Origin of the sequence: Bradyrhizobium sp. CCGB12, from assembly GCF_024199845.1 — a bacterium.
Lineage (GTDB): Bacteria > Pseudomonadota > Alphaproteobacteria > Rhizobiales > Xanthobacteraceae > Bradyrhizobium.
In genome coordinates this window covers 4,537,259-4,594,929 of sequence record NZ_JANADO010000001.1, presented here as the reverse complement: position 1 = coordinate 4,594,929, position 57,671 = coordinate 4,537,259, and the positions used below count along the sequence as shown (strand labels likewise).

Genomic DNA, 57,671 nt, shown 5'->3' with positions numbered 1-57,671 from the left:
GCGTTCCTCGGTGCGGCCGAACGGATCGAATGCGCTGCCGCGCAGGAACTTGAGCTTGGCGAGAACGCGGAAGGCGTGGATCATCCAGCCGCCGAATTCCTGCTTCTGGAGCCGGCCCGTTGTCTTGTCGCGCTTCGCGAAGATCGGTGGCGCGAGGTGGTACTTCAGCGTGAAGTCGCCGTCGAATTTTTCCGACACCTTTTTCGCAAAGCTGCCGTCGGTGTAGAGCCGTGCGACCTCGTACTCGTCCTTGTAGGACATCAGCTTGAACAGGTTTTTCGCGACGGCCTCGGTCAGCTCCGTGGATGCGGGCGAAGCCGCGCTCTCCGCCTTGCGCACCTTGGCGATTGCCGCGAGGTAGCGATCCGCGTACGCCTTGTCCTGATAGCCCGTCAGGAACTCAGCACGGGTCGCGATGATGTCGTCCAGCGACTTGGTCGGCGCGGTCGCCCTGTTCTTGAACTGCAGCACGCTGCGCACCCGCGACATGTCGTGGGCGGCGAGGCGACCCCAGGTGAAGGCGAGCTTGTTCATCTCGATTGCGGCGCCGTTGATCTCGATGGCGCGGAGCAGAGCTTCGAGCGACAGCGGGATCGCGCCCTTCTGGAAGGCAAAGCCGAGCATGAAGGGATTGGTGGCGATGCTGTCGCCCATCAGCGCCGCGGCAATACCGGTCGCGTCGATGATGTCGAGGTTCTTGTCCCCGACGGCGTCGCGCAGCACCGTCTGCATCGTGCCCATCTCGAAATCGAGATCGGGGTTTTGCACGAAGCTCGCGGTCGGCTGCAGGTCGGCATTGATGTAGGCCCTGGTCACGCCGCGCTCGGCGCGGCTGAGAGCGGTCGGGCCGGCCGAGACGATCATGTCGCAGCCCAGGATGACGTCGGCGCCGCCGGTGGTGATGCGGACCGCCGAGATATCTTCCGGCTTCGGCGCGATGCGGACATGGCTCATCACCGCGCCGTTCTTCTGCGACAGGCCGGTGAAGTCCAGCGCCGAGCAGCCGCGGCCGTCGACATGGGCGGCCATGCCGAGCAGGGCACCGATGGTGATGACGCCGGTGCCGCCGATGCCGGTGACGAGGATGTTGTAGGGGCCGTCGAGCTCACGCGCGGGCGGCAGCGGCAAATCGGCGAACAGTTGACCCGAGTCCACCGCCGAGGTCTTCATGCGCTTCAGCGAACCACCATGCACGGTCACAAAACTCGGGCAAAAACCCTCGACGCAGGAAAAGTCCTTGTTGCAGTTCGACTGGTCGATCTGGCGCTTGCGGCCGAACTCGGTTTCCAGCGGTTGCACCGAGACGCAGTTGGAGGCCTGCGAGCAGTCGCCGCAGCCTTCGCAGACGAGCTCGTTGATGAAGGCGCGCTTTGCGGGATCGGGATAAAGCCCCCGCTTGCGGCGGCGGCGCTTTTCCGCGGCGCAGGTCTGATCGTAGATGACGACGGTGAGGCCCTTGATGTCGCGCAGCTCGCGCTGCACGGCATCGAGCTCGCGGCGATGATGGATGGTCGCGCCTTGCGGGAAGTAGTTGCCTTGCGGGTACTTGCTCGGATCGTCCGAGACGATCGCAAGCCGCTTCACGCCCTCGGCCCAGACCTGATGCGCGATCTGCGCGACGTTGAAGGCGCCTTCGGCGGGCTGGCCGCCGGTCATCGCGACGGCGTCGTTGTAGAGGATCTTGTAGGTGATGTTGATGCCGGCGGCGGACGCGGCGCGCAGCGCCAGAAGGCCGGAGTGGGTATAGGTGCCGTCGCCAAGGTTTTGAAAGATATGCGTCTCGGTGGTGAAGGGCGACTGGCCGATCCAGTTCACACCCTCGGCACCCATGTGCGAGATCAGATCGGTGCGCCGGGTCGGCATGCTCAGGGCCATGCCGTGGCAGCCGATGCCGGCCATGGCGCGGCTGCCCTCGGGCACGCGCGTCGAGGTGTTGTGCGGGCAGCCCGAGCAGAAAAACGGCGTTCGCGCGAGCTTGATCTGCGTGCTGGTGGTGAGAGGATTGTCGAAAGCCTCTAGCCGCGCCAGCCGCTGCTCCAGCACCGGGCTGTGATGACCGAGCTTGCGCAAGCGCGCCACCAATGCGCCCGCGACGATGGTCGGCGTCAACTCGCCCTCGCTCGGCAGCAGCGGCGCGCCGCGCTCGTCGCGCTTGCCCGTGACGGTCGGGCGCCTGGACGCATCGATATTGTAGAGGATGCGCATGAGCTGGTCTTCGATGAAGCCGCGCTTCTCCTCGACGACAAGCACATCCTGAAGACCTTCAGCGAAACGTTTCGCGCCGCTTTCCTCCAGCGGCCAGGTCATCGCCACCTTGTAGATGCGCAAGCCGAGATCCTGCGCGTCCTTGTCGGTGATCCCCAAGTCGGCGAGCGCCTGGCGCAGATCGAGATAGGCCTTGCCGGTCGCGACGATGCCGAGCCGCGCCGGCTTGGAGTCGAGCACGATGCGGTCGAGCTGGTTGGCGCGGGCAAAAGCCTGCACGGCCGCCATCTTCGGGCCGAACAGGCGGCGCTCCGCTTCCAGCGGCGGGTCAGGCCAGCGGATGTTGAGGCCGCCGGGCGGCATCTCGAAATCATCGGGGAGCCTGATCTGGATGCGTTCGGGATCGCTGTAGATCGAGGCCGAGCTCTCGACGGTCTCGCTGATCGCCTTGAAGCCGACCCAGCAACCAGAGAAGCGGGACAGCGCAAAGCCATAGAGGCCGAGATCGAGATAGTCCTGGAGCGTTGCGGGATTGATCACGGGGATCAGCGCGGCCGCGAACACCTGCTCGCTCTGGTGCGCCAGCGTCGAGGACTGGCAGCCGTGGTCGTCACCCGCGAGCGCCAGCACGCCGCCATTGAGCGAGGTGCCGGCCGCATTGGCATGTTTGAGTGCATCCACCGAGCGGTCGACGCCGGGGCCCTTGCCGTACCAGATGCCGAACACGCCATCGACCTTGGCACCGGGAAACAGGCCGACCTGCTGGCTGCCCCAGACGGCTGTCGCCGCGAGATCCTCATTCAGGCCGGGGACGAAGGCGATGTCGTGCTGCTGGAGGTGCGATTTGGCACGCCACAACGCGTGGTCGTACATGCCGAGCGGGGAGCCGCGATAGCCCGAGATGAAACCGCCGGTGTTGAGGCCCTGAAGTCGGTCGCGTTCGCGCTGCAACATGGGCAAGCGGACCAGGGCCTGCGTTCCGGACAGGAAGATCCGCTTCGATTCGAGCCGGTATTTGTCGTCCAGCTCGACCTGCATCAGCGTCATTTCGGAAGTCCTCGGCTCTGGTTCGGGCGTTTATTCTATTTGGGGTTTGCGCTGCGGGAGGGTTTGCGGCTGCGCGACGCGAATTGTGACAGTCAAAAGCATGCAACGACGAAGTCAATATCGCTGGCCGCATCCGTGGCGCTCCTGCTAGTCATGGCTTCCAGTGGAGAGCACCATGACTGCGAACGCATTCGACACCGAGATCACGGAAACGGCCGAGGCGCTGATCGGACCGTGGCGTCAGCCGCGCCAGATGCTGCAGGCGCAGACCTACGATGCGCACGCCTCGATCCACGACGACGCCACCGCGCAGAAGCTCGGCTTCAAGGGCGGCACGATCGAGGGGCCCACGCATTTCAGCCAGTTCGCACCGCTCGGCGCGCGGCTGTGGGGACGGGCCTGGTTCGAGACGGGATGCCTCTCCGCGCATTACCGCAGCGTCTGCTATGAGGGGGAGGAGGTGCAGGCGATCCTGTCGAAGCCTCTGCCCGGCACGAGCCAGTGCCAGGTCCAGATGGTCAAGCGCGACGGCACGGAGGTGCTGCGCGGCACGGCCTCGGTCGGCGAGCCGCACGTAGCGACCGCGCTGGAAGCGCGTCTTGCCGAGCTCAAGCCGCTCGCCGATCCCGTGATCCTGCGCGACGTGAAAGTTGCCCAGACCAGCAGGCGGCAGTCGGTCCGCATGGCCTTCGACCAGACCATGGGCGACCTCTATCCGTTCTCCCTCCGGCAAAAGCTCGCCGTCATCACAGAGAGCTCGCCGTATTATTCGGGCGCCGACAATCCCTGGCGCAAGCCCATCATCCCGATGGAGATGCTGAGCGTGCTGTTCCAGTATCGCTCCAAGGACGATCCGCTGCCGGCCAAGGGACCGGCGGTCGGCCTGTTCGCCGATCAGGAGATCAGGCTGGTGAAGGGCCCGCTCTTCGTCGACGAAGACTACGAAGTCGAACGCGAGGTGGTCGCGCTCTCCGGCAGCCGGCGCACTGAAAGCGCCTGGGTGAAGACGCGCGTGTTCGACAAGGCGGGCACGATGGTCGCGACCATGCTGCTGAACATGGCGACGCTGAAGGATTCATACGCGTCCTATGAGGACGAGTATCGGCTGCTGTATGGGACGGGGCGATAGCGCCCCGGAATGACGACGCGAGAGCGCTCATCCTTTAAGCAAGTGCACGTCGCAAAGCCGTCGCACAGGGAATAAGCCGCCCTCGATCTCCGGCGTAACCTACTGAACGCCCAACGAATTCGCTCGCGGCTCACGTTCCACCGCAATTGTGCACAATGGCACGGTGCTTGCAGAACTTCTGGCAAAGCGAGTTCTCGCGATGGGGGGCATCATGTCGAACTCAACCAAGCCGACACTGGGCGTCATCAGCGCCGAGCCCGAGCCGGTCAAGCTCGACTGGCCCTCCACGGCGCTTCTCATCATCGACATGCAGCGCGACTTCATGGAGCCCGGCGGTTTCGGTGAGACGCTCGGCAACGACGTCAGCCAGCTCGCGCGCGCGGTGAAACCGATCGGCGCGGTACTGGAGGCTGCGCGCGGGACCGGCATACTCGTGATCCACACCCGGGAAGGCCATCTGCCCGATCTCTCCGACGCGCCGCCGGCGAAGATCGAGCGCGGCGCGCCGAGCCTTCGCATCGGCGATCCCGGCCCGATGGGACGCATTCTCATCCGCGGCGAGGCCGGTCACGACATTATTCCCGAACTCTATCCGCTCGACAGCGAGATCGTCATCGACAAGCCGGGCAAGGGCGCATTCTACGCCACCGAACTCGGCGACGTCTTGGCGAAACACGGCATCGAGAACCTGCTCGTGTGCGGCGTCACCACGGAGGTCTGCGTCAACACCACCGTGCGCGAGGCAAACGACCGCGGCTATCGCTGCGTCGTCATCGCGGACGGCTGCGCATCCTACTTTCCCGAGTTTCACGAGATGGGCCTCAAGATGATCAAGGCCCAGGGCGGCATCTTCGGCTGGGTCGCCGAGTCCGCCGCAGTCCTGGACGCGATGAAGACTTCGACCACACAGGGGTAACGAGGGATCAGGCCACGCCCAGGTCGGACAGGATGTCGGCCCCAGCGCGAACCTCGTGACTCGATCCTTCAAAATCCTCGCCAATGGGCTCGCAGGCACCGCCCAGATGCCGCGCAAAGAAGGCCTCGGCGATTGCGATGTAGGAGAGCTGATTGGGCGGTTTCTGGAATCCGTGTCCTTCGTCGGGATAGACGATGTAGGTCACCGGAATGTTCTTGGCCTGCATGGCGGCAACGATGGTGTCGCTCTCCGCGATCTTGCACCGAACGTCGTTGGCGCCATGAAAGATCAGCATGGGCTTCTTGATATTGTCGATCTTGTTGATCGGTGAACGTTCGGCGAGCAGCTTGCGGCCCTCTTCAGTGCGCGGATCGCCGTAGCTGCGAAACATGAACTCTGCGAAACCGGCCCAATAGGGGGGCATCGATTCCAGGAGCGTTTGCAGGTTGGAGATGCCGACGACCGGCACCGAGCAACAGAATACTTCTGGCGTGAAAGTCGCGCCGATGAACGAGGCCAGTCCGCCGTAGGACACGCCGAAGATCGCGACCTTGTCCTTCTGGGCGATTCCCTCGGCGATCGCCCAATCGACCATGTCGATGAGATCGTCATGCATCTTTCGCGCATGCTCTTTTTCGCTGGCGGCGACGAACGCCTTGCCAAAGCCCGTCGAGCCGCGATAGTTGACGGAGAGGACGGCGTAGCCACGATCGGCGAGCCATTGGTGATCGCGGCGATAGCCATAGATATCGCGGCCCCACGGACCACCGTGGACGATGAGGACCATCGGCAGCGGCCGAGACGGGCGGTCACCATCGATATCCGCCGGCAGGGTCAGGTATGAGACCAGGGTGAGGCCGTCGCGCGACTTGCCTTGCACAGCGTGCATCGGCGCCAGGCGGTAAGGTTTCAGCTCGGGGCGCGCCGTGAACAGCTCCGTGAGAGTCTGCCTGTCTCGATCGAACAGATGATAGGTGGCCGGTTGCTCTGCCGCGTGGCTTGTCACGATCCAGCGACGATCGTCGTCGCTCTGACTCTCGACGTAAAACGCATGACGGGGGATCTGCGCTCTTATCAGATCGAGCTCGGCTGCAACCTCAGGCGTCAAGGCCGTCCATTCCGGCCGACCAGGATCGATGCAGACTGCCTCCGGCTCGAATGTCCGGGCGTTGAATATGGCTCCCGTCACGTCGGCGCGATCGCTTTTGAACAGGAGGCGCTCTTCTCCGCTGGACCAGTTGATCTGCAGCAGCGCCGACTTGTCGTGCTCCAGGCTCGAGCTCATATGGAGGTGGTTGCCCCCGGCGTCGAACATCCAGAGCCGTGTGCTCGTATAGGCTTCGTACGGGACGTCGCGCCAATGCGTGACCTTCTCCTCGTCGATGCGCCAAAGTCGTGTGCCTCCGTCGGACGCATTGCTGTGGGCATGGCGCGGCTTGAGCTGCCAGTCGAGCCCGACAAAATGGAATTCCTGGCGATTTTCCCAAACTAGCGTGCGCTGGCCGGTTGCGAGATCGAGCAGGTAGGTATCGTGCCATCGTTCGTCGCGATCGTTGAGGCTGATCGCGATCCTGTCGGGAACAACGTACGACCAGTGCGTCGGCATTGCGCGGACATTGGCGAAGGGCGTGAGATCGCGGAGTTCCAGCGTGTGGGGATCGACCACGAACAGGTGCAGATTTTCGTCGCCGTTCTCATCGTTGAGAAACATGATGAAGCGACCGTCCGGGCTCCAACTCTGCCAGTTGATTGGTCTGCCCCTGGTGCGTGTCACGGGTTGTCCTGCCGCGATGCTGTCGATCGGCGACACCCAGATGTTCAGAACGCCGTCAACCGGGGCGAGCCAGGACAGCATCTGACCATTCGGCGATAACTTGGCTCCAACATAGGTCGGATTACCAAACAGCTTCCGGCGCGGGATCAGGGGACGGGCTGACATCTGGCGTCTCTTTGGCGTCTCGCACCCTCGGCGTAACTTTCGCCACCGGTAATGCTACAATTCGTAGCATACGTGCGTGCAAAACTTTGGGTCAACTCCAAGTGGAGGATGGGAGCGCCGAAATCGATCAACCTATGGTGAGGAAGCGCGCAAGAGCGCGCTTCCTGCGGCATGGCTTCGCCGTTGCGCGGAGATAAGCATCAGGAGCGGTTGCAGCTACCCGCCCTTGACGGCTCCTGCCGTCAGCCCGGCCACGATCTGCCGCTGCGCAAACACCGTCAGCAGCAGCACCGGGAGGGTGACGATCAGCGCGGCGGCTGCGAGTGGACCCCAGCTCAGCTGATCGAACGAGATCATGTTGTAGACGGCGACCGGCAGGGTGCGCGTCTCGCGTCCCGCCAGCACGATGCCGAACACAAAGTTGTTCCAGGAGAAGATCACCGCCAGGATGAAGGCGACCGCGATGCCGGGCCTCGCGATCGGGAGCGCGACATGGCGAAACACCTGCCAGCGCGTGGCGCCGTCGATCAGGGCGGCTTCCTCCAGCTCCATCGGCGTCGTCTCGAAATAGCCGATCATGATCCAGATCACGATCGGCACGGTCACGACCAGATGGATGATGATCTGCGGCACCAGCGTGCCGAGCAGACCCAGCCACTGGAACAGCAGGAACAGCGGGATCAGATAGGACAGGCCGGGCGTGATGCGGGCGATCAGGATCACGATCGCGGATTTGTGCGCGGCCATGCGCGCGATGCCGTAGCCGGCGGGCACGCCGACGAGCAGCGCAAGCGCGGTCGCGCTGCCGGTGACGACCAGGCTGTTGATGAAATAGGTCATGAAGCGGTTGGAGGCGAGCACGTCCGCATAGTTCTTCCAGGCCACGTGCTCGGGAATGAACACCGGCGGGTAGGCGGCATTGTCGACCTCGAACTTGAGCGACAGCGACGCCATCCATAGGAAGAACAGGATCGCCGGGGACACGATGACGAGCACAGAAAGCCACAGGCCGATCTTGCCGATGATCTGACGGGGTGTCATGTGCCGCTCGAGATTTCGGTCCACAGCATGCGCTGGCGGGCATAGAGCATGACGGCTGCAAGCAGGACGATCAACAGGAAGAACACCACGGCGATCGCCGAGCCATAGCCGAGGTCGTAATAGGTGAAGGCGACGCTGTAGAGATAGATGTTGATCGTCTCCGACGCCGAGCCCGGTCCTCCTTGCGTGATCGCGAAGATGATGTCGAAGCTCTTCACCGCGTCGATCATGCGGATCATGCCGGCGATGAACAGGAACGGCATGATCAGCGGCAGGGTGATGAAGCGGAAGACCTGCCAGATATTGGCGCCGTCGATCTGCGCACTCTCATAGGGCTCGGTCGGGATGGCGGCGAGGCCGCCGAGCACGATCAGCATCACCAGCGGCGTCCATTGCCAGGTCTCGACCAGCACCAGCGAGGGAATGACGGTCGCGGGATGAAACACCCAGAGCTGTGCGGGGATCCCGACCAGTGATAGGAGGTAGTTCAGCACGCCGAGCTGCGGGTGGAACATCATGGTCCAGACCAGCGCAATCGCGACGGGCGTCGCCATCATCGGCATGATGAAGATGCCGCGCAGAAAACCGCGGCCGGCGAATTTCTGGTGGAACACCACGGCCGAGAGTGTGCCGAGGACCAGGGGCAGCGCCACCGACAATACGGTGTAGACCAGAGTATGGCCGACCGACTCGAGAAAGCGGGGATCGCTCGTCAGCCGCAGATAGTTGGAGAACCCGACGAAGGTGGTCGGCGAGCCGACCTTCCACTCGTTCAGGCTCATCCAGATGGTGAAGACCCACGGAAAAATGATGATGGCGAGCACGACGACCAGCGCCGGCGCTACGAATGGCCAGTAGGACGGCGGCCTCAACTCTGTCTCCGGCGCGGCACCAGACTGTGCCGCGGCCGGAGTCGATTGTGTCAGCGCGCTCACGTCTTTTCGCTACGTTCCAGGATCGGACGAAACTGCTCGTGGGCCTTCTTCAGTTCGGGTGCCGGATCGGCGCCGGCTAGAGTCGCGGTGATCGCCGCGCCGACGAGATCGCGGAATTCGGCGACCGGAATGATCACTGGTAGGCCGAGCTTGCTGATCTTGGCGGAGTCGATCACCGATTGCAGCCACTCCTTGGGCATCTTCACGCCGCTCTGGACTTCAGCGTCGTTGAGGATCGAGTTGCGGAACGGCACGCCGCCGCCGGCCTGCAGCAGCCGCGCGCCTTGCTTCTTCGAGACCGCCCACTGGCAGAGCAGGTAGGCGGCTTCCTTGTTCTTGCTCGCCGCGGCAATGCCGAGGCCGTCGCCGTAGGTGGCTGAATACTGTCCCTTCGGTCCGGCCGGCACGACGGTGTAGCCGACCTTGCCGACGACGCGCGAGGCGGCCGGATCCTCCAGCGGCGGCGCCCAGCCGACACCGTCGATCCACATTGCGGAGCGGCCTTGCGTGAACGAGGCCATCGACTCCATCCAGTTGAAGCCGGCGACGCCGGGCGGGGCGACCTTGGTTAACAACGTCTGATAGAGCTTTGTCGCCGCGACCGCTTCCGGTCCGTCCGTGAGGATATTGCCCTTGGCGTCAAGGAATTCACCGCCGTAGTCGAGGAAGAAGTTGGTCCACAACGTCATGTTGGCGTTGCGCAGGCCGCGCCCGACGAAGCCATAGGTGCCGTCCTTGGTATCGGTCAGCTTCTCGGCAGCAGCAACCATCTCGTCGAGCGTCTTGGGGACGGCGACACCCTTCTTCTGGAACAGCTCCTTGTTGTAGTAGAGGATGAAGTAGTCGACCGACCAGGGCAGCGACAGCATCTGGCCCTTGTCGTTCTTGGCGTATTGCAGGCCAGCAGCCGAAAAATCGCTCTCGACGAGATCCGGCGCGGTCAGCGTCGGGTCCTTCATGAACGGCGTGATGTCGGTGAGCCAGCCGGCTTTCTCGAACTGCCGCTTCTGCACGTGATAGCTCATGTGCACGACGTCGAAGCTCGGCCTGCCCGAGGTGAGCTCGATCACGCACTTCTGGCGCTGCTGCTGCTCGGGGATCTGCTCCGATTCCACCTGGATGCCGGTGAGCTCCGTGAATTCCTTGATGTTCTTCTGCAGGTTGTCGCCGCGCGGGCCCTTGGCGAGGATGACCTCCAGCTTGGTGCCGGCGTATTTCTTCCAGTTGACCTCGGCGCGCGCTGGCAAACCGGTCAGGCTGAGCGCGCCGGCTGCGGCGGTGCCTGTCAACAGCGTACGGCGCGAGATGCTGTGGTTGGCCAATTTAGTCTCCTCCCTCTGACTCATCTTCGTTGGGGGGATACTAGCGTCCGTTCCACGCCTGCCTAGTCCTAATATTCATATGTGGATCAGGGACGTACGGCCGGTGTCTCCATCGGCATGCTACGCGCCCGCGACATCAGGTAAAGCTCGAGCGCGACCAGCTCGGGCGAACCGTAGTCATAGGCCTGGGCGCGCACGCCGGTCATGCAGCTGCGCAGCCGCCGCTCCAATGATCCCAGCGTTTGCCATTCCAGCCGATAGAGGGGATAGCCGGTCGGCTGTCCCTGCGTGATCGGCGCGCCCGCGAGGCGCTTGTCGAAATTGTCGTCATGGCAATTGGCGCAGGCAAGATTGAGCTGGCCCTCGCGCTGCATGAACAGGTCGCGACCCTGTTCGACGAAGGGTTGTACCTGTGGATCGTCGCCGGCCGTGATCGCGACGCCACGCGATTGATGGGCGACGAAAGCGGACAGCGCCAGGAGGTCGCGGCTCTCGTAGGGGAGCGGCGTTGCCTGCTGATGATCGGCGCGGCAGAGATTGATGCGTTGGTCGAGCGTGACAGGGCGCGCCAGCGCCTTGTCGAAGGATGGATAGCGCGCCGCGACGCCCTTCATGCTGCTGCGGGCATCGCCGTGGCAGTCCGCGCAGGACTTCTCCGCACTGCCGGTCTTCTTTCCCCACAGCGCCTCGCCGTCGAGCACGAACAGCATACCTGGATTGGACGTGTCGTCATCCTGCATCGCGCGCGTGTCGGGCCCCATGAAGGAATAGCCGGACCGGCGCGCATCGGGCGGGATTTCACCGGCGAGCAGGGCAGGGGCCGCGGCGTACAATGTTGCCGCCGCTATCGCGCGCCAAGAGCTCATTCGACCGTGATCGATGTCGACGCGGTGGACGAATAGCCATTGTCGCCGATCCATTCGAACTCAAACTTGCCGCTCTCCTTGGCCACCGTGAAGAAGGAGAGATAAGGATTGGCCGCGATCGCCGGAAACAGGTCGGCGCGAAAGACCTCTGCGCCGTTGTAGCGGCAGGTGAAGCTCGTGATGATGTCGCGCGGCACCAGCTTGCCGTCCGCGGTGTGGCGGAAGCCGGTCTCCATGACGTGCGAGGTCAACGTGCGGATCTCGATGACGTCGCCACGCTTGGCCCTCGCTGGAACATTGATGAGCGCGGCCATCAGTTCATCTCCTCGGTACAGGCGGCCAGCGTCACGACCACGTCGGCGACGACTTGCCAGAACGTGTCGTCGGACATGTGCGCGATCGCGACCACCTTCTGGGTGTCGGCGAGCCGGATCCGGGTCGAGACCTGGGCGCGGCCGGAGGACGGGCCGAGATGGAAATTGCCGATGTTCGGTTGCGGGTTCTTCTCGTTGAAGACATGGATGGTCTTGACGTAGTCATCCGCGGTCATGGGGCTTGCGACGCTCACCGTCATCGGCACCGTGTTGCCGTTCTCGACCAGCGGCGGAATGTCGAGATTGACCTTGCCGGTACGAATCTGCGCTTCACCGACAACGTTGCGGATCGCAGCGGTGAGCATTGCCGGCGTGGCCTCGACCGGCCGCAGCGTGACGATCGGAATCGTGCCAGCGGCCGTCACGCTGCCGGCAAGGCTCAAGAATTGTCGTCGCGTGGTCGGCATGGGCAGTCCTAGTCTCGAAGCGTTGCAAGATAAGCCACGATGTCCTCGATCTCGGCAGCCGACAACATCGGCTTACCGGCGAAATTGCGTCCAACGCGCACGAGCCCATCGTTGCGATAGTAGGACGGCATGATGGTCTGCGGGTTGAAGCGCGAGGCATCGACCAGTCGAAGCCGCAACTGGCTCGCCGACCACCGGTTCCCGGTGCCGGTGAGATCGGGCGCGAGGTCGCCCTGGAACCGCGTTTCCGGGAATGGACCGGAATGGCAGAGGATGCAGGTCGTCGTGCGCGCCAGCACCAGCGCGCGTCCGCGCGCGGCATCGCCGGGCGAGCCCGTGAGCGATTCCGGAATGCCGTCGCCGACGACCTTGTAGGACGCGAGCTCGTCCGCCATGGCAGGCGAGACCAACCTCGCCACGATCAATGATGCAATTGCAAGTGCTCGATGGGGCGACGGAGATCGCTGCGAGCTCCACTTACCTCTCCCGCTTGCGGGAGAGGTCGCCGCGCAGCGGCGGGTGAGGGTTCTCTCCTCTTGGGGGTTCTTGCGTGCGGAGACACCCTCTCCCCGACCCTCCCGCGCAGGCGGGGGAGGGGGCGCACCGTGGTCGTGGCGGTGGCTTCGTCTCATCATGATCTAGCCAAAAGTGTCCGCCGTGATGGTCTGAAACCAGCGCTCGGCCTCGCCGGCCTCGCGGGCGCGCAGCTCGCGCGGCGCATCGACCGGGCTCGTGGCGCCGCCTTCGACCTCCGCGAAGATGTCGCCTTTCGGCTGGTAGTCGCCGGCGAGCGAAAAACCGTAGCCGGGTGCGACGGTGTTGTAGCAGATGCCTGTCAACCGCGGCGCGTCCGGCGTGCGGCCCGCGAGCAAAGCGACGATCGCGGCAGCGCAGGCCTTGCCTTGCGCGCTTGCAGCGGAAGCCGATTTGGGAATGCCGCCGCCGAGGCAGGCATCGCCAATGACGTGGATGTTCTTGACGAGCTTCGATTCGAAGGTGACGGGATCGATCGGGCACCAGCCGGTCGCATCCGTGGCGCCCGCGATTTCGGCGATGCGCCCGGCCCGCTGTGGCGGAATGACGTTGGCGACATCAGGGGTGTAGTTGCCGAACTCGGTGACGATGGTTTTGGTCGCGGGATCGACCGAGGTGACGCGACCGCCTTGCGAGAGCGCGACGCGCTCGATCATGTCGCCATAGAGCTCCTTCCACGCCGTCTCGAACAGCCGCTGCTGGGAGAAGGTGTCCTTGGCATCGAGGACCAGGACTTTCGAGCGTGGCTTCTGCGTCTTGAGGTAATGTGCGATCAGGCTGGCGCGCTCGTAGGGCGCGGGCGGGCAACGCGAGGGATTGGCCGGAATTGCAATGGCGACCGTGCCGCCATCCGCCATCGCCTCCAATTGCCTGCGCAGCAAAAGAGTCTGCGCGCCGGCTTTCCAGGCGTGCGGCATCTTCTCCGATGCGACGTCGTCGTAGCCGGGCAGGGCCTCGAGGTGGAAGTCGATGCCGGGCGAGAGCACGAGACGGTCGTAGATCAGCGTAGCGGCATCCGACGTCGTGACGCTGCGCTTTTGTGCATCAATGGCGGTCGCAGCCCGAGCGACGATGCTGATGCCCTCGGCGGCGAGCTTGTCGTAACCGAACTGCTGCGCCGCCATCTCGCGCAGGCCCGCGATCACCTCATTACTGAAGGGGCAGGAGATGAAGGTCCGGTTCGGCTCGATCAGCGTGACCTGCAATTTCGCGTCAGCGCGCTTCAGCGCTCGGGCGCAAGCCGCGCCGCCAAAGCCGCCGCCGACCACGACGACGCGGCCCGCCGATTGCGCGCGCAGGATCGAGGGGGCGGCGAGCGATGTGGCCGCGACGGTGATGCCGAGGACGGCATTCCGCCGTGTCACCGGCGCATTCATGAGGCTTGTCCGGAAAATGCCGCGGCGGCCGGTATGGCCGCCACGGTGTTGTTATTTGAGCATGATACTTTCGAAAAACCGCTTCACACTTCTTCGGATCATGCTCTATGCGAAGGTGATGTTCTGGTCGCGCAGCGGCACCGAGCGGATGCGCTTGCCGGTCGCGGCGAAATAGGCGTTGAGCACCGCCGGCGCCGCGACGCCGATGGTCGGCTCGCCGACACCGCCCCAGAACCCGCCACTCGGCACCATCACCGCTTCCACCTTCGGCATCTCGTTGATGCGCATCGAGTTGTAGGTGTCGAAGTTGGTCTGCTCGATCTTGCCGTCCTTGACGGTGCAGCCGCCGTAGAACAGCGCGGAGAGACCATAGACGAAGGAGCCCGCGATCTGCCGCTCCACCTGCGCCGGATTGACGACGTAGCCGGGATCGGTGGAGGCGACGATGCGATGCACCTTGATCTTGCTGCCGTCAGTCACCGAGATCTCGGCGGCGCCGGCGACATAGCTGCCGTAACCCATGACCTGCGCGATGCCGCGATAGACGCCCTGCGGCGCCGGCGTGCTCCAGCCGATCTTTTCGGCCACGGCATTGAGCACCGCCAGATGCTTGGGGTGATTGCCCATCAGCTTGCGCCGGAATTCGAGCGGGTCCTGGCCTGCGGCCTGGGCCAGTTCGTCCATGAAGCATTCCATGTAGATCGCGTTGTGATTGACGTTGACGCCGCGCCAGAAGCCCGGCGGAACGTGCGGGTTGCGCATCGCATGCTCGATCAACAGGTTCGGCACCGAATAGCCGAACGCGGCCTCGCCGGATTGGGCGACGCCCTGGAATGCCGCCGGATCCATGCCGTTCTGCAGCGCTTCGGGACGCAGCGAGAACAGGATCGATTGCCCCGACAGGCGGTAGTGCAGCGCGACCAGATTGTTGTTGGCGTCGAACGCGCCGGTCATCTTGCACTGGGTGATCGGGTGATACCTCCCATGCGCCATATCCTCTTCGCGCGACCACAGCAGCTTGATCGGCGTGCCCGGCATCTGCTTGGCGATGATGACGGCCTGACGGACATAGTCGGTCTGGCCGCGCCGGCCGAAGCCGCCGCCGGGCATCACCTTGTGCACGTCGCACTTCTCGGCCGGCAGGCCGGACGCCTCCAGCACCGCCGCGAAGGCCGCCTCGCCGTTCTGCGTGCCGCACCAGACCTCGCACTTGTCGGCGGTGTAGAGCGCGGTGGCGTTCATCGGCTCCATCGTGGCGTGGTTCTGGTAGGGATAGCTGTAGACGGCTTCGATCTTCTTGGCGGCGCCGGCGATTGCCGCCTTGGCGTCACCGTTCTTGTTGCCGACATAGGCCGGCTGCGCGTCGTCGAGGCCCTCGGCCAGCCATTTCGCAATCGACGCGCTCGAGACCTTGGCGTTGTCGCCCTCGTCCCAGACGATCGGCAGCGCTTCCAGCGCCGTCTTGGCATGCCACCAGGTGTCGGCGACGACCGCGACTGCGGTGTCGCCGACCTTGACGACCTTCTTGACGCCCTTCATGCCGGTGATCTTGGCTTCGTCGAAGCTCTTCAGCTTGCCGCCGAACACCGGGCAGTCCTTGATCGCGGCGTTCAGCATCCCCGGCAGCTTGACGTCGACGCCGTAGATCATGGCGCCGGTGGTCTTGTCGACAGTATCGAGCCGCTTCACCCCCTTGCCGATCAGCTTCCAGTCCTTCGGATCCTTCAGCTTGACGTCGGCCGGCGGCGTCAGCTTCGCCGCGGCCTCGGCGACCTTGCCGTAGGTCGTCGTCCTGCCCGTTAGCGCATGGGTGATGACGCTGTTGGCGGCCGTGCATTCGGACGCCGGCACTTTCCACGCATCGGCGGCGGCCTGGATCAGCATCACGCGCGCGGTGGCGCCGCCCTTGCGGACATAGTCCTGCGAGGAGCGGATGCCGCGGCTGCCGCCGGTCGAGAAATCGCCCCAGACGCGCTTGCGGGCGACGCTCTGGCCTGGGGTCGGATATTCGGTCGTGACCTTGGTCCAGTCGCATTCGAGCTCCTCGGCGACGAGCTGGGCAAGGCCGGTCAGCGAGCCCTGACCCATCTCCGAGCGGGCGATGCGGATCACGACGGTGTCGTCGGGCCTGACCACGACCCAGGCGCCAATCTCAGGCGAGCCGTCCGCGGCGCGGACCACGGCGGGGCCGCCGAAGGGGATGTCGAGCCCGATTGCGAGGCCCGCGCCGAGCGTGGCGCTGCCGATGACGAAGGCACGACGATTCATCTTGGGAGAGACGTGCTTGTTCATGTCGCCGCTCCTTACGCGCTTGCGATCGTGTGGATCGCCTCGCGCACCTGCTGGAAGGTGCCGCAGCGGCAGATATTGGTGATGGCCTCGTCGATGTCGGCGTCGGTCGGCTTCGGCTTCTCGTTCAGCAGCGCCGCCACCGCCATGATCATGCCGCTTTGGCAATAGCCGCATTGCGGCACGTCCTGGGCGATCCAGGCCTCCTGCACCTTGTGCAGCGAATCCGCGGCTGCAAGCCCCTCGATCGTGGTGATCTTCTTGCCCTCGGCCTCGCTGACCGAAACGCCGCAGGAGCGCATCGCCACGCCATCCATGTGAACCGTGCAGGCGCCGCATTGTGCAATGCCGCAACCATATTTGGTGCCGGTCAGGCCGGCATTCTCACGGATCGCCCAGAGCAGCGGCGTATCTGGCTCGACGTCGAGTGTGAAGGTTTTTCCGTTGATTGTTAGGTTTGCCATCGCAGTCCCCTGATTGGCCCAATCCACCGATTGAACGCAGGGGCGCAATGTGTCGGGCAAACTGGAACTGTTCAAATCAACAGTCCGCGGGCTAACAGGGATGCATGGCTCGGCCGCATGCGAGTATGGACTGGGGCGATGTTTTGCCTCATCCCTTGTCGATCGATTCGGATCGATGCCTCTTCGCTGGGCGCCAATCCGCGGCTTGAGACGACGTCGCGGGCCGTGAACGCGGGTTCCGGGCCGGATCGGCCGCTTCGCAGAGGCGACAGTTTGTCCCTTTTGCCGGGGTGCAAGATGAGGACGCTTTGGTACACTGCGCCGCCGTCAACAGGAGTTCCATGAACGTGTCGGGTCCCAACGTACTGATGCTCTATCCGCTGTTCTCGGCAGAGTCCTTCTGGACCTTTGGCGAATCCTGCAAAGTGCTGGGCGTCAAGCGCCCTGCCGCCCCTTTGGGCCTGATCACCGTCGCCGCGATGCTGCCCGCGGGCTGGACGGTCCGGCTGATCGATTGCAATACGGCGCCCCTTGGCGACGACGATCTCGCCTGGGCCGACGTCGTCTTCACCGGCGGAATGCTGCCGCAGCAGGCCGATACGCTGCGCCTGATCGAGCTCTGCCGCGCGGCTGGCAAGCCGGTGGTCGTCGGCGGTCCCGATCCCACCTCGAGTCCCCACATCTATGAGCGGGCCGACTTCCGGGTGCTCGGCGAGGCCGAGAGCGTGATCGCCGAATTCATCGCGGCCTGGGACAGCGGCGCACGGTCCGGCGTCTTCACCGCGCCGAAATTCCAGGCCGACGTCACCAAGACGCCGGTGCCGCGTTTCGACCTGCTCAAGTTCGAGGACTACCTCTATCTCGGTGTGCAGTATTCCCGCGGATGTCCGTTCACCTGCGAGTTCTGCGACATCATCGAGCTCTACGGACGCGTGCCGCGGACCAAGACGAACGAGCAGATCCTGCACGAGCTCGATACGCTCTACGGGATGGGCTATCGGGGTCATCTCGACTTCGTCGACGACAATTTCATCGGCAACAAGAAGTCGCTGCGGCTGTTCCTGCCCCAGCTCGCAGAATGGCAGCGTGCCCACGGCTATCCGTTCGAATTCTCCACCGAAGCCTCGGTCAACCTCGCCGACGATCCTGAGTTGCTGGAGTTGATGGGGGCGGCGAATTTCTTCGGCATCTTCGTCGGCATCGAAAGTCCGGATCCGGCGACCCTGGTCGCGATGCGGAAGAAGCAGAACACGCGGCGCAACATCGCCGAGAGCATCCACAAGATCTACGCCGCCGGCATCCTCGTCACCGCGGGCTTCATCGTCGGCTTCGACAACGAGAAAGTCTCGATGGCGGACGCCATGATCGACTTCATCGAAGAGGCGGCGATTCCCGTCAGCATGGTCGGACTGCTCTATGCCTTGCCGAACACGCAGCTCACGCGCCGTCTCGAGCGCGAAGGCCGGCTACACCCGGGCCACGATGTGGCGCCGACGATCGGCGCCGATCAGTGCACGGCCGGGATCAACTTCGATCCGGTGCGGCCACTGCGCGATATCCTGACGGATTACAAGCGGGTGCTGGAGCACGTCTACAGCCCGGCCGCCTATGCGGGACGCGTCGATCGCCTGATGACGCTGCTCGACCGTTCCAGGCAGCGCCACGAACTCGCGGAAGGGGACATTCGCGCCAAGCTCGGCGCGATGGAGACCGTGCATCGTGTGGTTTCCGCGCTTCCCGAAGCGCGGGGGCCTTTGTGGCAGACCTTCATGAACTGCGCCAAGCGCGACACGTCATCCGCGCGCATTGCCGTGCAGATGATCGCGGCCTATGCGCATCTCGGGCCGTTCTCGCGCAAGGTCATCGCTGCCATCGATGAACGCCTGGCGGCGCTGGACGAGCACATGCCGAGTCCCGTCGCAGCCGCGGGTGCGACCGAGGCGCGACATCTGGCCTGACATAGGGCGAGCCGAGAGGGACGCTGGCGACGCTATGATGCGCCGCCGGGCGTGCCGCCTTGCGGCAATCAAAACGGCCGTCGCGCGTAAGATCCTCGCTTGACAGCCGAACAACCTTAAGCTGATCGTCATCAGGACGACACTAGGCCTGCCGCGATTTCGGCGTCTGGAAGTTCCGCGCGGGCATTCGAATTGGCGAGGTCTGGTGCACGTCCGTCATTGCGACTGACGGCAGCTTGAGCGGGGGTGAGCCATGTTCAGGAAGGTGGTCCTCTGGTCGATTCCGCTGATTGCCGTGGCGGTGCTGGTCTTCACGTATCTGCCTTCCTTCATCACCGATTCCATCTACAAGAATGTCGACGACATCACCGATGGTGAGATGCCCGCCACCGTCACCGCCTTTCAATCGGCACCGGACGTCGTCAGCACCATCGGCGGCAGCGGCGAGGGCTTGAACTGTAGCCTGCCGCCCTGGGCCAACATATTGTTCGACGGCGGGAAGGATTCCAACCAGAAGCGCCATCTCGTCCTGCAGCGCTTCAGGCAGGCCTGCGTCTTTCACGACCTGTGCTATCGCCATGGCCTTGCGACCTATGGCTACAACCAGAACGATTGCGATCGCATTCTGCAGAATGCGGCTTTTCGACTCTGTGTCTACATACGAAACGGCACTCAGGAGAGCAGCGCAGCGCGCTGTCAAACCGACTCCAAGATGGTTCTGGCAGGTGTGAACCTCGGAGGGTATGACGCCTATCGCGGCTGGGACCGGTCGACCTATTTCGAATTCGACTCCGACCCGTCGCGGTCGAACGGATTTCTGGTCAGCCGTGTGGTCAATCATCCATTCAAGGCAGTCGCGCCGGCCAAATACGGCAATGACCCTGATCAGGTCATTCTCATGTTCGAGAACCTTCGCTCCAATCTGGCCGTGACCTGCATCACCTGCGCGAGTGTTCCCGTGCTCGAGTGGACCACCGATCCCACTGCCGTCAGCGCCGAGTTGCGCTCGGTCGGCGTGACGCGGCTGCCGGACGCGCTGCTCAAGCGCGAACCCATGCTGTCCGAAACCATGCCGGTCTGGTTGCCGCCGCGCCGCCGGCACGCGGCGCCGCATCTGCTGGTCGATGGAGCGGGCAAGGACCATCTGATCTGGATGAGCCGGAACAACCCGGAGAATAGCATATCCTGCATCGTCGGCGCCGATGCGGCGCGGCTCCTCACCAACACCTTGCCGACCCGGGATCTCTGCTCTAGCGATGCGGGCCCGTCGCTCACCCGGGTCGAGGTCGACATGTTCGCGACCTCTCCGCTTCCGATGGAGGTACCCGGAAGTCCGGATCTCATCTACGCGACGTCGATCAGCGCACAGAAGACGACAGAGCACCATCTGAGCTTCTGCTCGCGCTCTGCGTCCAGGAAGGTCGAGGAGTCCGATCATGACGACCAGTCCAAATGCGTCACCTTCCCTGAGCCGGAGGTCCGCAAGGGCGCGGCGCTCGGCGCATTTCAGAACTTTCCGCTGGTTCGCCCCGGACAGCAGATCTATTTCGCGCGGGACATCGAACAGCGGACGGACTCGCCGCTGACCGCCGCCTGGCAGCGCGCCTTTGGCAATACCTTTTCGCCCGGCGGCGCCCTGATCGTGATCGACGTTGCACCGCCGCTCGCCGCCAAAGGGCCTCTCTCGGCCAAGCTGAAGAAGATCGTCCGGTTCAACATCGACGATCGCTTCGATCCGATGATGCCGCTCACGCGCAAGGCGGACGACCTGCGATTCCTGAGCCTCGCGGCGTCGAAGTCGAGCGTGCACCTTCGCATGATCGATTTCGCCAAGGACAACCCCTCCGTCGGCAATGTGCGGCTGCTGATGGGCAACGGTGAGGTGGACCTGGATCGCTCATGGGCGGAGAGGCCCACGCTGGTGCTGGAGACCAGGGATGCACGACCCAGGACCAAGCTGGTGTTCTCGCGTGGGGAAATAGAGGTCGAACGGGGCAAGCCAGACGTGTCCGGTGCGACGACGGAAGCGTTGACGCTGCAGACCCTGGTTTTCGAACGCGATGCCGCGGCGCCTTCGAATACGCCGTTCGTGAAATCGGCCGGAGCGGCGTGCCGGATCGTCTATGAGTTCGAACCGAACCATACCGATTGGCCGTGCTACCGTGCGTTCGACCCCGACCGCACCATGCGGGCGTCGCCGGCGACGAGGATGCAGGCATCCCAGATGCTGGTCGGGCGATTCACCAAAGGCGGCGGCCACGGCATCGCATTTCCTGATCTCTGCCTGAAGTCGGAGCCGATCATCCTGACTCCGCAAGGAAGCACGTTTGTGCCCGTGAGCGATACCGCGGGCTGGAAGGGGCCACCAAGGCTGACACGGACGATCAAATGCGAGCCACTCGATGCTGCGGCAGTCGTGAGTCGTCCCATCGTGCAGAAAGCTCTGTGAAGGCTGGCTGATGAAGCGCGCGAAAGCGCTACTTCACCGCCAGTCGCAGGAAGCTCATCACGCTGCCGAGCGCGGCAAAGCCTGCGCCGAGCGCCAGCGCCAATGTGGCGCCGTCGTGGCCCGCGAGCGCGAAGCAGGCTGCGGCGAGCGCCGCGCCCGTGGTCTGCCCGGTCAGGCGCGCGGTGGCGACGATGCCCGACGCGCTGCCGCTCCGATGCGGCGGCGCGCTTGACATCAGCGCTTTCATGTTCGGCGCTTGAAAGAAGCCGAACCCCATGCCGCAGATCATGATCCGCCAGACGATATCAGGAATGCCCGGGTTGGCCGGCAGCATCGCGAGCAGCGCCATGCCAAGGCCGAGGAGCACGAGGCCGATGCCGCCGAGCAGGCCGACCGCGTGGCGGTCGGAGAGGCGCCCGGCGATCGGCGCCATGATGCCGACCACCAGCGGCCATGGCGTCATGAAGAAACCGGTCTCGACCTGCGAGCGCCCGAGCACGTCCTCGAAGTAGAACGGCAGCGAAACGAAGGCGAGACCCTGCACGGCGAAGGAGCACACGGCCGTTGCCGCCGACAGCGCGAACATCGGCCGGCTGAACAGATCGATCGGCAGCATCGGCGCGGGATGGTCGGCATGGCGGCGCGTCTGGATGATTCCGAGCGCGAGAGCGGAGACCAGCTCGATGCCCACGACAACGGGCGACAGATTATGCGCGGCACTGCCGATGCCGGTGATGAACAGGCCAAGGCAGGCCGCGGCGAGGAGCGCGCCGAGAAAGTCAAAACCGTGATCGGCGCGCGGCGTCTTCGGCAGCATCGCAAAGCCGATGCCGATCGCGACGAGGCCGAACGGGATGTTGACGGCGAACAGCCACGGCCACGGGCCGAGCGCGAGAATCGCCGACGCAATGGACGGCCCGAAGGTGAAGGCGGTCGCGACCACCAGCGCGTTGTGGCCGAAGCCGCGGCCCTGCATCCGGCCCGGATAGACGAAGCGCACCAGCGCCGTATTGACGCTCATGATGCCGCTGGCCCCGAGGCCCTGCAGTGTGCGCGCGACGAGCAGGCTGTCGAGCGACCACGCCACCGCGCAGAGCAGCGAGGCGATGGTGAACAGGATCAGGCCGCCGAGATAGATGCGCTGGTGCCCGACGATCTCGCCCAGCGCCCCGAGCGGCAGCAGCGTCGCCACCAGCGCGATCTGGTAGACATTGACGACCCAGACCGACTGCTCCGGCGTGACACGCAGATCGGCGGCAATGGCGGGCAGGGCGATGTTGGCGATCGCGGTGTCGAGCGAGGCCATCGCCAGCGCGGTGAAGATCGCGGCAATGGCCCAGCGCCGCTGCGCGGCCGGCAAGCCATCGGACATGGTGTGGTCGGGCTCGCGCGCGGCGGCAGGTAACGTGATTGTCATTGCCTTGTTGTCATGGCCTTATTGTCATTGCCTTGCGCGTTGCTCCGGCGGCGTGGCTGAGGGGCTTTCGGCATGTACTACGGCCGGGCCGCCGGCCACAGGCATATGCTTGCATGCTGTGTATGCGCGAAGGTCAGGCGATCATTCCGGGCGCTGGCGTATGATCGCGCCGGCCGATGCAATTCAGGGGATCGCCATGCAAATCGTCGTTCTGCCCGGTGACGGCATCGGGCCCGAGATCACGTCCGCGACATCGGGCGTGCTGCGCGCGGCCTCCGAGCGCTTCCAGCTCGATCTGCGCCTCGAGGAGCACGCGGTCGGCCATGCTAGCCTGAAGCTATCAGGCACGACGGTGCGCCCCGAACTGCTCGACATCGTCCGCGCCGCCGACGGCCTGATCCTGGGGCCGACCGCCACCTTCGACTTCAAGGACGAGGCGCATGGCGAGATCAATCCGTCTAGGCATTTCCGCAAGAGCCTCGATCTCTATGCCAATGTCAGGCCCGCGCGCACCTATGCCGGCCGGCCCGGGCGATGCGGGCATTTCGATCTCGTCGTGGTGCGCGAGAACACGGAAGGGTTTTACGCCGACCGCAACATGGAGCAGGGCAGCGGCGAGATGCTGGTCACACCAGACGTCGCGATCTCGCTGCGAAGGATCACGCGGGCGTCCTGCGAGCGCATCGCGCACGCCGCCTGCCGCCTCGCGATGAAGCGGCGCAGGCATCTGACCATCGTGCACAAGGCCAATGTGCTCAAGATCGGCGACGGCATGTTTCTCGACATCTGCCGCGAGGCGGCGAACGCGTATCCCGGTCTCACCGTCGATGACATCCTGGTCGACGCCATGATGGCGCATGTGGTGCGCAACCCCGATCGCTTCGACGTCATCGTCGCCACCAACATGTTCGGCGACATCCTGTCCGATCTCACCGCCGAGCTCTCCGGCAGCCTCGGCCTCGGCGGCTCACTCAATGTCGGCGATCTTTACGCCATGGCGCAGGCCGCGCACGGCTCCGCGCCCGACATCGCCGGGCAAGACGTCGCCAATCCAGTCTCGCTGATCCTGTCGACGGCCTTGCTACTGGCCTGGCACGGCGAGAGGAGCGGGGCTGTGCGCTATGAGGAGGCCGCACGTGCGATCGAAGCGGCAGTGGCCAAGGCGATCGGCGAGGGCAGGGCGACGCGCGACGTCGGCGGCAAGCTCGGCACGATCGCGGCTGGGGCCGCGATCGCGGAGATCCTGCAGGCGGAGTGAGGTGATGCGGCCGCCTGTCGCTCGGCTTTTTTCCTGGGGCCCAAAACAAAAAGTCGAAAAACAACCCCATGCACAGTAGAGATGGGCTTGATCGATAAGGGTTTTTCGAACCGCGTCGCGACGACGTTCCTTGCAGCGATCGCGTTGACACGTCGGGCAAAACACCGGCAAAATGCTATCTTGAGACCGGCGTGTATATTCCAACGCGCGCTCTCCGCTCCATGATAGGGAGCTGAATTGCGCGGCATTTGTTGCGCGCTTGGCAGATGTGACGTCGACTGGTCAGCGGCCGCCGATTTTAACGGGCACCTGTGATCCACTTCACATGACGCGAACAGCAACTCGGTTCTATACTGCTCACTTTCCAATTCTGCTTTTCCTCTCACGAAAGCGCATCACATGCGTAGAGATTTGCAGATCAAGACGGGCAACCTAGCCGGCACATCCGATTTCAGGGTTCTCGCACCGATAAAAAAGGGGTTGGTTCCATCTCTTGATGCGGTCACTTACAAGACGCGCGTCAAGCGCGTATTGCGGACGCTTCAAGCCGGCCGCGTAGGTGGTTTCGAATATGAGCTTGCCCGTATTTTGTCTGACGCAGTCCAGCGCGTCGGATGCATTCATTCTGTCGGCATTGCCGTCCTCGAATCCAAAGACGGTGCTCTGGAGCCCGAAGACAAGGTACTGCTCACGGTGACGTTTGACGGCGCCTGGGAGTCCTATATCCGCATCATCTGGCAAAAGGTCACGCGGCTACTCGATCTCGTTTTCTGCAATACCGAGGGTTACGTTCTCGGTTACGAAAACAGCTATGAAAAGTGGGGAATTTGGCTCAAGCAAGCGCAGAGTGATGCGTATTTCCTCTCTGCCCAGCCGAGCCTGACGGTCGACGATATCCGCTATCTTCAGATGGAGGAGCGAGTTTATCGGCGTGAAGCCGGCGATTCCGCCGAGCCCCGGGTGACGGGCATCAGGATTCCCACAACGGAAGAAATCGCCGAGCGATCCATCTTCGCATTTAACGGCATGGCCGGCATCGATCCTACCAATGCCGGATTTGGCAAGCCGCTGAGGGTCGAGGAAGCCGGCCGGCCGCCGTTCCGTCAAGGCGTCCGTGCCCTCGTCGGACTCTATCGATTGGTGGATCTGTATCCGCCGAACACTCCGGATGGGGTGATCCTGCACCGCGCCGCGCACGAGTTACTGCCGGAATTCGACCGCATGTTGGCTTATTCAAGCACGTATCAATTGGGCATCAAACGTGCCGTCAAACGCTTTCCGGAGGCCATGCGCTGGCTGGCGAGGGCTCCCGACGTGCCCGACGTGCGGAAGTCTCTCCCTCTGCCATTGCCGGACGAACCGCCGTTGCAGAATGCGGACAATGTGCAAGGTGGCATTCTGCAAGGCTATCCCGACTCCGATTACGGCTGTCTGCTACTGGTGCAATTTGCCTCGCCGACAGGTTTGGCCAAGTTCCTGGAGAAGCTGCACGTCACGTCAGAGGCGGACCAGGTGAAGCCCGGCGGGATCGCGATCAACATCGCTTTCACAGTCGAAGGTTTGCGTGCTGCCGGCCTTTCCGATGACGAAGTCCGCGAACTTCCCGAAGAGTTCGTACAAGGAATGGAGCGCCGGGCGGGCGTCCTGGGCGATCTACGAACCAACCATCCGAGGCGTTGGCGACTGCCGGCGCTGAACTGGGACGATGGGGTGACTGCGCGGGATCTCAGTGAAAATGATCGGGCGCCGCGCATCGACCTGAGCGCAGTTCATGCGGTGTTGCAGGTCAGGCTGCGAGCTACGTCCACTGTCTCGGCGATGGCGCCGAGAGCTAAGCTTATGGAAGCGATGGAAGATCTTGTTGGCGACCAGGCCAACGTCAAGCCGTTGTCGCTGCAGTGGATGCAGCGGCAACGCAATAAAAAGGGGGAGTTTCAGGAGCACTTCGGCTTCGTCGACAGCAATTCCGACCCGGTACTGAAAAAGAGCAAGGCGGGCGATCGCTTCTCCAATCAAATCCATCTCGGCGAGCTGCTGTGCGGCTATCCAAATCTCGCCGACAAGGTGAGCCCCTTAACCGAAGGGCCGGATCGTGTCAGGGCGCTGCTCAAGGACGGAAGCTTTCTCGTGATACGGAAGCTGCGCCAGGACGTTGCTGCGCTCGACAAGTGCCTTGGCGATGCCGTGACGGACACGACAGCCGCTGGCCATCCGCAGACCCGTGACCAGTTGAAGGCGAAAATGATGGGCCGATGGCCCGGCGGCACCCCGAAGGCCGGACAGCCGTTAGCGGATGCTGTGGATCCCCAGTCCAACAATTTCCATTTCAACAACGACCGATCGGGCGCGGAGTGTCCTCTCCATGCACACATTCGGCGGGCCAATCCGCGGACCACGATGCCTGCGAAAGGCAGTCGGCCACCGCGCATCGTTCGTCGCGGCATGTCCTATGGACCTGCGGTCGACGCGGCAGACCCCGCAAGTCTCGATCAGGAACGTGGCCTGATATTCATGGCCTACAATTCCAGCCTCGGCGAGCAGTTCGAGCTCCTGCAGCGCTGGCTTAGCGGCGGCAACAGTTCAGGGTCGTATTCGGGATCGAGCGACCCGCTCACAGGCTTGGCCGAAGCCGGCCGGCGCCGTTACTTTCGCTATGATGATCAGGGCAAGACCGTTCGAGTCGCGCTTGACGGATCCGACAAGCTTCACGACGAACCTCGTCCGTTCGTCCGGCTGGAGTGGGGAGCTTATTTGTTCGCGCCCTCCAAGACCGCGCTCTCGATGCTGCAAGAGCGCGCCGCCGAGACCCCAGGCCGCCGATCGACCGTGTCCTGGAGTGCGGCGCAGGGCGAGGCAGAAATCAACCGGTTGCAGAGCATCGAAAAGCGCCTCGGTGCGCAGGAGGCCATCACCGCTTGGAAGACGGCGCTCGAAGATCCCGACGTGGCCACCGATTTCACCACAGCGTCGATCTGGGCGGCGATTCGCGAGCGTCACGGTGGCGTGCTGAAAACCCCGTTTGGGGTTCTCGTCGCGGAGCGAAAGCTTTACGACGATGCGTTGCTGAACACCAGCGGAAGCCTGTCGGTGAACGGCTATCTGCCTCGCATGCACGAATCGTTTGGAGAGATTTATCTCGGGCTTGATGCTCACGATCCGGCCTATAGTCGCGACTCCGCAGCCTGCAACGGCGCCATCATGGCTCTCGACAAGGAGGCGGCGTTCAGGAAGGCACGAGAGTCAACTGCGATTGCCCTGCAAGCGCTGGTCGATGAGGCCAAGGACTACGCGAGGGACGACGGAGAACCGACCTGGGACCTGACGCTGGACGTGCGAGAGCTTGTCGACCCGCTGCTAGCCGATTTCTGCGAGAGTTGGTTCGGGCTTTCTCAGGACGGCAATTTCTTCTTCCGCAGTGGTTTCCGCTGGGATTGGAAGCCTGGTGAACCGCCGAACTACCCTGGTCATTTCATTGCGCCTTCGCGCTATTTCTTTCAGCCGCGCCCGGGGCAGGAAGTGAAGGAGATCGGCGAGGAGCATGGCGTCTTCCTGCGCGGTGCGATGAAGGATTTCTTGCGTGCTCATCCGCACATCGATGCGCCCATAGCGCGAGCGATACTGGAGTCCGAACCGGGCCGAGATCTCGATTTCGCGGCACGCACACTTATCGGAGCCGTGATCGGGTTCGTTCCTACGGTCAACGGGAATGTCCTGCGGATACTGAACGAGTGGCTGCGCGAGGGCAACCTGTGGAAACTGCGCGCGCGGCTTGGCGGATCCGAGGCCTCTGGTTTCGTGAACGCCTGCAGCCGCCTCGGCGCCGACTTCATCCCGGCGATGCAACTGCGCACGGCGCCCGACGTGCTGTGGCGAACCGCAGCGGTCGCGCACACGATAGGCGAAGGTCCCGATCGGGTGAACGTTGCGCGTGGTGAGATCGTCGTCCTGAGCGCGATCTCCGCAACTCAGCAAAGTCTTCAGGAGGGAACGTCCGGGCTTTATCAGTCGTTTGGCGGAAACCGCAGAGCGGCTTCGCATCCGACACATGCTTGCCCCGGTGCAGACCCGGCCCTGGCCGTGATGCTGGGCTTTTTCAGCGCTCTGGTGGAATCGCCACTCCCGCTGCGGGCTGGGCCCGGTCCGCTGACGCTGTCGCTGGATGGACGTTTCGAGCCCCGCGGGGATCGACCTGCGACCACAGCCCGCACCCGCGCCGATGTCATGTATCGAGCCCAGCGCCTTGCTCGTTTCAGAGATGCTCAAGCTTTCCAGTTGCGCGGCGAGCGTAACCGAAGCCTGGCGGCGCCGCTGATGACGATAGGCGATTCCTGGTTGTGCGACATCGAGCGTTGGAGTGATCTAGCTTCCTCCCTTCGTAAACTCGGATACAGTTTTGTCGGTGGAGATTACGCCGCGAGCCCAGGCATGCGGCTGGCCCAAATGGCCGACGAGGACTATCTCGCCCAAGTGAAAGCGTTTCTTTTGAGTCCGGGAGCCAATCCGCCGAGGGCGTTGCTGCTCGGCGGTGGCGGCAATGACGTGGTCACCCCGGACCTGCTCGCGAATCCTCCGAAGCCGGCCCCGCTATACAGGTTGTTGACGCAGTCAACAGACCCGGATGCGGTTGTCGAGACAGAGGTTCATAAATTCATCGACATGGAACTGCGCGGATACTATGAGAAGATCATCGACGCTGTTCGGTCGGTCACCAGCATTCCAATCCTGATTCACGGCTACGATCATCCGATCCCTGACGGCCGCCCCCTCCTGGATTTCGGAGGTCATGTTTTTGCGGGTCCGTGGATTCAGCCCATCCTCGCCCAGCGCGGCTACAACATCCCCGCTTTCCCGACCGGCAGTGCGGATCTGACACGGGCCAGAGAGGTCATGCGGCGCTTGATCAATCGGCTCAACGACATGATTGCGCGTTTGGCGGATGACCATCGAAAGATCTATCACGTCAACCTGACCGGGAAGTTAGCCGAGCGCTTCGGAGACCCGGCGAATTACGCAACGCTCTGGGACAACGAGCTGCATGCCAACGACGAGGGCTTCGACGTGCTGGCAGCGGTGATCGCCGCGAAGCTGAGGGAGCTCGTCATCACCGCTTGATCAGCCGGATTCCAGCCAGCGATTCGCCTGCGTCGCGTGCCAGCACATATCGAGTGCCTGCAGCTTCGAGGCCGCCTCAGTCATTGTCAGGCGCGCCCTTTCGGCGTTGCCCCGACGAGCTTGGATTTCGGCCAAAACAGTTTGGTTTAATGCGGTTTCGCGCAGGGAGTTGCGCAGCCTCGCGGAACGGTCTGCCCGCTGCATCCAGCGCTCGCCGGTAGCGAAATCGTTGCGTGCCGCGGCCAGTCGCGCCAGGGCTCGACATGTTGCCGCTTCGCCGAGCCGCTCGCCCTCGTGCGTGCGACGCAAGACGTGAGCAGCGTATCGTCTTGCATTGACGATGTCGCCCTCCGTGGCACAGGCCTCGGTCAGCCAGCCGTAGTAAAGGGAGGAGTAGAATTTGCCACCGCGCGCTTCTATCCAATGGACCGCATCGCGCAGTTGTTGGAGACCTGCCGGCTCCCTCGTCCGCGCCCAACGAGCAAAGCCGGCGGCCGCACGACAAACGACCAGAAGCAGCAGGGCATGAGTATTCTCGGCAATTCGCGCGCTCTCGGCCGCGACGCGTTCTGCTTCCTCCCAGCGTCCTTGCCAGACCAGAGAGACCGCCACCCAATTGCGCACGGAATTGGCCACCGGATGCATCGATTCTCCGAGCAAGCTCATTGCCTCATCAAGGCAAACACCCGCATGTTCGAATTCGCCTCGATCGGCGAGCACGCTCGCCTTGCACGAGAGTGCGTAGGCCGAGCCGACGGCGATGCTGCCGCCCGACCGGCTGCGCTGCTGCTTGGCTGACACGGCGGCGTCCAGCAGCGCAACCGCCTCTTCGTAGTGACAGGTGGCAGCGAGTACCTGTCCCAGTGAAGCTTCGATTTGAGCCGCCAAGCGCCCGTCCCCGACCTCGTGCGCCAACTCCAGTCCGCGCCGTGAGTGGCGCTCGCCCTCCCGGAAGCGTCCGAAGGCGTAGCACATGTATCCGAGCCAGTAATGTGCGCGCGACATCGTGTTCGGGTCGCCGAGCGAGTGCGCCAGCTTCACTGCTTGTTCGAAATTGGTGAGGTCGCCCGTCAACGAAAGCGGATCGAAAATGCTGGCCATACCCAGCTTGTTGACCAAAAGGCACCAGCGCAAAGACTGGGCGCGGGTGCGATTGGACACGCGGTCCAGCGTCTCCATGGCGACGAGGTACTGTTCGCGCGCGCGGTCCAGCGCGAACGCGGCCATGGCCTTGTCACCGGCGCGTTCGGCGTAATGAGCTGCGCTTTCCCAGTGGCCCGCGCCGCGAGAGTGGTAGGCCAGGGCTTCGAACGTGTCTTCGCGATCGGCTTGTTCGGAGCGCGCCAGAAGCGCGGCTTCGATGCGTTCATGCAAAGCGCGCCGTTGGCGCAGGCCGATGGTATCATACACGGCGTCCCGGGTGATGCCGTGCTTGAAGCGAAGTCCGGTGCCCGCCGGGTCAACATAAAGAAAATCCGCGTCCGCCAACGCTCTCAACGTCGTCTCATCGGGTGCGCCGCCGCAAGCTGAAACCAGCAATCCGAACGGCACGGCGTTGCCTATGACCGCCGCTGCACGCACGACTTCCACCTGCGCTGGCGGTAGGCGATCGAGGCGCGAGGCCACCAGTGTGCCGACCCAGCCTTGCGTACCGCGGCCCTCCCATGAGTCGAGGTTTCCGGCAGAGACCGAATGGCAGAGTTCTTCAATGAACAGCGGCACGCCACCTGCATAGTCGTGAATTCGGGCAATCAGGAAGGGGTCGGCCTGGGGCAACCAGCGCCGCGCGGCGAGGTCCGTTTCGGATCCCTTGAACGGCTCCAACGTGAGATGCAGTGCGCCGGAAATCCAGGCAGTGCCGTCTTCGCGGGGACGGCTGGCCAGAAGAACACGAGGACCATGGGGTGCCCGTAGCAACGCTTCCAGCAACTGGCGGCTCGCGTCATCGGCCCACTGCCAATCATCGATCACGAGCACCACGGGGTGCTTGGCTGCGATGGCGGTAAAGAACGCCGTGAGATCGCCGATCAAGAGACCGGCGGCGAAGCGGCTACCGGCGCCTTCGGCATTATCCGATATCAGGCCAAGGATGGTTTCGGCGCGCGGGCCTAATTCTGCCAGGGCAGGCTGCAGCACATCCCGGACGGATTTTGTCGCCCCGGCTACCGGCTTTTCCGCTTGTGCTCGGAGCAAAGCCCGCAATATCTGCAGGAAGGGCTGCAAGACCTCGGCCCCGAGATAGCTCTCGCAACTGCCGCGCAACAGCGTGGTGGCTCTGCCGTCATACTGTCGTAGGATGTTCTCGAGCAGGCGCGTCTTGCCGAGGCCGGGGCGACCGACGACTACGGCGCAACGTGCCGGGTTTGGCTGTCTTGCTTCGAGGAAATCCAACAAGAGGCCCATGATCACTTCGCGCCCTATGAAGGGCGTCAAGCCGCGAGCAGTGGCTTCCTCGAAGCTCCCTAGGGTTGGACTTCGTCCGCCGATGACGCGTACGTTCTGGACTCCAAGCGCGATACCGAAATCCGCCTTGTGCTGCTCGAGCCTGAAGAAATTCTCATATCGGCCAAGCGCGCCTAGACTGGTAAGTATCTGGCCGGCAGCGGCATGATGCGACAAATGGGCCGCTGTGTTGACCACATCGCCGATCAGATCCAGCCGACCGGACTCGATATCGCCTTCCGTGAGTAGCAACGTGCCTGCATGAATCCCCGAGTGCATTTGCAACGGCAGAGAAGAAACGGGCAAGGCGTCGTGCCGTATCTGGCCAACCCATTCGTGGATGTCGAGGGCTGCCTCTGCCGCTCGCCGGCCGTCATCCTCGCTGGATAGGGGGTAACCAAAGATGATAAGAGCGCCGTCACCCTGCGTTCTGATCACGCGGCCGCCATGCTTGGCTGCTGACCGACGCCAGATATCTCGCAACTGGCTCAAGAGTTCGGCATAATGCTCAGCCTCCATTTCCCTGCCTAAAACAGTGGAGCCGGCCAGATCTGAGAAGAGCACCGTCAAACGATGGCGTGCGCCGTTCGCGGCTTCCAGGGGCTGCTTGTCCATCGTGGTGAACCCCGGCTCGCCTGTGAAGGCCAGGCACGGCGGATCCGCACCGGCCACTGCCGCCATAATACATGTTTGAGTTGTCGAAGCCCATAGCGATGTCGATGCATCAGGCGCCGTGACCGCCTGTCAACTCATTGAGTTCGTCGCTTCACCTCAGCCGTATCGTCCAGAGCGGCGTCCGCGCCGAACCTGATCGCAAACCTGCGGTTGTCTTCGGTCGATGCCGCCGCGATCACGCGTGCGCCCAGCAACTTTCAACTTGAACGGCGGTGATGCCGACGCCGCCTGCAGCGCCCAAAACGAAGAGGCGCTGACCAGCTTGCCCGCGCAGTGAGCAAATCGCAGCCTCTCGAAGCGGAGCGATGAACGGGCCCTGCATGCTCCGTCTGCCACCGGCACTGACCCAACTTGGGCCGATTTCGGGGACGCTCCCCGGTGCCGGCTGCGCCGACACCGGACGATTTAATTTGACTTTGCAAAGGGTTAATTTTATATGAAATTATATATTCAATAAATTAAATATTCGAGGCGCGCGCCGCCCTGACGTCGTTTCGATCTATGCGTGTTCTTGTCGAGTATTGCAACCATGCGAACAGGCTGGGCCATCCGTTCCATTGGAGCTGCTATCAAGAGAGGCGTGATACATGCGCCGACCGATTGATACTGCACCGAAGAATGGAGACGACATCTGGCTGGAAGATGCGACCGGTGCTGTCGAGGTCGGCCACTGGTCACCCGAGGCGGGCAAATGGGTCTGGCAGGACGGCTCACCAATCAACGGTGCGCCCATCCATTGGTACCTCGCAACCGAGGATGTCGATCCAGGGGACGAACGATCGGGCAGTTCGTTCGTGGCGGCTGCAATTCTGATCTCCGCCATCTTCGTCGGGGCTTCCCTGCTCGGTGTGCTCAGGCCATTCGACGCGCAGCCCCGTCCGGAAGTGACGCGCGCCGGTGGCGAGCGCGCCCTCAGCCTCGATCAGCGGCCTGACATCACGACCGGATCGCCGGCAGTCTTTCAGCGCGAAGCGACCGGAGCCCTGGTGGAAGCGGAACCGGCAAGCGTGGTGCGAGTCCAGCGGCGGCTGGACGAAGACGCTCCGCGCAGTGCAGCACTCGCCAATGAGTTGGTCGAGGCGCGCAAGGAGCTTGACGAGGCGGTCCAGCGGACGCGCACGGCGGAAGTGGCCGCGGAGGAGCTGCGGAAATCCCTCCAACAGGAGCAGGCCCGCGGCGTCGAGCTCGCGAACGACCTTGCCGGAGCCCGCGGCGAGATCGACACCCGTACCGCACAATCGCGCAACGCGGACGATGTGGCCGCGCAGCAGCGAGATGCGGCGGCGGCGGAGATCGCAGAACTTCAGCAGTCTCTGCAGCAGGAGCGGCAAAGGAGCGCCCTCCTCGTGAGGCAGGCCAACGCCGCGCAGGCCGCATCGGCGAGCGCCGAGCAGCAACGCCAGGAGGCGCAATCACGTGCTGCCGCACTCGCGAGCGAACTTGCCGCAATGCCTCGCGGATCGGAAGCTTCAGCTGCAGCCGCGGAGCAACGCGAGGCGGCGGAGCGGGTAACCGCGGAGCTGCGGCAGTCCTTGCAGGATGCCCAGCAGAAGAACGCCGACCTCGTCGCCGAGGCCAAAGCGGCGGCGGCCAATGACGAACAACAACGCCGCGCTCTCGAAGAGACCCAGGCACATGCGGCCGCGCTGGCGAGGGACCTTGCCGAAGCGCGCCATGAGATCGAAACCCGGAACGCGCAATTGCGCGAGGCGAACGAGGCGATCTCGCAGCAGAGAGAGGCCGCGAGCCGGGAGATTGCCGAACTGCGGCAGTCGCTGCAACGGGAGCGGAGCAGAAGCGAAGCTCGGGAAAGAGACCGCGCATCGGCATGGAGCCTTGCCAATGTACGCCTCACGATGGGGCAAACATTCCAAGGCGCGATCTTGCCGACGACGCAGCACGTGGACGTGACTGTCGCGGAGACGCCGACAGCCGCAAACCAGATCGAGGCGGAGGCCCGATTGATCCCGCGCGCCAGGGCGTTGCTCGATCAGGGAAATATTGGTGCGGCGCGGATTGTACTCGAGCTCGCGGCCGAGAAGGGCATTGCGCAGGCAAGCTTCATGCTCGCGGAGACATATGATCCCGCGGTTCTGTCCGCCTGGGGGACCTATGGAACGCGCGGTGAAGCGGCCAAGGCGCGAGAGCTCTACGCGAAGGCGCAAAGGGGCGGAATTCCCGGCGCCAAGGAACGGCTCGATGCGCTGCATCGCTGAGAATGGACGTGTTGCCGTCCTGCGGGACGAAAGGTTGCGCTGGCTGATCGAGAAGGGGACGACATGAACAAGCTGCCAAAGTCACTCTCGTTGTTGCTGCTCGCCGGGTTGATGCCGGTCGCGATGATGCTTCAGACGGCTTCCCTGGAAGCCCAAACCGCGAGGAATGCCAAGGCCGATGCGCAGCTCGTTCGGCGACCCCTCCCGCAGGAGAAGGAAAAGGACCGGATGAACGCCTGGACCGTCGGGCTGGCCGGCGGTCTGCTCGAGGGCGCACCGATCCGCCTTGCCGCGGAAATGGCCCGCGTCGTCGACGATGGCGCAGATATGCATCTTCTGCCGATCGTCACGCGGGGGGCCACCGACAATCTCAATGCGTTGCTTTATTTGCGTGGTGTCGATACCGCCATCATCAATTCCGACGCGCTCGATGAATACAAGATTCAGGTGCCGCAGATCCAAAGTCGCATCACGTACCTGCTCAATCTCTTCCCGTCCGAGCTGCACATTTTCGTGCGGCCCGAGATCACCAGCCTGCAGGATCTTGCCGGCAAGAAGGTGAACTTCAATACCCAGGGTACCGCAGCGGCGTATTCGGGACCGCTGATCTTCAGCCGTCTCGGCATCGATGTCGAAAAGACATTCATTCCGCACCAGGTTGCCCTGGAACAGATGCGCAAAGGCGAGATGTCGGCCGTCGTGTTCATCACGTCGAAACCCGTCGATGCCTTTGTACGCGGCCGCTGGGAGACGGGATTCAAATTTCTGCCGGTGGCTTACGACAGGAAGTTCGAGGACTATTATCTGCCCGCGACCCTGGACGCCACCGAGTATCCCAATCTGATCAAGCAGGGTGAGCGGGTCTCGACCATCGCCGTGCCGACAGCTCTCGTTGCCTTCAACTGGCCGTCACGTTCGAATCGCTATCAGCGCGTGGCGCGCCTTGTCGATTACCTGTTCTCGCGCGTTGACCGTCTGCAGGCACCGGGCTTCGATCCGAAATGGCGGTCGATCAATCTCGCCGCGACCGTCCCCGGGCTCACCCGCTTCCAAGCCGCGCAGGAATGGTTGGATAGCAAGGCGCGCAGCGCGCAGGCGCGGCCATGAAGACTGCGGTTCCACCGCTCGCTGTCGCCTTCAATGTTGCCTGCGGAATTGCCTACGCGCAAAGCGCGAATGATCCCATGGAAACACTTCGGGCTTGTTCGGCCATGACGGGAGCAGCCCGGCTGGAATGTCTGCAAGATTTGTCACGCAAGATCCCACCGCCCGGTCGGCGGGGGGCAGATGATGGCTGGATGGTCAGCGAGACGACCTCGCCTGTGGATTATCTGCCGGTCGTCGTCGCCATCGCGTCCTCCGTCAGCAGCTCGGACGGCGCCGCGATGCAACTCGCAATCCACTGCCGCAAAGGCCGCACGGAAGTCGTCGTCGGAGGACCGACGGTGTCACGCAGTGCCAATGAATACGCCATCTCCTTTCGGCTCAATGCGGAGCCGCCAATGCAACTCACGGCGGCCTCGCCGTCGTTCGGCTCCGGCGTGGCTTTCGGGGGGGACGTCGTGCAGTTGCTGAGATCGCTACCCGACGACGGTCACATCGTTGTGCGTCTTTCCACCCGCACGGGCGCGGTGCAGGAGGGACAGTTTCCGCTCAACGGATTCAAGAACGTGCGCGAAAAAATGGGGGCTGCATGCAAATGGCCACATGCCGTCGCCAGACCGGAAAGGTGATGGTCAGGGAACGGGAGACACGAGATGATCAATCCGAAATTGGCGATGGCAGTCATCAGCGGCGTAGCGATGCTGATTCTGGTCGGACCAAACGCGCGGGCGGAGCAAGGCAACCTGTTGGTCCCGCAGGCGAGCGAGAAGAGTGAGGCGAGCAACCAGAAACATTCGGGTCGACATAAGCAGGCGAGCAAGCCGGCGCAGAAGCGCACGAACAAGCAGGACCTTGCGAACCGGGCAGCGATGGCCCAGGCGGCGAAACCCGGGATCGTCAAGAAGCCGCATCAGCTGATACTGCAGGTCAATTCGAACGAACCAGCGATGATGAACCTCGCACTCAACAATGCGACCAACGTCGCCCAATACTACCGCGACCTCGGCGAACCCGTGTCGATCGAGGTCGTCACCTTTGGTCCCGGCCTTCACATGCTGCGCGACGATACTTCGCCGGTAAAGCCGCGCATCGAGGTGCTCGCGATGAGCCATCCCGAAATCTCCTTCAAGGCCTGCGGCAACACCCAGGAAAACATGCGCAAGGCGGAGAACAAGGACATCAACTTGATCCCACAGGCAACGGTCGTTAAGTCCGGTGTCGTCCGCGTCATCGAGCTGCAGGAGCAAGGCTGGAGTTACGTCAAACCGTGAAGTCAGCCGGCAAGGCGGAGACGATATTGGCTCGAAGTCGATTGGGGTCATTTCATGCGATGGGCCGCGACACGTCGGGAGTTCCTGGCAGGGAGCATTGCTCTCTGCGGGATGGCGGGACGCGTCCTGGCCGAGACCGCCCGGCCGAAGCGCGTCGCTTTGGTGACCTCCGGCGCAGGAAGCGCAATCCAGGGCTGGATCAGGGACACGCTACGGAGTGATGGTTACGTTGAGGGCAAGAACCTGATCATCGATTTTCGCGAAGCGAAAGGACACTATGCCGAGTTACCCAGGCTGCTTTCAGAGGTGATCGCGCTTGACCCTGATGTGATCATCGCCGAGGCGACACCTGCCGTCGCCGCGGCTCAGAAACTGACGGCGACAATTCCGATCGTAATGGCGCCGTCAACCGATCCGATTGGCTCAGGATTCGTGAAATCCTTTTCGCATCCCGGAGGCAACATCACGGGTATCGCCAATATGTTCGACGATCTCACGGCTAAGACGTTGGACATCGTTCGCCTGGTTTTTCCGGGGGCGCGAAAGATCGGCATACTCAGCTCCGCCAATCCCACACATCCGCCACTCGCCGCGACTGCAATTCGCGCAGCCAACGCGATCGGTATCGCCGCCGAAAGCTTCGTAGCTCCAAATCCGGAGGACATAGAGAAGGCGTTTTCTGGCATGAGGGAAGCGAACTGTGACGTAGCGTACGTCCTCGCTGATCCGCCACGACCGAACTTGCCTTCACTTGCGATGAAGTATCATTTGCCTGCCGTGTATCAGGTCAATACGTACATTCCGCGCGGCGGCCTCATGTCGTATGGACCTCATGTTCCAAGCATATTTGTCCGTGCAGCCTATTACGTAGAGCGTCTTCTCAAAGGCGGGAATCCGGCGGAGATGCCCGTTGAGCAGCCAACGAAGTTTGTCTTTGCCGTCAACTTGAAAACCGCGAAGGAGATGAATTTGGTGATCCCAGAGCGGGTCCTGGTGATGGCAGACGAGATCATAGAATAGAAGATCAACGCGAAGACCGGCTCCGGCCTTCGCGAGAGCAGAGCGGACACGGCATGCTGTCGCGGGCTGACCGGATTCAGGAGCCGACGCCTTAGAACTGATACCTCCGCAATCCCCCATCCACCGGGATCACCGTGCCCGTGATGTAGCGTGCCACCGGTGAGGCCAGAAACACCGCGAGCGCCGCGAGGTCTTCTGGCTCGCCCCAATAGCCGACCGGAATCTCTTCCTCCGCAAAGCGCTCGCGATAGTCTGGCGCATAGTTGCGGCGGATCTGCTCGCTCATGATGCGGCCGGGCGGGATGCAGTTGATGGTGATGCCGTGCTCGCCGATCTCGCGCGACAGGCCCTTGGCCCAGGCGTGCACGGCCGCCTTGGCGGCGAACGCGGCGTTCAGGCCTTCCGGCTCGGACTTGCCGGTGATGTTGACGATGCGGCCCCATTTGCGTTCGATCATCTGCGGCAGCAGCGCGTGCGCGATGCGGCGGTAGCTGGTGAAGTTGAGCGCGATCGCCTCGTCCCATTTGCTGTCGGGCGCATCGACGGGGAGGGGGCGGCTGCCGCCGGCATTGTTGATGAGGATGTCGACGTGGCCGAGCTCCTTCAGCGCGAATGTCGCGATCTTCTCCGCGGCGTCCTTGGCCATCACATCCTGCTCGAACGGCGTGATCAATCCGGAGCCGACCTCTTTCACGAGTTCGGCGAGCAGGTCGGTGCGCCGCGCAACGCCGACGACGCGCACGCCTTCGGCTGCGAGGCCCTTGGCGATGGCGCGGCCGATGCCGATGCTTGCGCCGGTGACGACAGCGGTTTTCGATTTGAGCCCGAGGTCCATGGTCACACGCTCTCTTGTTTGCTTTTTTGCTTGTTGCGGTTCGTTTCCTGCCTTGTCCCTGCCGGGGTGATTTGCCCGACCGGGACGAGCAGTGGTAACCAAGTGCTTCGGCGAAGGAAACACGAAAAAGAAAAGGCGCGAGCGATGGTTTGGGATCCGCAGCAATATCTGAAGTTCTCCGGGCATCGGCTTCGGCCCGCCGTCGATCTGTTGATGCGGATTCCGGATTTTGGCCCGCGTACGGTCGCCGATCTTGGCGCCGGTGCCGGCAACGTCACCAAGCTGATCAAGGAGCGCTGGCCAGAGGCGACGGTGACGGGCGTCGAGGGTTCGGCCGAGATGGTCGCGGCGGGCCGCAAGGCGGCGCCGGACGTGGAATGGTCGCATGAGGACCTCGGCCGCTGGCGCCCCGCGCAGCAATACGATGTCGTCTATTCCAATGCCGCACTGCACTGGCTGCCCAATCATGCGGCACTGTTTCCGTCGGTGATGGAGAAGGTGACGCCCGGCGGCATGCTCGCCGTGCAGATGCCGCGCAATTTTCTGGCCCCTTCGCATGTGCTGATCGGCGAGACGGCCCTGAACGGTCCTTGGCGATCCAAGGTCGAGCACCTCGTCACCCCACCGCCGGTCGAAGGGCCGGCCTTTTATCACGACCTTCTCGCACCGCTGTCGGCCAATATCGACATCTGGGAGACCGAATATCTGCAAGTGCTCGAAGGCGACAATCCCGTGAAGGAATGGACCAAGGGGACCTGGCTGACGCGCTATCTCGATGTCTTGCAGGGCGATGAGAAGGCCGCGTTCGAAGCGGCCTATGGGACGCGCGTCGCAAAGGCCTATCCGAAGAATGCGGCGGGGCAGACGCTGTTCCCGTTCCGGCGTCTCTTCATGGTCGCCCAGCGCAAGGGCTGATTGCACTGCCGCAACGCGATATGGATGCTCGTTCCCTTGGACAGGAGCGGCTTCCGGGTTGCGCATCCGGTCGTCGCCAAGATAGCTTGGCTGCGGCAAATTGGGCTTAGGTCTAGTTGTTCGCGTGGCGGATTGCTGCCACTACTGACGTGCAAAATCGGGCTGCAAAACAAAAAGAACCCGGTTTCAGAGGTTGTTGGGAGGTTACTTCATGCGCAAACTGCTTCTTGCAGTCGCCGCCACGGCTATTCTGTTGGCCCCCGCTATTGCCCAGGCCCAGAATCCGATCGTCATCAAGTTCAGCCACGTCGTCGCCAACGACACCCCGAAGGGCAAGGGCGCGATGAAGTTCAAGGAGCTCGCCGAGAAATACACCGACGGCAAGGTCAAGGTCGAAGTCTACCCGAACTCCACGCTCTACAAGGACAAGGAGGAGATCGAGGCGCTTCAGCTCGGCTCGGTGCAGATGCTCGCGCCTTCGACCGCGAAATTCGCGCCGCTCGGCATCAAGGAGTTCGAGGCGCTCGACCTGCCCTGGTTGTTCAAGGATGATGCGACCTATTCCAACGCGATGAAGGGCACGATCGGCAAGTGGCTGTTCCAGAAGCTCGAGGCCAAGGGCATCACCGGGCTCGTTTATTGGGACAACGGCTTCCACATGGTCTCCGCCAATCGCCCGCTGATGAAGCCGACCGATTTCCAGGGCCTCAAGTTCCGCATCTCGGGATCGAAGGTTGCCGATCAGTATTTCCGCCTGATCGGATCGATCCCCCAGATCATGGCGTTCTCCGAAGTCTACCAGGCGCTCCAGACCGGCGTGGTCGACGGCTGCGAGAACACGGCGTCCAACTATTTGACGCAGAAGTTCTACGAAGTGCAGAAGGACATCACCGTGTCCTATCACGCGCATCTGCAATATGCCGTCATCGTCAACTCGAAATTCTGGTCGGGCCTGCCGCCTGATATCCGCACCCAGCTCGAAAAGGCAATGAACGAGGCGACCGACTACACCAATCAGATTGCGCATCAGGAGAACGAGGACGCGCTGGCGCAGATCAAGAAGACGGGCAAGACCACGCTGCATTATCTGACTGACGCCGACCGCAAGGCATGGCAGGAGGCGATGCAGCCGACCTACAAATGGGCGAAGGGCCGGGTCGGGCAGGAGGTGCTCGATCTCGTCGCCAAGGAACTCGACGTCAAGATGAACTGACGACCGCGCCCTATACGAACAATATCAACGGTCGGGGGTGATCGCACTCCCGGCCGTTTCGCTCTTGAATGGACGAGCCAATACTGGGGGACCAAGTTGCTGCGTGTGCTGAATCGTTTCCTCAATCATCTCGAGGAATGGCTGATCGCGACGTTGATCGCGGCTGCAACGTCGCTGATCTTCGTCGCGGTGCTGCATCGCTACGGCGCCGGACTTTCCATCGACATCGCCAGATGGGCGGAAGCGCGCAACCTGGCTTTCCTCGCCGTCCCCGCGCGCGCGACGTTCGTCTGGCTTGCCGCGCTCGATCTGTCCTGGGCGCAAGAGCTCTGCATCTACATGTTCATCTGGATGGCGAAGTTCGGCGCGGCCTATGGCGTGCGCACCGGCATCCATGTCGGCGTCGACGTGCTCGTCAACATCCTTCCGGGCGGATCGCGCCGCCGCGTCATCACCTTCGGGCTCCTGTGCGGCGCGCTCTTCACCGCCATCGTGGGCTATTTCGGCGCCGCGTTCGTCAGCCAGATGTGGCAGACCGGCCAGCAATCCAATGACCTCGAAGCGCCGATGTGGATGGTGTATCTCACCATCCCGCTCGGCTCCGGCTTGATGTGCTTCCGCTTCCTCCAGGTCGCCTGGTCGTTCTACCGCACCGGCGAGCTGCCGCATCACGACGTGGCCGACGTCGAGGGCGTCGAGGCCGATCCGGTGCATCCGGCCCCGGTCACACCCAGCCAGGTCGTCCGCGACGAGCGCAGCCCGCTCGGCTGGATCCTGATGTTGGTGCCAGTGCTGATCGTCGCCGTATGTTTCGCGCATGCGGGCCACGTCATCACCTTGCCGCAAGGCCTGCGCGTCCTCATCGTTTTCGCACTACTGCTCTCGTTGATGCTGACGGGCATGCCGATCTCGATCGCGCTCGGTCTGACCGTGCTCAGCTTCATGTTCACGCTGACCGACGTGCGCACGGAATCGGTGGCGCTGAAGCTGTTCACCGGCATCGAGAATTTCGAGATCATGGCGATCCCGTTCTTCATCCTTGCCGGCAACTTCCTGACCCATGGCGGCGTGGCGCGCCGGATGATCACCTTCGCGACCTCGCTGGTCGGCCATTGGTACGGCGGCCTCGCTCTGTCGGGCGTGGTCGCCTGCGCGCTATTCGCGGCGATTTCCGGCTCCTCGCCGGCGACCGTGGTGGCGATCGGTTCAGTGATCCTGCCTGCGATGGTCGCGCAAGGGTTTCCGAAGCGGTTCGGGGCAGGGGTGATCACGACATCAGGCTCGCTCGGGATTCTCATTCCGCCGTCGATCCCGATGGTTCTCTACGCCGTCTCCACAAACACCTCGGTGGGCAAGCTGTTCATCGCGGGCATCGTGCCGGGGCTTGTGCTGGCCACGCTGCTCGGCGCAACGACGTTCTATCGCGCCTGGCGCAACGACTATCCAAGGATGCGGAAGGCAACTTTCGGCGAGCGCTTCGATGCGTTCCGTAAGTCGATATGGGGCATTCTGCTGATCGTGATCGTGCTCGGCGGCATCTACACCGGCCTGTTCACGCCGACGGAAGCTGCCGCCGTCAGCGCGGTCTACGCCTTCATCGTCGCAGTGTTCATCTACAAGGATCTGAAGCTGCGCGACGTGCCACGGGTGCTGCTGTCATCGGCGAACCTTTCGGCGATGCTGCTCTACATCATCACCAACGCGGTCCTGTTCTCGTTCCTGATGACGTATGAGAACGTGCCGCAAGCGCTGGCGCAATGGATGATCGACCTGGGCTTGGGCTGGATCGGCTTCCTGCTCCTGGTCAACCTGCTGCTGCTGGTGGCGGGCAACGTGATGGAGCCGTCCTCGATCATCCTGATCATGGCGCCGATCCTGTTTCCGGTCGCAGTCAAGCTCGGCATCGACCCGATCCATTTCGGCATCCTGATGACGGTCAATATGGAGGTCGGGCTGTGCCATCCACCCGTCGGCCTCAACCTGTACGTTGCATCAGGCATCGCCAAGATGGGTATCACCGAGCTCACAGTCGCGGTGTGGCCGTGGCTCTTGACGATGCTGGGATTCCTGGTGGTGGTGACGTACTGGCCGGGTCTGTCATTGTGGCTGCCGAGGCTGCTGGGGATGTAGCGGCAAGGGCACGTCGTAGCCCGGATAGAGCGCAAGCGTAATCCGGGTTTTTCTCACATCACGACGACTTTCCCGGATTACGCTTCGCTCCGTCCGGGCTACGGCTCGCCACCGATGGCAATCACCTGCGAGATGCGGTTAGATGCCGCGCGACAGGCCGGGAGGAAGCAACATGACAGAACCCAGCAGCGAGCCGAAGGAGGCCACGGCATCCGTCATTGCGCAGCAAGAGGCGATGCTGAACGCGCTGCCGTTTTCCGACACGCGGGATTTCGACGATGCCGCGCGCGGCTTCCTCGGCACCATCGAGAATGCGACGATCTTGAATCCGCAGGGAAGGACGGTCTGGAGCCTCGAGCCCTACGGCTTCCTCGCGGATGAACAGGCGCCGGCGACCGTCAATCCGAGCCTCTGGCGGCAGTCGCGGCTCAACATGCATCACGGCCTGTTCGAGGTCGTGCCCGGCGTCTATCAGGTGCGCGGGCTCGACATCGCCAATATGACGCTGATCGAGGGCGACAGCGGCGTCATCGTCGTGGACACCCTGACCTCGATCGAGGGCGCACGCGCCGCGCTGGATCTCTACTTCAAGCACCGGGGCCCGCGGCCGGTCGCGGCCGTCATCTTTACCCACACGCATACGGACCATTGGGGCGGCGCGCGCGGCGTGTTGGAGGAGGATGCGCTCGCAACTGGCCGCGTGCCGATCATCGCGCCGAACCTGTTCATGGAGCACGCCGTCTCCGAGAATATCATCGCGGGGCCGGCGATGCTGCGGCGGGCGCAATACCAGTTCGGCCCGTTCCTCGCCAAGGGTGTGCGCGGACAGGTGGATTGCGGGCTCGGCAAGTCGATGGCAGCGGGATCGGTGGCACTGCTGCGCCCGACCGATTTGATCATGGCGACCGGCGACAGGCGCCTGATCGACGGCGTCGAGTTCGAATTCCAGATGGCGCCGAACAGCGAGGCGCCGGCGGAGATGCACTTCTTCATTCCGCGCTACAAGCTGTTGAACCTCGCCGAGAACTGCACGCACAATTTTCACAATCTGCTGCCGTTCCGCGGCGCCGATGTGCGCGACGCGCTGGCCTGGTCTAAGTATCTGGGTGAGGCCCTGCTTCTCTGGGACGGCAAGGCGGAGGCGATGTGCGGCCAGCATCACTGGCCGGTATGGGGGCGCGAGCGGATCGGCACGATGATCCGGCAGCAGCGCGACCTCTACAAGTTCGCGCATGACCAGACCATCCGCTTGATGAACCACGGCCTCACCGCGGCCGAGATCGCCGAGACGATCCAGTTGCCGAAGAGCCTGGAAGGTGCCTGGCATGGCCGCGGCTATTACGGCCATATCCGGCACAATGTGAAGGCGATCTACCAAAAGTACCTCGGCTGGTACGATGCCAATCCGGTCAATCTCGATCCGCTGCCGCCGGTCGAGTCCGGCAGGAAATATGTCGAGTACATGGGTGGCGCAGACGCCATCCTGACGCGGGCGCGCACGGACTTCGACAAGGGCGAGTTTCGCTTTGTCGCGCAAGCGCTCGGCCACCTCGTCTTCGCCGAGCCGGACAATCAGGCGGCGCGCGGGCTGCTGGCGGATACGCTCGAGCAACTCGGCTATGCCGCCGAGAGTGCGACCTGGCGCAATGCCTATCTGTTCGGCGCGCAGGAATTGCGCCGGGGCATGCCGAAGGCGCCGCCGCGCCCGCCGATGCCGCGGGAGACGCTGGCCGCGCTGCGCACCGGGCAGCTCTGGGACGTGCTCGGCATCCGCCTCAACGGTCCGAAGGCGGAAGGCAAGCGCATCGTGCTGAACTGGGGCTTTTCCGACACCGGCGAGACGTTCGCGCTCAATCTGGAGAACTGTGCGCTGACCTATACGGAGGGCGTGCAGGCGGAGGATGCGGACGCAAGCTTTACGCTGGCGCGAGCAACGCTCGATGAGGTGATCGCGAAGCTGACGAGTTTTCCGGAAGCGGTGGCCGCCGGCAAGGTCGAGCTATCGGGCAATCCGATCAAGCTTGCAGAGCTGATGGGCCTGATGGACGAATTCCCGCGCATGTTCGAGATCATCGAGCCGAAGCGGGCGGGGGTCGCGTAGGGCGCCGCCATCTCCGTCATTGCGAGCGCAGCGAAGCAATCCAGAGTTTTTCCGGAGAGGCAGCCTGGATTGCTTCGCTGCGCTCGCAATGACGTGTTGATAGAGCGATACTCGCTGTCATCGCCCGGCTTGATGACCGGGCGATCCAGTATTCCAGAGACCGCGGTGTGCTCGAACCGAGAAGCCGCAGTGTACCTTGGGGCGACAGCGTGCCCCTTACTCCGCGCTGCTCACCAGCTTGATCCGCGGCGCCTGCGCCTCGGTCAGGCTGCGATATGCAGCGAGATAGTCCAGTGCCATGCGCCGCGCCGTGAAGCGTGTCTCGAACTGCTTGCGGATCGCGGCCCGGTCCAATTGCGGAAGACGGTTCACCACCCCGGCGGCACTGATGATGTCCTCGACCACAAACCCGGTGAGGCCTTCGTCGATGATCTCGGGCACCGAGCCGCGGTTGAAGGCGACAACAGGCGTTCCACAGGCCATGGCTTCGATCATCACGAGGCCAAACGGCTCCGGCCAGTCGATCGGCAAGAGAAGTCCGAGGGCGCCGCTCAGAAAGTCCGACTTCTCGTGATCGCCGATCTCGCCGATGAAGTCGATCAGCGGATTGTTCTCGATCATCGGTCGGATCAGCTCGTCATAGTAATCCTGGTCGGCGCGATCGACCTTGGCCGCGATCTTGAGCGGAATACCGCAATGGGTCGCGATCTTGATGGCGCGGTCGACGCCCTTCTCGGGCGCGATGCGGCCGAGCACGGCGAGATATTCCTGTTTCGCCGGCTTCGGCGTCAGCAAGTTCTCCGGAAGACCGTGATGGATCGTCGTCACCCAGTTCGCCTGCGGCACCGGCCGTCGCTGCGCATTGGAGATCGAAATGACGGGCATTTTCGAGAAGGTATTGAAGACCGGCTGGTGCTCCGGCAGGTCGAGCCGGCCATGCAGCGTGGTCACGAACGGTGTCGGCTGGCGGTGGAATAGCGACCACGGATAGTAATCGAGATGGAAGTGGAGGAAATCGAACTCCTCGTCGTCACATTTTTGCCGCACCCGCTCCAGCAGCACCATGTGCAGTGCATTGGGATCGCGCACAGAACCGTCGAGCCGAAGGGCCCTCGGCCACAGTGCATCCAGCTTTGCCGAGGTGTGCGAATCGCCGCTGGCGAACAGGGTTACGTCGTGTCCCAGGGCCACCAGCTCTTCCGTCAACCAATGCACCACCCGCTCGGTGCCGCCATACAGCTTGGGTGGAACAGCCTCCGTCAACGGAGCAACCTGCGCGATGCGCATCTCACCATCTCCTTTGTGCGATCATGAACGTAGAAAGCCCCCGCCTGTACGGCACCGGCAATGCCAGCCAAGGGAACGTTCCCGCACTTGCGAAGTTCCTTCCCCCAAACGTTACTTATTCGACACGTTCGGGGCTCGTCGCGATGCTGCCATCACATCATCGCAGATCGTCCGCATCCGCATGTCGTGATGACATTGCCGGGAACCGAGGCGACGCGGTCGATGTTCAGTCGATCAGTAAGAAAATGCCAAACAGGACGACGGGGTCGATAATCACATGGATCAGCTTTCTGGATACGCGCGCAGGCCATTTGCCTTTGTCTTGCGCTATCTTCGGCGTCGTCTCGCGTCGCATTTGGTGATCCTGACCGCTGTCGTGGCAGCCGTTGCCTGCTCCGTGGGCACGCAGTACGGCGTCAAATCCCTGGTCGACAGCCTGTCGGCCGGACCATCGCATGGTGGCGGCAGCGTATGGCTGGCATTCATTTTACTCATGTCGCTGATTGCTGCCGACAATTTCTTGTGGCGGATCGCGAGTTGGACAGCGAGCTTCACCTTTGTCCGGGTCACGGGTGATTTACGCCGTGACATATTTCGTCATCTGACCGGACATGCGCCGAGTTTTTTCTCCGATCGCATGCCAGGCATGTTGTCGAGCCGCATCACGGCGACCTCGAATGCCGTGTTCACGGTCGAGAACATGTTTGTCTGGAATGTGTTGCCGCCCTGCATTGCCACAGTTGCGGCAATCGCGCTGATTGGAACCGTGAGTCCTTATATGGCGCTCGGCCTGATCGTGATCGCCGGTGGCATGGTGATCGCAATGTTCCATTTGGCCGCCGCCGGCAAGTCGCTGCATGACGATTTCGCCGACAAGGCCGCGGTGGTCGACGGCGAAATGATCGATGTCATCAGCAATATGCCGCTGGTCCGCGCTTTCTGCGGCATCGGCCACGAGCACGAGCGGTTCGATGCGACGGTGAACCGGGAACTCACCGCGCGGAGCCGAAGCCTGCGCTATCTGGAAAAGCTGCGGCTGTTACATGCTGCCGTAACCGTACTTCTGACGATCGCGCTGATGGCCTGGGCGGTCACGCTCTGGCAGAAGGGCGAGGCGACCACCGGCGACGTCGTGCTGGTCTGTACGCTCGGCATCTCCATCCTGAGTGCGACGCGCGATCTCGCCGTGGCCTTGGTTGACGTCACCCAGCATGTCGCGCGGCTGACCGAGGCGATCGCCACGCTGCTGGTGCCGCACGAGTTGCGCGATCACCCCGAGGCCGAGCCTCTCGTCAAGAGCGGCGCCGCCATCGCGTACAACAACGTCACGTTCGGCTATCCCGGCGCCGAAAAGATCTTTGAGCGGTTCAGCCTGCGCCTGCAGCCCGGCCAGCGCGTCGGTCTGGTCGGCCAATCCGGCGGCGGCAAGTCGACGCTGTTCACGCTGCTCCAGCGGTTCTACGATACCGACGAGGGCAGCATCACCGTCGACGGACAGGACATCTCGAAGGTCACGCAGCAGAGCCTGCGAGAGGCGATCTCCGTCGTGCCGCAGGATATCTCCTTGTTCCATCGGTCGATCCGCGAGAACATCCGCTACGGTCGCCCGAACGCGACCGACGACGAGGTGCTGCGCGCGGCAATCGCGGCGCGCTGCGATTTCGTCGAGAGCCTGCCCGACGGCCTCGACACCATGGTCGGCGACCGCGGTGTGAAGATGTCCGGCGGCCAGCGCCAGCGCATCGCGATCGCGCGCGCCTTCCTCAAGGACGCGCCGATCCTGCTGCTGGACGAAGCGACCGCGGCGCTTGACAGCGAATCCGAGGAGGCGATCCGCGAGGCGCTGTCGCGGCTGATGCGGGGCCGCACCGTGATTGCGATCGCGCACCGCCTCGCGACGCTGCGCAATTTCGACCGCGTGGTCGTGCTCAAGGCCGGCAAGATCATCGAGGACGGCGCGCCCGACCGGCTGATGCAGGGGCACGGTCCCTACCGTGAGCTGGTGACGCAGGAGATGAGCCGGCTCGCGAAGGTCGCCGCGTAGATCCGGCAGTCGTGTTCGCGTTGGTTGCGTTTCGAATCAAGGCGCAGGGGAGCACTTATGGCAGCCGAAACCGTAACCCAGATCATTTCCGTATCGCAGACGGTGGAGGCCGTCGCGGAGCAGACGTTCTACATTCCGATGACGGGACCCGCCGCCCGGCCGCGGCGGTCTCTCAAGCACGACGACACCTTCATCGTGCTCGACAGCCATGGCGACATCGGCGCGTCGGCGGGTGGGCCGGACGGCCTGTTTCACTACGACACGCGTTATCTCGCGCGGCTGGAGCTCGTGCTCGAGGATCTCCAGCCGTTGCTGCTCGGCTCGAACCTGCGCGACGACAATTCGGCGTTGACGGTCGATCTCACCAATCCGGACATCTACCGTCAGGGTCGCCTCGTGTTCCAGAAGGATCTGCTGCACATCGTGCGCACGATCTTCCTGTGGCGCGGCAGCGCCTATCAGCGCATCGGCGTGCAGAACCACGGCGACGCGCGCGCCAGCTTCGAGCTGACGCTGCTGTTCGACAATGACTTCGCCGATCTGTTCGAGGTCCGCGGCGAGCGGCGTCCGCGCCGAGGGGCCGGCACGAGCCGGCTCGTAGGTCCGACCGACGTGTTGTTCGAGTATCGCGGCCTCGACGACACCGAGCGCACCACGGGCCTGCATTTCGACCCGCGTCCGACGCGGCTGTCGGTCAATGCCGCGACCTGGCAGATCGAGCTCGACCCGCACGAGGCCAAATCGCTGTTCGTCGCCGTCTCCTGCAACCGGCCGGTGGCGCTGAAGCCGGCGCGATTCTTCCCCAGCCTGCTGGCCCATCGTCGCGAGATGCGCCAATCCACGATGGGCGCGGCCAGCATCGAGACCTCCAACAACATTTTCAACGAGGTGCTGTGCCAGGCCATGGCCGACCTCAACATGCTGATGACGGAGACACCGCAGGGGCGTTATCCCTATGCCGGCATTCCCTGGTATTCGACGACGTTCGGCCGCGACGGGCTGATCACCGCGCTCCAGATGCTCTGGGTCGATCCGCGCGTCGCCAAGGGCGTGCTCAGGCGGCTCGCGCATTTCCAGGCGAAGGCGATCGATCCGCTCGCCGACGCCGCGCCGGGAAAGATCCTGCACGAGATGCGCGGCGGCGAGATGGCGGCGCTGGGCGAGGTCCCGTTTGCGCAATATTACGGCAGCGTCGATTCGACCGCGCTGTTCGTCCTGCTCGCGGGAAGCTACTTCGAGCGCACCGGCGATGAGGCCACACTGATCGAGCTGTGGCCGGCGATCGAGGCGGGGCTGGCCTGGATCGACGGTCCCGGTGATCCCGACCAGGACGGCTTCGTCGAATACCAGCGCGCGACGGAGAAGGGGCTCGCCAACCAGGGCTGGAAGGATTCCTACGACGCGATCTTCCATGCCGACGGCCAGCTCGCGGAAGGCAACATCGCGCTCGCCGAGGTTCAGGGCTACGTCTACGCCGCCAAGCAGCTCGCCGCGCGTTGCGCGCTGCGGCTCGGCAAGCCGGATCGCGTGCGCAAGCTCGAGGCCGAAGCCAAGGCGCTGGCGGAGCGCTTCGAGAAGGCGTTCTGGTGCGAGGAGCTCGGCACCTATGCGCTCGCCCTCGACGGCAAGAAGCGGCCTTGCAAGGTGCGGACCTCGAATGCCGGGCAGGTGCTGTTCAGTGGCATGATCCGCGAGGACCGTGCTCGTCTCGTCGCCGCCGAGCTGATGCGGCCGCATTTCTTCTCGGGCTGGGGCATCCGCACCGTCGCGCAAGGCGAGGTGCGCTACAACCCGATGTCCTATCATGACGGGTCGATCTGGCCGCACGACAATGCGCTGATCGCGCTCGGGCTCGCGCGCTACGGCCTCAAGCACTCGGTGGCGCACGTCTTCAAGGGGCTGTTCGACGCGGCGACCTATATGGATCTGCGCCGGCTGCCCGAATTGTTCTGCGGTTTCCGGCGCGAGAAGCGGCGCGGCCCGACGCTCTATCCGGTCGCCTGCGCGCCGCAGGCCTGGGCCAGCGCGACACCGTTCACGCTGCTGGAGGCGGCTCTCGGCATCGAGTTCGACGTGGCGCGCGGTGAGATTCGCCTGCGCAATCCGCATCTGCCGGCGTTTCTGAACGAGGTGATCTTGCGCGATCTGCGGCTGGGCCAGTCCAGCGTGGATCTGCGCGTCAGCCGCCACGGCGACGACGTGGCGCTGGAGGTGTTGCGCACGCGTGGCCAGATCCAGGTCTCGATCGTGCTGGCGCGCTAGCGGCGCGCCGTGAGGAGGGTGTTATGCGTGCGATCGGAGCGCTGATCCTGGGCATGGCCATCGTCGCGGGCCTGGCGGTCGCGACGGCGCGCGCCGCGGAGGATCAGCCCGCAGGCCAGAGCGAAGCGAATGCGCCGCCGGCGGCACAGCCGCCGGCCTCGACGGTTCCGGTCACCCCGAAGGATGCCGCGCCGCCGCCGTCGGTGACCATCATTGGCGCGAGCGAGGCGCATGGTGTCCTCGGCCGCGACGTGCGCAGCGCCGCCGGCGAGGACATGGGTCGTATCGTCGACGTCATCGTCGATCGCACCGGCCATGTCCGCGCTGCGGCGATCGATTTCGGCGGTTTCCTCGGCGTCGGCAGCCGCAAGATCGTGGTCGACTGGAACGCGCTGCGCTTCGGCAAGATCGCCAACAAGAAGGACAGCATCACGCTGGAATTGACCAAGGCGCAGGTCGCGGCCGCGCCGGAATACAAGGAAGACACGCCGATCGTCGTGCTCGGCGCGTCCGGCAGCCTTCAACCGCTGCGAGTGATTCAGTGAGGTGCTGGGAGGGCTGACCGCCTGTGCTGTTGTCGAGGAAGCCGAAACATGCAGATCGCGACGGCGCCGTCGAACAGGACAAGGTCGTCGCGCCGCCGGCCGCAGGCCTTCCGGCGCCGTCGCGCCAGAGCCTGCGCGGCCTCGACTGGTTCATCTTCTTCCTCGCCGACGTGCAGACCGGATTCGGTCCGTTCATCGCGGTCTACCTGACGACGCAGAAATGGACCCAGGTCGAGATCGGCCTCGTGCTGTCGATCGGCGGCATCGTCGCCCTGATCGGGCAGATGCCGGGCGGCGCGATCATCGATGCCGCGAAATCGGAACGGCTGGTCGCTGCCCTTGCGATTGCGACCATCGGCTGCTGCGCGCTTGCCTACGCCGCGATGCCGATCTTCCCCGTCGTGGTGACCGCCGCCACCCTGCATGCGATGGCGAGCTGCGTGCTGGGTCCGGCGATCGCAGCGATCAGCCTCGGCCTGGTCGGCCCGCTCGCGATCGGCGAGCGGCTCGGCCGCAATGCGCGCTTTGCCTCGCTCGGCAACGGCGTCGCGGCGGCGGTGATGGGTACCGCCGGTTACCTGCTGTCGAGCCGCTCGGTGTTCCTGGTCACCTTCCTGCTCGCGATCCCGACCCTGATCGCGCTCTCGCGCATCCGCGAGCACGAGGTCGACATTAGACGCTGTCACGGTGAGATGCCGCCTGAAGACGCGGACCGCGGCGACACCAACATCTGGCACCTGATCCGGCAGCGTCCGCTGATCGTCTTCGCGCTCAGCGTGCTCTTGTTGCAGCTCGCGAACGCCGCGATGATGCCGCTGATGGCAAGCGCCGTGACGGCGCGATCCAGCCAGTGGGCGACCGTGCTCGTGGCCTTCTGCATCGTCGTGCCGCAGGCGATCGTGGCGCTGCTGTCGCCGACCGTGGGGCGCAAGGCGCAATTGTGGGGCCGGCGGCCGCTGCTCCTGATCGGATTCGCCGCACTGACGATCCGCGGCCTGCTGTTCGCAACCGTGCGCGATCCCTATCTGCTGGTGCTGGTGCAGGTGTTCGACGGTATCACCGCTGCAGTATTTGCCGTGATGATCCCGCTGATCGTTGCTGACGTCGCCTTCGGAAGCGGGCATTTCAACCTGGCGCAGGGCATCGTCGGCACGGCGACCGGCATCGGCGCGTCCTTGAGCACCGCACTCGGCGGCTTTGTCAGCGACAAGTTCGGCAATGCCACCGCCTTCATCGGACTGTCCGGCGTCGCCGCGACCGGGCTGTTGCTGATCCTCTTCGTGATGCCGGAGACGCGGCGGACGGGCATGACCGCTGCAAAGGAAATGGCCGGCTGAACGCAGTCAGCCGGCCATGATTGGATGGGGGAGGAGGTCGAAATCAGGCGTCGAGATTGTGCAGGCGCTGGCGGTTGCGCAGCACGATCTGGCGGGCGCCGGAGAAGCCCAGGATGCCCTGGGTGTGCAGCTGCGACAGCGCGCGCGACACGGTCTCGAGCGTGAGGCCGAGATAGTCGCCGATGTCGCGGCGGCACATCGGCAGCGCCATCATGCCGGCAACGGCGAGGCGACGGTCCATTTCGAGCAGGAACGTCGCAACACGCTCCATCGCGGTCTTGCGGCCCAGCAGCAGCATGTGGTCTTCCGCATGGCGCAGCTCGGAAGCCGTCATGGCCCAGAGCTTGCGGGCAACCTGCACGTCGATGCCGGCGGCCTTCTCGAGGCTGGCGCGCTTCACCAGACGCACGGTGGTGTCGATGATGGCTTCGGCGGCAAGGCGGTGGCTGGCGCCGGATTCCAGGCCGAACACGTCGCCGGGAAGATGGAAGGCGCCGATCTGGCGGCGGCCGTCGGACAGAAGCTTGTAGCTGCGCACCGCGCCTGACATGACCTGGTAGACATATTCGGCCGGCTCGTCCTCGCCGTAGATTTCCTCGTCCTTGCGGTAGGAGAATTCCGTGGCGACGAGACCGACATGGCCCGTGATCGCGCCGAACTGATCGGTGGCGGGATGGGCAGGGGCAATCTTGCCACCGATCTGGGTGTTGATCGCCTGGGTGTCGAGCTTCTGGGTCAGCATCTGCGCCATCTCCGTTGTGATGACGCACTGGTACGCGGTATCGGGAGCTTCGAAAATTTCGAGCGATATCTTAAGGGTGATGCCTTACGTAGAATCCCGTAGGTCAGGTCAGAGGCCTGTCCTGGATGGCGCCGCGGATCCGCTTGACCAGGCTTTCGTCGAGAAGCGGCTTCAAAATCACGTCTCTTATGCCTGCCGCGGCCGCCCGGGTCGCGATGTTCGCGTCCGGATAGCCGGTGATCAGGATCACGGGCGTGTCGCGATCCGACTGGCGCAGGCGACCTGCCAGATCGATGCCGTTGATGCCGGGCATCTTGTAGTCAATCACGTAGCAGTCCGCACCGGCTGCTTCGCTCGCATTGAGCAGAGCGGTGCCGCTCCTGAAGGTCCGCACGGCGAAGCCATCGGTCTCCAGCAGGAACCGCAGCGACCCCAGGACGGCGGCATCGTCGTCGACCACATAGACGGTGGGTCTTGCGGAGGACGACGGCGGCGCATGGTGTGAGCTGACCTCGATCATGCTGCTTGACTAGCACGCGGCCCGCCAAGGGCCTTGACCTGCCTCAAGGTTGGCTGCCGCGAAGCCGGCTGGCTCAATCGTGGAGCATGCCGGCACGCATCGCCATGCGGACCAGCTCCGACAGGCTGTTGGCCTGCATCTTGGTCATCACGTTGGCCCGGTACACTTCGATGGTCCGCGGGCTGATGTCGTATTCGCGGGCGATCAGCTTGTTGGAGAGGCCGGCAATCAGTCCCTCCATGACCTGGCGTTCCCGCGGGCTCAAGGAGGCGACGCGAGCGGCGATCTCCTGCGAAATGGCCTCACTCTTGGCTACCGGTTCGGCCTGGCGGATCGCCGCTTCGATCATGGTGATGAGACGATCGTCCTCGAACGGCTTCTCCAGGAAGTCGACCGCTCCGAGCTTCATCGCCTCGACCGCGAGCGGCACGTCGCCATGACCGGTCATGATCAGGATCGGAAACGGGCTGTTCTGCGCCTTCACGCGCTTCAGAAGCTCGATACCGTCGAGGCCCGGCATGCGCACGTCGGAGACGACGCAGCCGAAGGCGAGGCCGGGCAGGGTGTCGATGAAGCTCTGCGCGTTGTCGAACAGGGTGACGCCGAAGCCGGCGGAATCCAGCAGGAAATTCAGCGAGTCCCGCATCGCGGCGTCGTCGTCGATGACGTAGACATGTCCCTTGGTCGTCATGAATCAGTTCTCGTCGGTTGACGGCAAGGTGAAGCGGAACGTCGCCCCGCCCGTTGCATTGCTCTCGGCCCACATGCGGCCGCCGTGAGCCTCGATGATCGATCGGCTGATGGACAATCCGACGCCCATGCCGGTTTCCTTGGTGGTGAAGAAGGTCTGAAACAGGTTTGGAATGATGTCGCCCTGGAAGCCGGAGCCGGTGTCGGACACTTCGACCTCGATCATGTCGTCGGCGAGGCGGGTGTTGGCGACCACGAGCTCGCGCCGCGGCGAGTGCGCCATCGCCTCCAGCGCGTTGCGGAACAGATTGACCAGCACCTGCTGGATCTGCACCCGGTCGGCGAGCACGAGATCGGCACCGGGGTCGAGGCTGAAGCGGAGCTGCACGTTCTGCTCTCGCGCGCCGGCGAGACCGAGCGCGCCGGCCTCCTCGATCAGCTTGGACAGGCTCTCGACCCGCTTCTCCGACTCGCCGCGCGAGACGAAGTCGCGCAGGCGCCGGATGATCTGGCCGGCGCGCAAGGCCTGCTCCGAGGCGCGGTCCAGCGCGCTCTCGATCTTCGGCGTGTTGGGATCGCTGCTGCCGGCAAGCAGGCGACGTGATCCCTTCATGTAATTGCTGATCGCCGCCAGCGGCTGGTTGAGCTCGTGGGCGAGCGCGGAAGCCATCTCGCCCATTGCGGTCAGCCGCGAGACGTGGACGAGCTCGGACTGCAGCTCCTGGAGCCGGGCCTGGGTTCGCTGGTGCTCGGTGAGGTCGCGGACGAAGCCGGTGAAATAGGGCTCGCCGCCGGACTGCATCTCGCCGATCGACAGGTGCATCGGAAAGGTCGTGCCGTCGCGGCGCTTGCCGGTCACGATGCGGCCGATGCCGATGATGTGCGGATCGTTGGTGCTGCGATAACGGGCGATGTAGCTGTCGTGGCGGGTGCGATCGGGCTCCGGCATCAGGATGCTGACATTCTGGCCGATCGCCTCGTGCTCGGACCAGCCGAACAGGCGTTCGGCGGCCGTGCTGAAGAGCTGCATGATGCCGTGGCCGTCGATGACGATCATGGCATCGGGAATGGTCTGGAGGATGGAGCGAAGGTGACTCTCGCGCGTGCGCAGCGCCTCCTCGACCTGCTTCTCTTCGTCGATGTCGAGAAAGATGCCGCTGAGATGACGGGCCGTGCCGGCTTCGTCCCGGATGAGTCCCGCCCGGGCGCGGATCCATTGCCCGCTGCCGGAGCCACCAGCGACCTTGAAGGATACGTCCAGGCCACCGCCACGCTCGGAGACGCGCGTGATCGCGCTCTCCACGCGTGCGCGGTCCCTGGTCTCGAGGCGTGACAGGAACAGCTCATAGCTCGCCGGCTGGTCCCGCTCGATACCGAGCAGGCTCCTGGCGGTATCCGACCAGTCCAATTCCCACGTCGTGAGGTCGAGGTCCCAGGTGCCGACGCCGAACCCTTCGATCCGCACCCGGAAATGCTCACCCCGACCGTCGTCTGGCGGATGCGTTACACGGGTCGGCGACAAGCGGTGACTCCCATTCTCGTGCGGCAAGCAGGCCGCCGCGAACTTGGCGGCAATTTCGCCCAAGGCCGGGCCGGAGGCAAGTTCGGATGTCTGATGGCACCGGCAGCATTCCCACGACGCGGCGCCCGACGATTTGATCTATCTCATCCTGCCCGGCGTCGACGGGGTTAGATTTCGCGGCGGCCATCGTCGGGCTCGCCGCGGCGGGATTCGTGCCGCCGCGCTATTTCACCGACGGCGCCGAGGCCCAGGGGCTGATCGACCGATGTTGCTGTCGCATCGACGGCCGGCCAAAAGCTCGAGGAGGATGCGCCGTGTACAGATTTCTTGAACAGACCGTCGACGGCTACATGACGCGCAACGTCAAGACGGTGCAGCGCGACCACGACTTGCTCGAGCTCAGCGAGATGTTCGAGACCGACGATTTCAACTCCTATCCGGTCGAGGACGACGGGCAGGTGGTCGGCATCGTCACCAAATTCGACATCCTGAAGTGCTTCGCCTTCACGCCGAGCCAGATGCTGCCGCGCTATCACGACCTGATGAGCCGCAAGATCGGCGACGTCATGACGACCGAGTTCATCTATGTCAGCCCCGACACGCGGCTGACGCGCGTGCTCCAGATCATGGTCGAGCACCGCATCAGGAGCATCATCGTGCTCGACGGCGCCCAGAAGCTGGTCGGAATCATCGCCCGCGAGGACGTCATCGCCGCGCTCAAGGCGGCGGCGAGGGACTGACTTGTGGGAGCTTGCGGAAGGCGCCGCCTGGCGCGCGATTGCCGACGACGAGCCGCCGCAGGAAGCGCCGGCCAAGCGCTAGCGCTTCAGGTCCATCGTGAGCAGGGCTGCGGCGATGAGGGCTGAACCCACACCGGCCACGCAAGCCTGCCAGCCGAAGGCGTCGAACAGCCGTCCGAGCACGGCCGTGCCAACCAGTCCGCCGCAGAAATAGCAGGCGAGATAGGTGCCGCTGGCGATGCCGCGGTTGTCGGTGACGGCTTGTCCCACGAAGCCGGTGGCGGCCGCTTGCGCGAAGAACGTGCCGACGCCGACCAGAACCATCCCGGCGAGCACCGCGCCCAGATGCAGCGCCAGCATCAAGGGCAGGCCTATCCCGGCGACGGCGAGTGAGCCCCAGATCGTCGGCCGTGGTCCGAAGCGCATTGCGACCCTGCCCGCCAGCAATGTCGTGATCACCGAGGGCAGGAAAACGACATAGACGAAGCCCAGACCCATCATGCCAAGCGATAGCGGCGGCCGCACCAGAACGAAATTGACGAAGGTGAAGGTGCCGATGAAGGCGAACAGGATGCAGAAGCCGATGCCGTAGGCAGCGCGCAACCGCCGATCGCGCCAATGTGCGAACATCGCGGCGAGCGGAGATGCCGTCGCCGTCATCGCATGCATCGGCTGGACGTGCTTGATGGTGAAATGGACCAGCGTTGCGCCGGCGAGATTGAGCGCAGCGAAAACGTAGAAATTCCACGCGAGGCCAAGGCCATCGGCGACGGCTGCCGAGACCAGCCGGCCAATGAGATTGCTGGCGACGTTTCCGGTGATGTAGGCGGCAAACGCGCCGCCGGCGTCCATCGCGCCGCATTGCTCGCCCAGATAGGCCAGCGTCAGCGCGAAAGCGGAGGCCATGCACAGACCCTGCGCGACCCGCAGGGTGGTGAATACTGCAAGATTGGGTGCGGTCGCCAACAGGCTCGTGGGGATTGCCAGAAGCAGGAGACTGAAGAGGATGCCGGTCCGGCGCT

At 63.7% G+C, this 57,671-nt stretch carries 40 protein-coding genes and 2 pseudogenes (2 of these 42 running past the window's edge); 21 read left to right on the top strand and 21 right to left on the bottom strand.

Annotated elements, in window-relative coordinates; all coding sequences use genetic code 11:
• Positions 1-3,267: pseudogene (locus NLM27_RS21450) on the bottom strand (indolepyruvate ferredoxin oxidoreductase family protein) (its annotated part extends 225 nt beyond the left edge of the window); the annotation flags it as partial.
• A gap of 160 nt (positions 3,268-3,427) precedes the next feature.
• Here NLM27_RS21450 and NLM27_RS21445 point away from each other — a divergent pair.
• Both NLM27_RS21445 and NLM27_RS21440 read left to right on the top strand, forming a co-directional pair.
• Entirely contained in the window at positions 3,428-4,381 is a 954-nt protein-coding gene (locus NLM27_RS21445) for a hypothetical protein (protein WP_254145205.1), read from the top strand.
• Between the two features lie 211 nt (positions 4,382-4,592).
• Positions 4,593-5,297, top strand: coding sequence for a cysteine hydrolase family protein (locus tag NLM27_RS21440; protein WP_254145204.1), 705 nt, complete (start codon positions 4,593-4,595; stop codon positions 5,295-5,297).
• A 7-nt stretch (positions 5,298-5,304) separates the two neighbouring features.
• On the opposite strand, the gene NLM27_RS21435 is transcribed toward NLM27_RS21440, so the two are convergent.
• The 11 genes from NLM27_RS21435 to NLM27_RS21385 form a co-directional block, all read right to left on the bottom strand.
• Entirely contained in the window at positions 5,305-7,236 is a 1,932-nt protein-coding gene (locus NLM27_RS21435; RefSeq protein WP_254145203.1) for a S9 family peptidase, read from the bottom strand.
• Positions 7,237-7,452: 216 nt separating this feature from the next.
• Positions 7,453-8,277 (bottom strand): carbohydrate ABC transporter permease, encoded by an 825-nt coding sequence (locus tag NLM27_RS21430; protein ID WP_254145202.1) that lies wholly within the window; start codon positions 8,275-8,277, stop codon positions 7,453-7,455.
• Entirely contained in the window at positions 8,274-9,212 is a 939-nt protein-coding gene (locus NLM27_RS21425; protein ID WP_254145201.1) for a carbohydrate ABC transporter permease, read from the bottom strand. The genes NLM27_RS21430 and NLM27_RS21425 overlap by 4 nt, the downstream gene beginning before the upstream one ends.
• Positions 9,209-10,558: an ABC transporter substrate-binding protein gene (locus tag NLM27_RS21420; protein WP_254145200.1), complete on the bottom strand. Its 1,350-nt coding sequence runs from the start codon at positions 10,556-10,558 to the stop codon at positions 9,209-9,211. The genes NLM27_RS21425 and NLM27_RS21420 overlap by 4 nt, the downstream gene beginning before the upstream one ends.
• Positions 10,559-10,620: 62 nt before the next feature.
• Positions 10,621-11,400: a sulfur oxidation c-type cytochrome SoxA gene (gene soxA / locus NLM27_RS21415; RefSeq protein ID WP_254145199.1), complete on the bottom strand. Its 780-nt coding sequence runs from the start codon at positions 11,398-11,400 to the stop codon at positions 10,621-10,623.
• Positions 11,397-11,714 carry a thiosulfate oxidation carrier complex protein SoxZ gene (soxZ, locus tag NLM27_RS21410; protein WP_254145198.1) on the bottom strand — a complete coding sequence of 106 codons (318 nt, stop codon included), beginning with the start codon at positions 11,712-11,714 and terminating at the stop codon, positions 11,397-11,399. The genes soxA and soxZ overlap by 4 nt, the downstream gene beginning before the upstream one ends.
• A complete protein-coding gene (locus tag NLM27_RS21405) occupies positions 11,714-12,181 on the bottom strand; it encodes a SoxY-related AACIE arm protein (protein ID WP_254145197.1) in 468 nt (155 codons plus the stop codon). Before NLM27_RS21405 ends, soxZ begins: the two co-directional genes overlap by 1 nt.
• An 8-nt stretch (positions 12,182-12,189) precedes the next feature.
• Complete coding sequence (gene soxX / locus NLM27_RS21400; RefSeq protein ID WP_254145196.1) at positions 12,190-12,576, bottom strand: sulfur oxidation c-type cytochrome SoxX; 387 nt, start codon at positions 12,574-12,576, stop codon at positions 12,190-12,192.
• A gap of 243 nt (positions 12,577-12,819) precedes the next feature.
• Complete coding sequence (locus NLM27_RS21395; protein ID WP_254145195.1) at positions 12,820-14,091, bottom strand: NAD(P)/FAD-dependent oxidoreductase; 1,272 nt, start codon at positions 14,089-14,091, stop codon at positions 12,820-12,822.
• 105 nt (positions 14,092-14,196) lie between these two features.
• A complete protein-coding gene (locus tag NLM27_RS21390) occupies positions 14,197-16,383 on the bottom strand; it encodes a molybdopterin cofactor-binding domain-containing protein (RefSeq protein ID WP_254145193.1) in 2,187 nt (728 codons plus the stop codon).
• 11 nt (positions 16,384-16,394) lie between these two features.
• On the bottom strand, positions 16,395-16,844 hold the full coding sequence (locus NLM27_RS21385; RefSeq protein ID WP_254145191.1) for a (2Fe-2S)-binding protein: 450 nt from the start codon (positions 16,842-16,844) through the stop codon (positions 16,395-16,397).
• 341 nt (positions 16,845-17,185) lie between these two features.
• On the opposite strand from NLM27_RS21385, the gene NLM27_RS21380 reads away from it, so the two are divergent.
• Both NLM27_RS21380 and NLM27_RS21375 read left to right on the top strand, forming a co-directional pair.
• Positions 17,186-18,802, top strand: coding sequence for a B12-binding domain-containing radical SAM protein (locus NLM27_RS21380; protein WP_254145190.1), 1,617 nt, complete (start codon positions 17,186-17,188; stop codon positions 18,800-18,802).
• Between the two features lie 253 nt (positions 18,803-19,055).
• Positions 19,056-21,251 (top strand): hypothetical protein, encoded by a 2,196-nt coding sequence (locus NLM27_RS21375; RefSeq protein WP_254145189.1) that lies wholly within the window; start codon positions 19,056-19,058, stop codon positions 21,249-21,251.
• A gap of 28 nt (positions 21,252-21,279) precedes the next feature.
• On the opposite strand, the gene NLM27_RS21370 is transcribed toward NLM27_RS21375, so the two are convergent.
• Positions 21,280-22,668, bottom strand: a complete 1,389-nt coding sequence (locus NLM27_RS21370) for an MFS transporter (RefSeq protein WP_254145188.1) — start codon at positions 22,666-22,668, stop codon at positions 21,280-21,282.
• 196 nt (positions 22,669-22,864) lie between these two features.
• Here NLM27_RS21370 and NLM27_RS21365 point away from each other — a divergent pair, with 196 nt between their 5' ends.
• Positions 22,865-23,926, top strand: a complete 1,062-nt coding sequence (locus NLM27_RS21365) for an isocitrate/isopropylmalate dehydrogenase family protein (protein WP_254145187.1) — start codon at positions 22,865-22,867, stop codon at positions 23,924-23,926.
• A 399-nt stretch (positions 23,927-24,325) separates the two neighbouring features.
• Positions 24,326-29,038, top strand: a complete 4,713-nt coding sequence (locus NLM27_RS21360) for a Dyp-type peroxidase domain-containing protein (RefSeq protein ID WP_254145186.1) — start codon at positions 24,326-24,328, stop codon at positions 29,036-29,038.
• Here NLM27_RS21360 and NLM27_RS21355 read toward each other — a convergent pair whose 3' ends face one another.
• Positions 29,039-32,095: an AAA family ATPase gene (locus NLM27_RS21355; RefSeq protein ID WP_254145185.1), complete on the bottom strand. Its 3,057-nt coding sequence runs from the start codon at positions 32,093-32,095 to the stop codon at positions 29,039-29,041.
• Between the two features lie 647 nt (positions 32,096-32,742).
• Between NLM27_RS21355 and NLM27_RS21345 the strand changes: the two genes are divergently transcribed.
• From NLM27_RS21345 to NLM27_RS21325, 5 genes are all read left to right on the top strand, one after another.
• Positions 32,743-34,371: a hypothetical protein gene (locus NLM27_RS21345; protein ID WP_254145184.1), complete on the top strand. Its 1,629-nt coding sequence runs from the start codon at positions 32,743-32,745 to the stop codon at positions 34,369-34,371.
• A gap of 63 nt (positions 34,372-34,434) precedes the next feature.
• A complete protein-coding gene (locus NLM27_RS21340; RefSeq protein WP_254145183.1) occupies positions 34,435-35,478 on the top strand; it encodes a TAXI family TRAP transporter solute-binding subunit in 1,044 nt (347 codons plus the stop codon).
• The gene (locus NLM27_RS21335; RefSeq protein ID WP_254145182.1) at positions 35,475-36,104 is read left to right on the top strand and encodes a hypothetical protein; all 630 of its coding nucleotides are present in this window, start codon (positions 35,475-35,477) and stop codon (positions 36,102-36,104) included. The genes NLM27_RS21340 and NLM27_RS21335 overlap by 4 nt, the downstream gene beginning before the upstream one ends.
• 24 nt (positions 36,105-36,128) lie before the next feature.
• Positions 36,129-36,746, top strand: coding sequence for a DsrE family protein (locus NLM27_RS21330; RefSeq protein ID WP_254145181.1), 618 nt, complete (start codon positions 36,129-36,131; stop codon positions 36,744-36,746).
• Between the two features lie 54 nt (positions 36,747-36,800).
• Complete coding sequence (locus tag NLM27_RS21325; RefSeq protein ID WP_254145180.1) at positions 36,801-37,766, top strand: ABC transporter substrate-binding protein; 966 nt, start codon at positions 36,801-36,803, stop codon at positions 37,764-37,766.
• A 91-nt stretch (positions 37,767-37,857) separates the two neighbouring features.
• On the opposite strand, the gene NLM27_RS21320 is transcribed toward NLM27_RS21325, so the two are convergent.
• Positions 37,858-38,601, bottom strand: coding sequence for an SDR family NAD(P)-dependent oxidoreductase (locus tag NLM27_RS21320; RefSeq protein ID WP_254148892.1), 744 nt, complete (start codon positions 38,599-38,601; stop codon positions 37,858-37,860).
• Between the two features lie 144 nt (positions 38,602-38,745).
• Between NLM27_RS21320 and NLM27_RS21315 the strand changes: the two genes are divergently transcribed.
• The 5 genes and pseudogenes from NLM27_RS21315 (at position 38,746) to NLM27_RS21295 (ending at position 44,960) form a co-directional block, all read left to right on the top strand.
• Positions 38,746-39,516: a methyltransferase domain-containing protein gene (locus NLM27_RS21315; RefSeq protein ID WP_254145179.1), complete on the top strand. Its 771-nt coding sequence runs from the start codon at positions 38,746-38,748 to the stop codon at positions 39,514-39,516.
• 211 nt (positions 39,517-39,727) lie between these two features.
• Positions 39,728-40,729: a DctP family TRAP transporter solute-binding subunit gene (locus NLM27_RS21310; protein ID WP_254145178.1), complete on the top strand. Its 1,002-nt coding sequence runs from the start codon at positions 39,728-39,730 to the stop codon at positions 40,727-40,729.
• A gap of 105 nt (positions 40,730-40,834) precedes the next feature.
• Positions 40,835-41,359 (top strand): annotated as a pseudogene (locus tag NLM27_RS43790) (TRAP transporter small permease); the annotation flags it as partial.
• Positions 41,360-41,578: 219 nt separating this feature from the next.
• The gene (locus tag NLM27_RS43785) at positions 41,579-42,859 is read left to right on the top strand and encodes a TRAP transporter large permease subunit (protein ID WP_254148891.1); all 1,281 of its coding nucleotides are present in this window, start codon (positions 41,579-41,581) and stop codon (positions 42,857-42,859) included.
• A 172-nt stretch (positions 42,860-43,031) separates the two neighbouring features.
• Entirely contained in the window at positions 43,032-44,960 is a 1,929-nt protein-coding gene (locus NLM27_RS21295) for an alkyl/aryl-sulfatase (RefSeq protein ID WP_254145177.1), read from the top strand.
• A gap of 216 nt (positions 44,961-45,176) precedes the next feature.
• On the opposite strand, the gene NLM27_RS21290 is transcribed toward NLM27_RS21295, so the two are convergent.
• Positions 45,177-46,247 carry a glycosyltransferase family 4 protein gene (locus NLM27_RS21290; protein WP_254145176.1) on the bottom strand — a complete coding sequence of 357 codons (1,071 nt, stop codon included), beginning with the start codon at positions 46,245-46,247 and terminating at the stop codon, positions 45,177-45,179.
• A gap of 277 nt (positions 46,248-46,524) precedes the next feature.
• Between NLM27_RS21290 and NLM27_RS21285 the strand changes: the two genes are divergently transcribed.
• From NLM27_RS21285 to NLM27_RS21270, 4 genes are read left to right on the top strand one after another with little or no spacing between them, the layout of a single operon-like run.
• The gene (locus NLM27_RS21285) at positions 46,525-48,291 is read left to right on the top strand and encodes an ABC transporter ATP-binding protein (RefSeq protein WP_254145174.1); all 1,767 of its coding nucleotides are present in this window, start codon (positions 46,525-46,527) and stop codon (positions 48,289-48,291) included.
• A gap of 57 nt (positions 48,292-48,348) precedes the next feature.
• The gene (locus NLM27_RS21280; protein WP_254145173.1) at positions 48,349-50,553 is read left to right on the top strand and encodes an amylo-alpha-1,6-glucosidase; all 2,205 of its coding nucleotides are present in this window, start codon (positions 48,349-48,351) and stop codon (positions 50,551-50,553) included.
• Between the two features lie 23 nt (positions 50,554-50,576).
• Complete coding sequence (locus tag NLM27_RS21275) at positions 50,577-51,098, top strand: PRC-barrel domain-containing protein (protein WP_254145171.1); 522 nt, start codon at positions 50,577-50,579, stop codon at positions 51,096-51,098.
• Between the two features lie 23 nt (positions 51,099-51,121).
• Entirely contained in the window at positions 51,122-52,435 is a 1,314-nt protein-coding gene (locus NLM27_RS21270; RefSeq protein ID WP_254145170.1) for an MFS transporter, read from the top strand.
• A gap of 43 nt (positions 52,436-52,478) precedes the next feature.
• Here the strand turns inward: NLM27_RS21270 and NLM27_RS21265 are convergent, their stop codons facing one another.
• The 4 genes from NLM27_RS21265 to fixL all read right to left on the bottom strand — a co-directional run bounded on the left by NLM27_RS21265 (position 52,479) and on the right by fixL (position 55,909).
• Positions 52,479-53,177 carry a helix-turn-helix domain-containing protein gene (locus NLM27_RS21265; protein WP_254145169.1) on the bottom strand — a complete coding sequence of 233 codons (699 nt, stop codon included), beginning with the start codon at positions 53,175-53,177 and terminating at the stop codon, positions 52,479-52,481.
• A 103-nt stretch (positions 53,178-53,280) separates the two neighbouring features.
• Complete coding sequence (locus NLM27_RS21260) at positions 53,281-53,697, bottom strand: response regulator (protein WP_254145168.1); 417 nt, start codon at positions 53,695-53,697, stop codon at positions 53,281-53,283.
• A gap of 73 nt (positions 53,698-53,770) precedes the next feature.
• The gene (gene fixJ, locus NLM27_RS21255; RefSeq protein WP_254145167.1) at positions 53,771-54,388 is read right to left on the bottom strand and encodes a response regulator FixJ; all 618 of its coding nucleotides are present in this window, start codon (positions 54,386-54,388) and stop codon (positions 53,771-53,773) included.
• A gap of 3 nt (positions 54,389-54,391) precedes the next feature.
• Positions 54,392-55,909, bottom strand: coding sequence for a sensor protein FixL (gene fixL / locus NLM27_RS21250; RefSeq protein ID WP_254145166.1), 1,518 nt, complete (start codon positions 55,907-55,909; stop codon positions 54,392-54,394).
• 314 nt (positions 55,910-56,223) lie between these two features.
• Between fixL and NLM27_RS21245 the strand changes: the two genes are divergently transcribed.
• A complete protein-coding gene (locus tag NLM27_RS21245) occupies positions 56,224-56,649 on the top strand; it encodes an HPP family protein (RefSeq protein WP_254145165.1) in 426 nt (141 codons plus the stop codon).
• A gap of 78 nt (positions 56,650-56,727) precedes the next feature.
• Here NLM27_RS21245 and NLM27_RS21240 read toward each other — a convergent pair whose 3' ends face one another.
• Positions 56,728-57,671, bottom strand: the 3' portion of a protein-coding gene (locus NLM27_RS21240; RefSeq protein ID WP_254145164.1) for an MFS transporter. Its footprint extends 259 nt past the window's final position; 944 of the gene's 1,203 nt are visible here — the last part of the coding sequence; its start codon lies beyond the right edge, outside the window; it ends in the stop codon at positions 56,728-56,730.

What these genes read in the sequence shown, in the direction of transcription:
- NLM27_RS21445 (WP_254145205.1), top strand. Translation starts at nt 3,428, where the DNA reads ATGACTGCGAACGCATTCGACACCGAGATCACGGAAACGGCCGAGGCG.
- NLM27_RS21440 (WP_254145204.1), top strand. Translation starts at nt 4,593, where the DNA reads ATGTCGAACTCAACCAAGCCGACACTGGGCGTCATCAGCGCCGAGCCC.
- NLM27_RS21435 (WP_254145203.1), bottom strand. Translation starts at nt 7,236, where the DNA reads ATGTCAGCCCGTCCCCTGATCCCGCGCCGGAAGCTGTTTGGTAATCCG.
- NLM27_RS21430 (WP_254145202.1), bottom strand. Translation starts at nt 8,277, where the DNA reads ATGACACCCCGTCAGATCATCGGCAAGATCGGCCTGTGGCTTTCTGTG.
- NLM27_RS21420 (WP_254145200.1), bottom strand. Translation starts at nt 10,558, where the DNA reads ATGAGTCAGAGGGAGGAGACTAAATTGGCCAACCACAGCATCTCGCGC.
- soxA (WP_254145199.1), bottom strand. Translation starts at nt 11,400, where the DNA reads ATGAGCTCTTGGCGCGCGATAGCGGCGGCAACATTGTACGCCGCGGCC.
- soxZ (WP_254145198.1), bottom strand. Translation starts at nt 11,714, where the DNA reads ATGGCCGCGCTCATCAATGTTCCAGCGAGGGCCAAGCGTGGCGACGTC.
- NLM27_RS21405 (WP_254145197.1), bottom strand. Translation starts at nt 12,181, where the DNA reads ATGCCGACCACGCGACGACAATTCTTGAGCCTTGCCGGCAGCGTGACG.
- soxX (WP_254145196.1), bottom strand. Translation starts at nt 12,576, where the DNA reads ATGGCGGACGAGCTCGCGTCCTACAAGGTCGTCGGCGACGGCATTCCG.
- NLM27_RS21395 (WP_254145195.1), bottom strand. Translation starts at nt 14,091, where the DNA reads ATGAATGCGCCGGTGACACGGCGGAATGCCGTCCTCGGCATCACCGTC.
- NLM27_RS21390 (WP_254145193.1), bottom strand. Translation starts at nt 16,383, where the DNA reads ATGAACAAGCACGTCTCTCCCAAGATGAATCGTCGTGCCTTCGTCATC.
- NLM27_RS21385 (WP_254145191.1), bottom strand. Translation starts at nt 16,844, where the DNA reads ATGGCAAACCTAACAATCAACGGAAAAACCTTCACACTCGACGTCGAG.
- NLM27_RS21380 (WP_254145190.1), top strand. Translation starts at nt 17,186, where the DNA reads ATGAACGTGTCGGGTCCCAACGTACTGATGCTCTATCCGCTGTTCTCG.
- NLM27_RS21375 (WP_254145189.1), top strand. Translation starts at nt 19,056, where the DNA reads ATGTTCAGGAAGGTGGTCCTCTGGTCGATTCCGCTGATTGCCGTGGCG.
- NLM27_RS21370 (WP_254145188.1), bottom strand. Translation starts at nt 22,668, where the DNA reads ATGACAATCACGTTACCTGCCGCCGCGCGCGAGCCCGACCACACCATG.
- NLM27_RS21365 (WP_254145187.1), top strand. Translation starts at nt 22,865, where the DNA reads ATGCAAATCGTCGTTCTGCCCGGTGACGGCATCGGGCCCGAGATCACG.
- NLM27_RS21360 (WP_254145186.1), top strand. Translation starts at nt 24,326, where the DNA reads ATGCGTAGAGATTTGCAGATCAAGACGGGCAACCTAGCCGGCACATCC.
- NLM27_RS21355 (WP_254145185.1), bottom strand. Translation starts at nt 32,095, where the DNA reads ATGGACAAGCAGCCCCTGGAAGCCGCGAACGGCGCACGCCATCGTTTG.
- NLM27_RS21345 (WP_254145184.1), top strand. Translation starts at nt 32,743, where the DNA reads ATGCGCCGACCGATTGATACTGCACCGAAGAATGGAGACGACATCTGG.
- NLM27_RS21340 (WP_254145183.1), top strand. Translation starts at nt 34,435, where the DNA reads ATGAACAAGCTGCCAAAGTCACTCTCGTTGTTGCTGCTCGCCGGGTTG.
- NLM27_RS21335 (WP_254145182.1), top strand. Translation starts at nt 35,475, where the DNA reads ATGAAGACTGCGGTTCCACCGCTCGCTGTCGCCTTCAATGTTGCCTGC.
- NLM27_RS21330 (WP_254145181.1), top strand. Translation starts at nt 36,129, where the DNA reads ATGATCAATCCGAAATTGGCGATGGCAGTCATCAGCGGCGTAGCGATG.
- NLM27_RS21325 (WP_254145180.1), top strand. Translation starts at nt 36,801, where the DNA reads ATGCGATGGGCCGCGACACGTCGGGAGTTCCTGGCAGGGAGCATTGCT.
- NLM27_RS21320 (WP_254148892.1), bottom strand. Translation starts at nt 38,601, where the DNA reads ATGGACCTCGGGCTCAAATCGAAAACCGCTGTCGTCACCGGCGCAAGC.
- NLM27_RS21315 (WP_254145179.1), top strand. Translation starts at nt 38,746, where the DNA reads ATGGTTTGGGATCCGCAGCAATATCTGAAGTTCTCCGGGCATCGGCTT.
- NLM27_RS21310 (WP_254145178.1), top strand. Translation starts at nt 39,728, where the DNA reads ATGCGCAAACTGCTTCTTGCAGTCGCCGCCACGGCTATTCTGTTGGCC.
- NLM27_RS21295 (WP_254145177.1), top strand. Translation starts at nt 43,032, where the DNA reads ATGACAGAACCCAGCAGCGAGCCGAAGGAGGCCACGGCATCCGTCATT.
- NLM27_RS21290 (WP_254145176.1), bottom strand. Translation starts at nt 46,247, where the DNA reads ATGCGCATCGCGCAGGTTGCTCCGTTGACGGAGGCTGTTCCACCCAAG.
- NLM27_RS21285 (WP_254145174.1), top strand. Translation starts at nt 46,525, where the DNA reads ATGGATCAGCTTTCTGGATACGCGCGCAGGCCATTTGCCTTTGTCTTG.
- NLM27_RS21280 (WP_254145173.1), top strand. Translation starts at nt 48,349, where the DNA reads ATGGCAGCCGAAACCGTAACCCAGATCATTTCCGTATCGCAGACGGTG.
- NLM27_RS21275 (WP_254145171.1), top strand. Translation starts at nt 50,577, where the DNA reads ATGCGTGCGATCGGAGCGCTGATCCTGGGCATGGCCATCGTCGCGGGC.
- NLM27_RS21265 (WP_254145169.1), bottom strand. Translation starts at nt 53,177, where the DNA reads ATGCTGACCCAGAAGCTCGACACCCAGGCGATCAACACCCAGATCGGT.
- NLM27_RS21260 (WP_254145168.1), bottom strand. Translation starts at nt 53,697, where the DNA reads ATGATCGAGGTCAGCTCACACCATGCGCCGCCGTCGTCCTCCGCAAGA.
- fixJ (WP_254145167.1), bottom strand. Translation starts at nt 54,388, where the DNA reads ATGACGACCAAGGGACATGTCTACGTCATCGACGACGACGCCGCGATG.